Below are 57,671 nucleotides of genomic sequence, written 5' to 3'. Positions count from 1 at the left end.
GGTTGATGTACTCGACCGCGACGGCGGCAGTGTGCGTTGCTGCCTGACGGGCATGCAAATCCCTGGTCTGTTCGCTGCCCGGCTGCCGCATGCGGCTCCCTATCTGCTGCGTATTCGCTGGCCCCAAGGCGAACAGCTAACCGAGGACCCGTATAGCTTCGGCCTGCTGCTGGGCGAAATGGATCTCTACCTGCTAGGCGAAGGCAACCATCGGCAGCTGGGGCACTGCCTAGGTGCCCAGCCCATGACAGTGGATGGCGTCAACGGCGTGCGCTTCGCCGTTTGGGCGCCGAATGCCCAGCGTGTGTCCGTCGTGGGTAATTTCAATAGCTGGGACGGCAGACGACACATAATGCGCCTGCGCATTGCTGCCGGGGTGTGGGAGATATTCGTACCGCGCCTTGGGCCTGGGGAGGCGTACAAATATGAGGTGGTCGAGGCCTACGGTGCGATTGGCCTGCGTGCCGACCCAGTTGCTTTAGCCACCGAAGCACCGCCCTCTACCGCCTCGGTGGTAGCCGACATCACGCCCTTTACCTGGCATGACGACGCATGGATCGCCCAGCGGCAAAAACTCCATGACCCGACCCATCCAATAAGCATTTATGAAGTGCACGCTGCCTCCTGGCGCAAACATGGCGGCGACAACGGCGAACTCTATAGTTGGCGTGATCTGGCCGAGCAATTAATACCTTATGTGCTGGACATGGGGTTCACCCACGTTGAACTCTTGCCCATCATGGAGCACCCGTTCGGCGGCTCCTGGGGTTATCAGCCATTGAGCCAGTTTGCGCCTAGCGCCCGCTTCGGTAAGCCTGTCGACTTTGCCTACTTCGTTGATGAGTGCCATCGCGCAGGGCTGGGCGTCATTCTCGACTGGGTGCCGGCCCACTTTCCCACCGACCCCCACGGCTTGGCACGCTTTGATGGCACCGCTCTGTACGAATATGAGCATCCTTTTGAGGGGTTCCATCAGGATTGGGACACCTATATCTATAATCTGGGAAGGCGTGAAGTGCATGGCTTTATGCTCGCCTCGGCACTGCACTGGCTGCGGCATTTCCATGTCGATGCATTGCGTGTCGATGCCGTTGCCTCAATGCTCTATCGCAACTACTCCCGTAACGAAGGCGAATGGATTCCCAACCGCTTTGGTGGTCACGAAAACCTGGAAACCATCGACTTCCTGCGCCACCTCAATGACGTCATCAGCGAGGAAGCCCCCGGCACCATCGTTATTGCCGAGGAGTCAACCGCTTGGCCGGGTGTCACCCAGCCGACCAAGGAGGGCGGGCTGGGCTTTGCCTATAAATGGAACATGGGTTGGATGCACGACACGCTGGAATACATCGCCAAGGATCCGGTGTATCGCACCTATTCGCATCACGATATGACCTTTCCTATGGTCTACGCTTTCTCTGAGCACTACGTCTTGCCGATTTCTCACGACGAAGTAGTCCACGGCAAGGGCTCGCTGATCGGTAAGATGCCCGGCGATGAGTGGCAGAAGTTCGCCAATCTCCGCGCCTATCTCGCCATCATGTGGTCGCAACCCGGTAAGAAGCTGCTGTTTATGGGCTGCGAGTTCGGTCAGTGGCGGGAGTGGAGCCACGACCGTGAGCTGGATTGGTCGCTGCTCGCCGAAGCCCGGCATACCGGTGTCCACCGATTGCTTAGCGACCTTAACCGCTGCTACGTCGAGCTACCTGCTCTGCACCAATGCGATAGTGAACCCCGAGGGTTTACCTGGGTGGTGGGCAATGACAATACCAATAGCGTTTTTGCCTGGCTACGCTGGAGCGCCACCGGTGAGCCGTTGCTGGTGGTTGCCAATATGACGCCAATCCCACGCATAGGCTATCGTCTGGGCGTGCCGCTTGCCGGTGGTTGGGAAGAACGCCTTAACAGTGACGCGGAGTGTTATGGTGGTTCCAACATGGGCAACCTAGGTCGGCTAACCGCCGAAGACTCCCCACTTCATGGGCAAATCGCCAGCCTTGAATTGACGCTACCGCCACTCGCGGTACTGCTGCTGCGCCCGGCCGACATGCAATGACCAAGTAAAAAGCCGAAATACTTTCCGGGAGCACGTTAAAGTGAAAGCGGCCCTGACTCGATACTGAGCCAGGGTCTGCACGGTTTTAAACAGCGCCACCTATTCTTTTTCTGTCGGGTTAGCGAGAGCGGGCATTCATTGGTTAGGATAAGCGGCATTGTCTGTTTAACTACCCATCGCTTCACTGCTTAGGATGCCCTTCCTTCATGCTCAACGGAATCTGGTTAAGCTTTTTTATTGCTGCTTTCGCGGCTTCCTTATGGCAGTGGTTAGTCGGCGGCGACAGCGAAGTATTCGCCCGTTTGGTGCAGTCGCTGTTCGATATGGCGGAAGTCAGCGTCGATATTATTTTGGTGCTGTTGGGCACTATGACCTTATGGTTGGGTTTTCTTTCGATTGCTGAAAAGGCGGGGTTGATACGCCTGCTGGGGCGAGTACTCGACCCGCTCTTCTGCCGCTTGATGCCGGAAGTGCCTCGCGGCCACCCCGCTATGGGGCTTATCAGCATGAACTTCGCGGCGAACATTCTGGGATTGGATAACGCTGCCACGCCGATCGGTATCAAGGCCATGCACTCACTGCAAACTCTCAACCCCAGCAGTGAAACTGCCAGCAATGCACAAATTCTGTTTCTAGTTCTCAATACTTCTTCACTGACACTCTTGCCGGTAACGATTTTTATGTACCGTGCCCAGCAAGGTGCCGCCGACCCGACGCTGGTGTTTTTACCGATCTTGCTCGCTACCAGCGCCTCTAGTCTGGCAGGACTTTTGGCGGTAGCGGTGATGCAGCGATTAAAGCTCTGGCATCCCGTCGTGTTGGCCTATTTGGTGGCGGCCGTCTTAGCGTTGGGACTCTTGATCACCACGCTGGCGGGTATGTCTGCCCAAGCGCTGGCGGCGGCCTCTACGCTAGTCGGCAACCTGACGCTATTTAGCATCGTAATGATGTTTTTAATCGTAGCGGCATTGCGTGGAGTGAAGGTCTATGACGCCTTTATCAAAGGTGCAAAAGAGGGCCTGAGCTTCACCATTACGCTGCTGCCCTATTTGATTGCCATGCTAGTGGCGGTGGGCGTACTGCGCGCCAGCGGTGTGCTGGACGCCGGTCTTAGCGGCATTCGCTGGTTGGTTGAAGGCGTTGGGTGGGATACTCGTTTTGTAGATGCCCTGCCAACGGCGTTTGTTAAGCCGCTTTCTGGCAGCGGTGCCCGTGCCATGATGATCGAAACCATGGACACCTTTGGCGTCGACAGCTTTCCAGGCCTACTGGCTGCCACCATGCAAGGCAGCACCGAAACCACCTTTTATGTATTAGCTGTTTACTTCGGCGCGGTGGGCATCACCCGTATTCGTCATGGCTTAGGCTGCGCGCTGGTGGCTGATTTAGCAGGTGTTACCACCGCCATTGCAGTGTGCTACTGGTTCTTTGGGTAAGTGCTGAAACGCTCGATTTTCATAGAATGTCTGCCACACTTATGAGCGACGTACGCTTTAGACGCCAACTGGGATTGGAGGCTTGAGCCCTTAACACTATTATAGAAACAGCTTCGCATGGATTGCGCAGCCTTATTGAGGCTACAAGGAGAGTAAATAATGGGTGTCAGTACAGTGTTTGTGGCGCTAGCCGCATTTTTCTGGGGTGTGTCCGGCGGGATTGGTAGCATCCTTATTGAGAGTGGCTGGGCACCGTCAGTCGTTTCCTTTTACCGTGGGTTTATTGGGCTTCTTTTCGTACTTGTCTGGTTGCTAATTCGTCCCCGTAGCAGCGGGCTCTCGAATCGACAGTTATGGCTTTGGTCTACTATCGCGGGCCTGGGTGTTGCAGGCAATTTCTCCTTCTATTTCATAAGCATTGAGCACGGTAGCGTGGCCGTTGCAGCTACATTGATGTATTGCGCCCCGGTATTTGTATATCTAATATCATTCGCGCTAAAGCTTGAAAGACCCACGGTATCAAAATGGGCGGCAATCGCCTTGGTGATGATTGGTATTGTGCTTTTGACAAAGCTTTACGAGATTGGCGCAAGCGACTTATCGCTGATCGGTGTGGTTGCTGGGCTACTTGCAGGGCTCTCATACGCCGTTTTTATTTTCGGTTTTAAATACGCAGCTCCCCATGGCAGCCCCCAGGCAGTCCTTTCGATTGCCTTTGCAGTGCTTTCCATCGTGCTGATATTGCCGAGCGATATTGATCAAACCGTGAGCGTTGTAAGGTCTTCAGAATGGCCGATGTTTTTAACCCTGGGCGTACTGGGGGCGGGCCTCTCCTTTGTGCTTTACATTGTCGGTCTAAAACACACCGCGCCCGCGTTAGCTTCGATGATAGCCATGGTAGAGCCCGTCACCGCAACACTATTTGGCTTCTTACTCTTAGATGGAAGCCTCGACGTTATTCAGATTATCGGCATGGGGTTAATATTAATCACTGTAACAACGCTAAGCGTTACTTCCAGTAAGTCCAGTCAGGCATAACTAGCCAGACAGTTAGATCTTCTCGGCAATGCGGTGTGCTAATTTATGAATAAAGGGGCCGCTGACAAACGCGATGATTCCCGCGGCTGGCCACGCCAAGAACCAAGCATGCATCCAGAGGCTAAAGAAGTTGGGAGGTGCCCCAACATTAACGAACGTGATCCAAGCAGACATGATCAGCGTTAGCGTAAACGACATAAGAATAGCGAAGATAATTCTATGCTTCATGGGAAGTCCTTAACTACCGTTTTACGTACCTTAAACCTACCCTGTTGGTGCCGTCGCGCCAGCAGAGAGGTTTAACTATCATTGCTTGTAGCTGATGCTTAAATTTCCGCTTTCGCCGCCCGAGCCGCGTGGAGCTTCTTGTAGCTATCGATCAAGCGCTGGTGGCGCTCAAGGCCCGCTAACTGCATGTTCGTCGACGTTAGGCCATAGAAGCGTTCCTCGCCACTTACCGAGCCCACGACGGCCGCCATGGTTTCCTCGCCAAACATGCGCTGGAAGCTATGTAGATAATCGTTTAGCTCCAGCTCGTCATCCAGCACAATTTCCAGCACCGCGTTCACTGCTTGATAGAACAGGCCGCGCTCGACGGTGTTGTCATTGTACTGCAGGAATATCTGTACACAGTCCAGCGCCTCTTCATGACGCTGCAGCGCCAGGTAGACCAACAGCTTCAGTTCCAGAATCGTCAGCTGACCCCAAACGGTGTTCTCGTCAAACTCAATGCCGATCAGGGTAATAATGTCGGCATGGTCATCCATCTGGCTCTCTTCCAGCCGCTCGACCAGATCAGTGAGCTGATCGTCGTCGAGACGGTGCAGGTTGAGAATATCTTCGCGGTAATCCAACGCCTTATTGGTGTTATCCCAGATCAGATCTTCGATGGGATATACCTCAGAGTAACCCGGCACCAGAATGCGGCAGACCGGCGCACCCAGGTCCTCGTGAACCGTCATATAGACTTCCGCACCCAACTCTTCAAAGATGCCGAACAGCGTCTCGGCTTCTTCATCATTGCTGCCAGAGAAGTCCCACTCGCTAAACTCGAAGTCGGGCTTGGCACTAAAGAAACGCCAGGAGACCACGCCGACCGAGTCGATGAAGTGCTCCACGAAGTTGTTCGGCTCAGAGACTGTCTGCGAATTGAAGGTGGGCAGCGGCAGGTCGTTCAGGCCTTCGAAGCTGCGGCCTTGCAGCAACTCGGTCAAGCTGCGCTCCAGTGCCACTTCAAAGCTCGGGTGGGCACCAAAGGAGGCAAACACGCCGCCGGTGCGCGGGTTCATCAAGGTGACACACATCACCGGGAACTGCCCGCCCATGGAGGCATCTTTTACCAGCACCGGGAAGCCCTGTGCTTCCAGGGCGTTAATGCCTTCGACAATACTTGGGTACTTGGCTAACACTTCCTGCGGTACATTCGGCAGGGTTAGCTCCTGCTCAAGGATTTCACGTTTCACCGCCCGCTCGAAAATTTCCGACAGGCACTGCACCTGGGCTTCTACCAACGTATTGCCCGCGCTCATACCGTTGCTGAGGAACAGGTTTTCAATCAGGTTGGAGGGGAAGTAGACCGTCTCGCCATCGCTTTGACGTACAAACGGCAGCGATACAATACCTCGGTCTTCACGACCCGAGTTGGTATCAATCAGGTTGGAGCCGCACAGTTCGCCTTCCGGGTTGTAAATAGCCAGGCAGTGCTCGTCGAGAATTTCTGCGGGCAGCTCGTCGTTCGGGCCCGGCTTGAACCACTTCTCATTGGGATAGTGAACAAACGCGCTATTGGCAATCTCTTCACCCAAAAACTGATCGTTATAGAAGAAGTTGCAGCTCAGGCGTTCGATAAACTCGCCCAGCGCCGAACACAGCGCACTCTCTTTGGTCGCGCCTTTGCCGTTGGTAAAGCACATCGGTGAGGCCGCATCGCGAATATGCAGCGACCATACGTGGGGCACAATATTGCGCCAGGAGGCGATCTCGATTTTCATGCCCAGATCAGCCAGGATCGCGCTCATATTGGCGATGGTCTGCTCCAGCGGCAGGTCTTTGCCCTCAATATAGGTACTGCCGCCTTCCGGCGCGCCCATCAACAGCGCTTGGGCGTCCTCGTCTATGTTCTCTACCGTCTCGATTTGAAAGTCGGGGCCAGTTTGCACCACTTTCTTGACCGTGCAGCGGTCAATGGAGCGCAGAATGCCCTGGCGATCTTTTTCAGAAATATCTTCCGGCAACTCGACCTGAATTTTGAAGATCTGCTTATAGCGGTCTTCCGGGTCAACGATATTGTTCTGGGAAAGACGGATATTCTCAGTGGGAATGTCTCGAGCGTTGCAGTAAACCTTTACGAAGTAGGCCGCGCACATGGCAGACGACGCCAGGAAGTAGTCAAACGGTCCTGGTGCCGAGCCGTCGCCTTTGTAGCGAATCGGCTGGTCGGAGATAACCGTAAAATCGTCGAACTTGGCCTCCAGGCGGAGGTTGTCGAGATAGTTAACTTTGATTTCCATGAGCGGGCGTCCGGAGTAATGAGTGTGCCTGGGCTTTTGCAAAAACAAGCCAACAGGCGAATTGCGGCCCATTATCCAGTTTTTTACCCGCTTCGTCTTGGTCAGTCGCCTCCCGAATCGCCTATCCAGCGTCAAGAAGAAACGGCAGCGCTTCATCCAGCAGTATTTCGGGAATTTCTTCGGCGATGTAGTGGCCACAAGGGAGCGCTTTGCCTTTTACATCGGTGGCGACTTTTTGCCATTCACTGAGTGCATCAAAGCAAGCTTCAATGGCGCCTTCAGCGCCCCACATCACTTTTAATGGGCAGGTGAGCTTTACGCCTGCGTCGATATCGGCTTGATCATGCTCCAAATCGATGGTGGCGCTGGCGCGGTAGTCTCCGCAAATACCGGTAGCGGTGCCGGGGAGCGCAAGGCAGCGCTGGTATTCGGCCAGCGCTTCTGGGGAGAAAGGCGCCATGCCGGCACTGCGGGCACCCATCACGCTTTTGAGGTATTGGGGGGGATTACTCTGGATCAGCATTTCCGGCAGCGGCTGGGGGCGAATTAGGAAGAACCAGTGCCAGTAGCTGCGCGCAAAGGCCTCGTTGGTGCCGCGATACATGGCCAGCGTCGGGGCAATATCCAGAAGCACCATACGCTCTACTCGCTCTGCGTGGTCAACGCCTAAACGATGGGCGACTCGCGCCCCACGATCATGGGCCAGCACTTTAAAACGCTCAAAGCCCAGCGCACTCATCAGCTCTGCCATATCGGCAGCCATGGCGCGCTTGGCGTAATTTAGGTGCTCAGGATCGTCGTCGGGTTTACTGCTGTCGCCGTAACCGCGCAGGTCGGCTGCGATAACGGTGAAATGCTGGGCAAGCTCTTCTGCCACTTTGTGCCAAATTATGTGGGTCTGTGGGTGGCCGTGGAGCAGAAGAAGTGCCGGGCCGCTGCCGCCCATTCTAAACGTAATGTCGATACCGTTAACGTGACGTGTCTGTTTTTCAAACCCTTCAAACATGGTGAGCTCCTGACTTAGGACATGGCGATTCAATTCAGCCTGCGCTGATATTACGCAGCAGAGTTCTTTTTAATAAAACAACATCGGGGCATGATGGTGCCACTTATCGTTAACGAGAGAACTACTATGAAGGCGTTCGCCTTTACCCAAAGTCTGCCCATCGACCATCCTGACGCGCTGCAAGCCATTGAGCTCCCCCTACCCACGCCTGACGCCCACGACATTCGTGTCGCGGTAAGCGCGGTTTCGGTTAATCCTGTGGATGCCAAAGTGCGCAGTAGCGCCCTGCCTGAAAGCGGCGAGCCGCGCGTGCTGGGTTACGACGCCGTGGGCGTGGTCAATGCCATCGGCAGCGCGGTCACCCGCTTTCAGCCGGGTGACCGGGTGTGGTACGCAGGCAATATTGCTCGGCAGGGCTCTAATGCTGAATATCAGCTTGTCGATGAGCGTATCGCCAGCCTAGCGCCGAAAAGCCTTTCTGACACGGAGGCCGCTGCGCTTCCGCTGACCGCGATTACGGCTTGGGAGCTACTATTTGACCGGCTAGAACTAGGCATGCGCGATACCCAAGGCAAAAGCCTGTTGGTGATTGGTGCAGCAGGGGGCGTGGGCTCAATCCTGGTGCAACTTGCCAAACAGCTCACCGATATTACCGTCATTGGCACAGCGTCCCGGCCCGCAAGCCAAGCCTGGGTGAAGTCACTAGGCGCCGACGCGGTGATTAATCACCACCAGCCACTTGATCAAGAACTTAAGGCGGCGGGCTTTGACGGTGTGGATATGGTGATTAGCCTTAACCAGACCGACCACCACTTTGAGGCCATTCTTGAAGCCCTCAAGCCCCAGGGAAAACTGGCGCTTATTGATGACCCGGAGCTGATCGATGTGCGTAAGCTCAAAATGAAAAGTCTGTCCCTGCATTGGGAGCTGATGTTTACCCGCCCGCTGTTCGCGACGGACGATCTCGCCAAGCAGCACGACCTGCTCACAGAAATATCGACCATGGTCGATGACGGACGCCTAAAAACGACTCTAGGCGAGGTATTGGGCCCGATTAACGCCGAGAATTTAAAGCGCGCGCACGCTCTGATTGAGAGCAACAGCACGATTGGCAAACTGGTCTTGGAAGGCTTTTAATACGCGCTCAACGTCACGTCCATCGCTGGCTATGGCGATGGGCGTACCAGTACTTGCTGAAACAGGATCGTTTCAAACTGCTCCATCGGCTCGACGGATTTAAGCGTTTTGGCACGCAGAATGGCACCTTCCCAACCGGTGAGAATAAAGCTGGCGAGCGCCTCGGGTGCGGTGTGGCTGGCAATATCACCCCGCGCCTGTGCATCCTGCAGGCAGCGCACGAAGCGCTGTTCCCAGCGCTGTAGCACGAGGTTTAACGCATCGCGGAAGGTGTCGCTCTGGCCCGAAAGCTCTTGGCCAAGGTTGCCAATCAAGCAGCCCGTGGCATGATCGCACTCGTGCATATGGTCACGGCCTGCTGCGAAGTACCGTTTCAGGCGCTCAAGTGGTGCCGTCTCACCGTCTTCCAGCAGTGCCACCAGCGTTTCGTCATAAGTAGCCGCAAAGCGCTCAATCACCGCCAGCCCGAAATCCTCTTTGCTGGAGAAGTAGTGATAGAAGGAGCCCTTGGGTACACCGCAGGCCTTTAAAACGGCATTAATACCCGTCGCGTTGTAGCCTTGCTGACTAATCAGCTCGGCGCCACTATCAATTAATTTGTCGCGGGTTACATTGTTTTTCATATACTTAAAGTAGACCAGTCAGTCTATTACTATCAAATGAGTGAAAGCCAAGTAAGTAAAAGCCAAATGATTGAGTGCCAAGTAAATGTTAATTACATGTTATTTGCACATTGTTTGACTAATCGCTGCTTAACAATGCGTGATGCTAGCATCATACGCTTATTTTTCTGGGATTTTCGCCCTAGCCAACGGATGACGCGCGGTAATGACACCAAAACGCTCCCTCTCTTCCCCTCACTCGTCTTATCAACGAGGCCGCGTTCGGTTAGGTGCCGTAGCTGCGCTGTTGATTCTTGTCGGCACCCTTGTGCTCGCTTGGTGGATTATATCTCAGCCACCCCGCATTGCGCGCACAGCGCCGCCGGAACCTCTACCTACCATGGTAGACGTAATGACCGTGTCCGCGAGCACTCAGGCCCCTAATCTTTATGGCTTTGGTCGCGTTGAGGCAGAGCAGGAGACAATGCTGGCAAGCCGCGTAGCAGGGCAGCTTGAGCGTTTCGCTGATGGCGTTGTTCCCGGCCAGGTCGTCGAGCAAGACGCCGCCGTGGCGTTTATCGATCAAGCCGATCTGGCGCTTACGCTTGAAGATGCTCAAGCGCAGCTGGCTAATGCCCAGGCGCTACTTGCTTTAGAGCAGGCAGAGCAGCAGCGCGCCCGTAGTGAATACGAATCCTTTGGTCGCCAACTCTCCGCCGAACGCCAAGCCCTGGTTTTGCGTGAACCACAGCTGCGCCAAGCACAAGCTGAACTCACCCAAGCACGCGTGGCCCGCGACCAGGCAGCACTGAATGTTGAGCGCGCAACCCTCACCGCTCCCTGGCGGGCCATAGTACAGGAGCGCTTGGTCGGCGCTGGCAGTCTGCTCAGTCAAGGCACCGAGGTATTGCACCTGGTGGGCGTCGAGCAGTTTTGGGTGCGCGCCTCACTACCCGGTGAGTGGATGGAGTGGCTGGAAGCGGGCAGTAGCGTGACGTTAACCAGCCGCGGCTGGCCCGAAGGCGCCACACGTGAAGGCACGCTGGTGTCGATGTTGCCCAGCCTGGAAGAGAATGGCCTGCAGGCACAGCTACTCATCGCAGTGAGCGACCCCTTGGCGCTAGAGAGCGACGGCCCGGCCCTGCGTCTGGGCGATGTGCTACGTGCGTCCTTTCAACCCGCTATTCAAGAGCAGCTGATATCACTGCCCTCTGCCGCGCTTCGCCCAGGGGATGTTACGTGGCGAGTCGACGAGGAGAATCGCCTGCGCCGAACGCCGGTCACGCTGGCTTATCGCGGGGAAGATGACGCCTTGATTCGTAGCGGTCTGGAAACCGGCCAGCAGGTCGTCACCGCGGGCTTGGCCCAGCCTCGAGAAGGCCAACTCGTGCGCATTCGTCGGCCCAACGACACCCCGGCCCAAGCGGGAGATGAACCGGGAGATGAATCATGAAGACGCCACGTGGCCCACTGGCATGGATGGTCGACCACGGGGTAGCGCCTAACTTATTGATGGTGCTGTTTATCGTCGGTGGCTTAATGGCATCGCTGGCGATTAAAAAGGAAGTATTCCCCGAATTCGACACCGAAGTCGTCCAAGTCACGATTAGCTATCCCGGCGCCACGCCGGAAGATGTTGAACAGAGCCTGCTGCTACCGGTGGAAGCCGCAATTGCCGATGTCGAAGGCATTGATGAGCTCACCGCGACGGCCAGCGAAGGCAGCGCCAACGTCAGCGCTACGCTGATTGACGGCATTGATGTCATGCGCGCCTATCAGGATATTCAGCAGGCAGTGAACGCTATCACCACGCTGCCCAGCGCCGCCGATCCACCGCGTTTCACCCTGGCGGGACGCTCTCGCAGTGTGCTCAGCCTGCAAGTTTATGGCCAGGTCGGCCTAGAGGCACTCCACGATGCGGCTGAAGATGTACGCGGCGAGTTGCAAGCCACATCGGGCATTTCCCGCGCTGAGCTTTCCGGCAACCGCGAGCGGGAGATTCAAGTCCATCTGGATGAAGAGGCCATCGAGCGCTTTGGTCTCGACCATCAGGCGTTGGCCAGCCGCATCGCCGAAGAGGCGCTTGACCTTGCCAGTGGTCAGCTAACAACGGCCGAAGGCGAGTGGCTAACTCGCTATCAAGGGCGGCGCAACAGCGCTGAAGCCTTTGCAGAGCTGCCGATACTCACCAGCACTCAGGGCGCTCCGATTACACTCGGTGAGATCGCCAGGGTCAGTGACGGTTTTGCCGAGACCGATCGCGAGGAGTTCTATAACGGTCAGCCCGGCCTCTCTGTGGATGTTTACCAGATTGGCGACCAGACCCCGACCAGTATCTCTGAAGCGGTCAACGGAGAGCTTGAGCGCTTGCGGGAAGGTATGCCGGAAGGCGTCAGCCTGGATATTTCCCGCGACAGCTCAGAAGTTTACGAAGACCGTCTTAGCCTGCTGTTAAAAAATGCCTGGATGGGCTTAGCGCTGGTATTGGTACTCATGGCGCTGTTTCTGGAAGCACGGTTAGCCTTCTGGGTCACCCTGGGCATTCCGACGGCGTTTCTGGGCGCCATGCTGTTTCTGCCCTGGATCGGCGTCTCGCTCAACATGATGTCGATGTTCGCCTTTATTATCGCCCTAGGGATCGTGGTGGATGACGCCATTATCGTTGGCGAAAATATCTACAGCTACCGGGAAGAGGGCTACTCGCTGCGCGATGCAGCGGTGAAAGGCGCCAGCGAGATCGCCACGCCGCTCACGTTTGCGATTCTGTCCAATATCGTCGCTTTCCTGCCGCTGCTGTTTTTACCCGGCTTTTTAGGGCTAATTTTTGCCACGGTCCCGGTGGTGGTGGTGACCGTCTTTCTGATCTCCTGGCTAGAAGCGCTCGTCATACTGCCTGCCCACTTAGCGCATAGCCGAAAACCGCGCCAAACCCCGGCGTGGCAGCGTCCGCTTGAGTCACTTCGCCAGCGCCTCCAGGGTGGCTTGCACCACTTCACCTATCGTCAGTTCGAGCCGTTTCTGCAACGCGCGCTAAACCAGCGCCTGCTAAGCATTTCGCTGGGCATCGCCATTCTATTGATCGCCCTCTCCTGGGCAATGAGCGGGCGTTTGGGCTTTTCCCTGATGCCACGGGTCGAATCGGATCAGGTGCAGGCAACGGTAACGCTGCCCATTGGCAGCAATATCAGCGTCAGCCGTGAGCTTAGCCAACAGCTGCTCGACGCCGCCGATGTCCTCAGCGAGCGCGAAGAAACACTCAGCTTTAGTAGCTCGCGCAGTCGCCTGGACGGCGAAAGCCTGGAAGTGCGTTTGGATATTGCCAGCGAGAGTTTAGAGGCTTGGCCACCGTCGCGCATTGCCCGGGAGTGGCGCGACTTAACCGGCGATTTACTCGGTGCCCAGTCAGTGCGTTTTGAGGCTGATGTCGGCGGCCCCGGCAGCGGCGCGGCGCTCAGCCTTCGCCTTTCCCACCCGGACACGCAGGTATTGGAAGCCGCCGCCGAACGCTTGGCGGAAACATTGGGCGGCTATGGACTCACCGATATCGACAGCGGCCTGGGCGACGGTAAACCGCAGTTAGAGATGCGTCTCTCTGCCGAAGGCCGCGCGCTGGGGCTCACAGGCAGCAATTTAGCCGAAGCGCTACGCGGGCCTCTTCAAGGTGCCACGGCACTTGAACAGTACGTCGGGCGCAGCGAAATCAGCGTTGAGGTTCGTCTGCCCAACGACAACCGAGACAGCCTGAATGAGCTCTACCGCATGCCGGTGCGCACGCCTGATGACCTCAGCGTGCCACTTTCACGGGTAGCCGACATCACCATCAGTCAGGCCTCTAGCAGTCTTGAGCGCATTAACGGGCGACGCATTATTACCGTGACCGCCGACTCAGAAAGCGATCTGGCCATTAACCAGGTACTGGCAACGCTGCAGGAAGAGGTGTTCCCCAACCTTGAAGCAACCTGGCCAGGGCTTGAGGTCAGCATGGGCGGTCGTCAGCAGGACACCGCCGACAACTTGGCCACGCTCAAGACCTCCATGTGGTTAATGATTGCCGCTCTTTACGCCCTGCTCGCCATTCCGTTCCGTAGCTATTTGCAGCCGCTGCTGGTGTTGGCCGCCATTCCCTTCGGCATTGTCGGTGCAGTGGCCGGCCATATGATTATGGGTTTCGGGCTTTCGATTATCAGTTTGCTGGGCATGCTCGCGCTCTCTGGCGTGGTGATCAACGATGCGCTGGTGCTGATTGACTACGCCAACCGTAAACGCCGCGAAGGCATGGATGCCCGGGGCGCCATCGTGGCGGCGGCTACTCGCCGTTTACGGCCGATTATGATGACCACGCTGACGACCTTCTTGGGCTTGGCACCCATGATCTTGGAAACCTCGCGGCAAGCACGCTTTATGATTCCTATGGCGATTTCGCTAGGTTTTGGCATGCTGTTCGCAACGGCTATTCTGTTAATTCTGGTGCCCTGCCTCTATCTGGGCATGGAGAATGTTCGCGAACGGCTTAGTGCCCCGCGTCAGCCCTCACCCAGCAACAAATCGAGCGACAACAAATCGAGTCAAGAAGAGGGAGCTCATTAATGGCAGTGCTCACCGCGATACGCCAATGGCGGCCCTCTCGGCTGGGCCTGAAGCTGTTTGTGATTATCCTAAGCGTCAATGTGGCCATCTCAGCCAGTATGTTTCTGGCCGTCTCCTACAGTATTGACCGTGGCTTTCTCGACTATCTCAACCAAGCCCAAGAGCGCCGCGCCACGCTGCTAGCAGACGGTCTTGTCACACGCTGGGAAACCCAGCAGAGCTGGGAGTGGCTGGAGCAGTCACCGGAACGCTGGCCGTTTATTGTTCGTTTTGAGCTTGGCCAGGAGCATCGCGACCGCCCCTCACCGCTTGGCGAAGCGCGGGATTTTAGCCTTCGCGCAGCGGATGGACGCTTTGTCGTGCCGCCCCACAGCGGGCGCGAAAACTCGGGCAACTGGCATTGGCTAACGCTGCAAAGCGGTGAAACCACTATCGGTTCGCTGGGTTTCCGGCCGCCTCGGGAAATGATGGAGCGCATGGAGAGCCGCTTTCTGGAGCGTCAGCAGCGTAATCTGGTGCTTATCGTCATATCACTCTGCGTTGCTTCATTGCTACTGGCGGGCGGGCTTTCCTGGTGGCTGGGGCGTCGTACCCGGGCATTGGCCGGCGCCACGCTGCGCCTTACCGAAGGCGACTACCACACCCGGCTACCGGAACGCGGCCGCGACGAGCTCTCGCGCCTGGCGCGGGATTTCAATGTGCTTGCTGCCACGCTGGAAGCCAGCCGTGATGCCCGCGCCCGCTGGGTGTCCGATACGGCCCATGAGCTGCGCACGCCGCTGGCGGTGCTGCGCGGAGAGATCGAAGCCATGCAGGATGGCATTCGACCCCTGAATCAAGAGAACCTCGGCTCGCTCGCCCAAGAGGTGGGTCAACTAGAGCGTTTGGTGGCAGATTTACGCCTGCTTTCCCAAAGCGACGCGGGCGCGTTGGATATACAGCTGGCCCCGATGGATCTTAGCGACTGTCTCGCTAGCCGTCTGGCTGACGCTGACCGCTGGTTAATGGACAGCGGTTTAACGCTGACCGAACAGATCGAGCCTGGCATTATGATTCGTGGCGATGCCCAGCGTCTGCGCCAGCTGTGGAACAACCTGTTGGATAACAGCTGCGCTTACACTCAGCCGCCGGGAGAGCTGCGTGTTACGCTCACGACTCAACAAGGGGAAGCGGTGGTCACTTGGGAAGATAGTGCGCCGGGGGTACCGGAAGGTGAGCTGGCCCGTTTGACCGAGCGACTCTATCGAGTGGAAGGATCACGCAGCCGTGCTAGTGGCGGCAGCGGTCTAGGGCTCTCTATTGCGAGCGCCTTGGTAAATGCCCATGGTGCAACGCTGACGCCCTCTACCTCAACGCTAGGTGGGCTGCGCTGGACGCTGCGCTTTCCTCTGTTGGCCGCTAATTAATGTTTTTCAGAGTTCGTGTTTAAAAACTGTTTTAAGCCATGCTTTCCCGTTCACTGCTAAGCGAGTCTACCGCTATGTCTCATGCTGCCTCTTTGCTCGTTGTCGAGGATGAACCGAAAATTGCCCGCCTGATGGCGGACTACTTAACCACCCATGGCTTCGAGGTGACGACCCTGGGCCACGGGGATGAAGTGATGCCGTGGCTGGAGCAGCACTCCCCTGCCCTGGTACTGCTCGATATTATGCTGCCGGGTAAAGATGGCCTCACTCTGAGCCGGGAAATTCGCCAGCTGTGGCCCTCCATTGCACTTATAATGGTCACCGCCAAGGTAGAAGAGGTCGACCGCCTGCTGGGACTGGAGCTAGGTGCCGATGACTATATCTGCAAGCCGTTTAGCCCTCGTGAAGTCGTCGCTCGGGTCAAAGCCGTACTGCGCCGCAGCCAAGCGGCAGCCGAGGCGTCGAGTGAAGTACAAAACGCCCCGGTGGTTTTAAACGAAGACGGCTGGCAAGCCCTCGCCCACGGTCAGGACCTGGGCCTGACCGCGGTGGAGTTTCAGTTATTGCGCGTAATGATGCAGGCGCCGGGGCGCATCTTCAGCCGCGAACAGCTGATGGATCACATGTACCGCGATAACCGCATCGTCTCAGAGCGCACCGTGGACAGCCACATCAAAAAACTGCGCAAAAAGATCCACGAAGCGCTCCCTGAACTCGAAATCATTCGCTCGGTATATGGTGTCGGCTATAAGTATCAGCCGGAGGGTTAAGGATTTACCTGCCGATTGAGAAAGGCGATGCCTGCATCGATAGCGCCGCCCCGTAGCAGGAAGCTCGTAATGTGGCCGCGCCAGCGCTGCAGGTAGAGTTCACTTTCGATGCGGTTGTCCTGCAGGGCTTGATAGAAGTCCGTGGCGTGATCCACCGGCACCAGTTTGTCCCATTTGCCGTGAAACAGAAAAAACGGCGGTGCCTGTGGGGTAATTTGCCAAGCAGGCGAGGCTGACCGGTACGCCTCGGTCTTTTCTGCGCGGGTGCCGCCGATAAAATCAACCACTAGCGGCCCATCCTCAAACTTGAGCAAATCACTGGGAAGACCCCCGGCCAGCACCGCGGCCAGACGGCTCTGCTCACCGCCGTATGGCTCCGCCAATGGCCCTTCGACGCCCGCTAGCGCCAACAAACTTACCAGGTGGGCACCGGATGAAAAACCTACACCCACAATGCGATCGGTATCCACCTGCCACTCATCGGCATTGGCGTGAATCCAGGTCATGGCCTGCTGCAAATCGTTTAGCTGATTGGGAAAGCGGTATTCCGGTGCAAAACGGTACTCAACATTCACCGCCACATAGCCCTGCCCTGCTAGCTGTTCGGCAATACTCTGCATATCTTGCGGTGTGCGATTGCGCCAGCCGCCGCCATGTACCACTAATGCCGCGGGTCGCCGCGTATCCGTTGATCCATTGGGCAGATAAACACTCGCCTTTAACGCCTGAGGCCATGCCTCGGGTGTGTAACTAGCTGGGGCTAAGCGCTCAAAAGGCTGGGGGGCATGCAACGGGTTACTCTCAACAGCAGTTTCGCCCTGGCTAATATGTTGGGAAGCGCTACAGCCATTCAATAGCAAGGCAAGCGCCCCCAGGCCAGTAACACGGCGTAGGGTGGTAAACGCATAACGCTGCTGAAACACGCGAAAGTATTCGATTCGCGACATTAATTTGCTCCTTGATAACGAGGTGACCCCTCACCTACCGACTACGACCTGCAACGAGCTAATAAGATCATGATTGTTGCACACTATCTGCAAACGGTTTGCACGTCTCCTAGCGATACTGGCATCGTCAACTCACCAGGAGAGAACTTATGAAAATTTCAAGTGCTAAGAAACTGTCAATTCGCCAACTGTTTGCCCCCGCCCTACTGGCTATTGCTATTGCTCCGCTAGCGCTTACCGCTCAAGCGGATAGCCACGGTGATCATGAAGGTAAAGGTCCTGATCGTGAGCGTATGGAAGAGCGCATGGAGGAGCGTCGCCAAGAGGTATATCAGCGCGCAGAAATTTCTGAAGAGAAGCAGGCTGAGCTGAACGAAGCTCACGCTGAACACCGTGAAGCCATGCACGCTCTGCGTGAAGAGCACCACGAGCGGGTCGCCGAGATCCTCTCTGAGGAAGAGCAAGAAGCGCTGCGCAATGCCATGCACGAAGCCCATGAAGAGTATCGTGGTAAGCACGGCAAACGCGGCCACTACGGCGATAACGACGACAGCGCCGATAGTGAATAAGCATTGATCACTTTTTAAATGTTAGCGTTAACGCCCGGCTTGCCGGGCGTTTTTGCGTCTGCCTTTGCATTTTTCTCACCGCTCACTCCACGCTTATTCATCCCACACAAGGGAGGTTAACTTGAAGGAAAAGGCTTAATCGCGTATTTTATTTGAACGTTCATTTAAAATAAAATCTTCCCTTCCTCTTTCAACAACAGGAGCCCGCCTGCATGGCGAAAGACAACCTTAACCTTCCCTCCCGCGACCGCCTCAATCCCGTGGTTTTCCACGGCAGTGTAGCCGGTATCCTTATCTTTTTAGTGCTTACCATGCTGTTCACCGAGCAAGCAGGCGCCTTTTTTGATGCTGGCCTCGCCTGGGTGAGCAAAACCTTTGGCTGGTACTACATGCTCGCCATCGTGGCTTACTTGGTTTTCGTCGTCGCCATTGGTATGTCGCGGTTTGGCAGTATTCGCCTGGGTCCCGATCACTCTCGGCCCGAGTTCTCGCTGCTCTCCTGGTCGGCCATGCTGTTTGCCGCAGGTATCGGCATCGACCTGCTCTTCTTCAGCGTTGCCGAACCGGTTGCCCACTATTTGGCACCGCCGGATTTAACCCCGGAGAGCCAGGCAGCGATGCGTAACGCCGTCGTTCAAACCTATCTGCACTGGGGGCTCTCCGGTTGGGGGCTGTATGTGTTGATGGGTATGGCGCTGGCTTACTTCAGCTACCGTCACCGTTTGCCGCTAGCTATTCGTAGCGCGCTCTACCCAATCCTCGGTAAACGTATCCACGGCCCGATTGGCAACGCGGTGGATATCACGGCGGTCATCTCCACCGTGTTCGGCATTGCGACCAGCCTTGGCATTGGGGTGATGCAGTTGAACTACGGCCTAACCTATATGTTCGGTGTGCCGGAAACCCTTACCGTGCAGGTGATCCTGATTGTCCTGGTAGTGATACTAGCGACGATTTCGGTGGTCACTGGGGTTGAGAAAGGCATTCGCCGCTTATCAGAGTTCAACATGCTGCTGGCGCTGGCGTTAATGCTGTTTGTACTCTTTTCAGGCGACACCCTGGTCCTGCTAGACAAAGTGGTCAATAACGCTGGTGATTACCTTTCCGGTTTTGTCGGTGCAAGCTTTGATACCTATGCCTTTGCCGATGAGGGCGCCCAAGAGTGGAAGATGTGGTGGACAATCTTCTTCTGGGGCTGGTGGATTGCTTGGACGCCCTTTGTGGGGCTGTTCCTGGCACGTATCTCCCGAGGCCGTACCATTCGTGAATTCGTCGCCGGTGCACTGTTTATTCCGCTGGCCTTTATGATGGTGTGGATGTCAGTCTTCGGTAACAGCGGTATTGAATTGGTCGCTAATCAAGGCGTTGTGGAGCTAGGCGAACAGGCCCTTAACACCCCGCAAACGACGCTCTACACGCTGCTTGAGTACTACCCTTACGTTGGCCTTACCGCTGCGGTCGTTACCGTACTGGGTATTGTGTTCTTTATTACCTCAGCGGACTCCGGTGCGCTGGTACTGGCCAACTTTACCTCTATTTTGAGCGATGTGAACCACGATGCGCCGGTAAAGCTGCGTATCTTCTGGTCAGTGATGATCGGCTTGATCACCATTGCCCTGCTAATGGCCGGTGGCTTGAATGCCCTGCAGAGTGCTGTGGTCATCACCGCACTGCCCTTCTCGCTAGTAATTTTCGCGGTCATGGTGGGTATGTATAAAGCCCTGAAAATGGAAGGCAGCAAGGCCGATGCGCGCCGCATGATTGCCGGTAGCGCCCCAGGCGGCGACTGGAAAGAGCGTTTGGATCGTGCCCTGGATACCTCTAACCGCGCGGGTGCGGCGGCAACCATCGAGCATGCGATTCGCCCTGCAATGACGCAGTTCGCCCAGGAGCTTGAAAGCCGAGGCCAAACCGCCAACGTGACCGAAGAGCACGTTGAGGGTGAAACGCTAGCCAACCTGACACTACAGGTCGATTTTGGTGAAGCCACCAGCTTTGTTTACCAAGTGTGTCCGCACCGCATGCGTACGCCAAGCTTTATCCCGGCGGACGATGACTTCTATGTACGCTTGGATGTGTATTTGGCTGAAGGTGGGCAAGATAAGGACCTTAACGGCTACACCCGGGGTCAGGTGATTGGTGATTTGGTCTGCGAATATGAGCGCCACCTGCACTTCCTCACCCTGGCGGGTCAGCAGATGGGCCATGTACAGGCGATGCCCGGCACGATTGGGGAGCCGCCTGAAGATTCCCAAATGTAACGGCATTATTTGTTTAACCCCACAGACAATCCCGGCCTGCGCGCCGGGATTTTTTTGTGCGCGAACGGCTCTGAAAAAACGCTTTGTTGTGGGAACTCCAGGGTAGGCGTAGCGTAGTAGCCTGTTTTCCCTAACACTTAGGAGGCTGGCCACATGTCCCGCGCACATCGACCCTCGGGGTACGTTTTCCCGATGCCTGGCAGTGCGTTACTCAACGCCTGGCGTGAAGGTTATTCGCTGGGTAAATTAAAGCGCGACGTGATGGCGGGGCTGACGATTGGCGTCGTCGCCGTGCCGCTTTCCATGGCACTGGCGATTGCCACTGGGGTACCGCCCCAACACGGGCTCTATACGGCCATTGTGGCAGGGGCGGTGATCGCGCTAACCGGTGGTTCGCGGTTTAACATCTCCGGCCCCACCGCTGCGTTTGTGGTTATTCTTTTCCCGATTGTTGCCAACCATGGCTTGGGGGGGCTGCTGATTGCCACCTTTATGGCGGGCGCTATTTTGGTCGCGCTGGGGCTTTCGCGATTGGGCAGTCTCATTCAGTACGTGCCTTACCCGGTCATTCTTGGCTTTACGGCGGGCATCGGCGTGGTGATTGCCCTGTTACAGCTGCCTGACTTTTTGGGTTTGGCGGGGGTCGAGCTGGGCGATAGCACTCTGGATAACCTAATGCTGATCGGCCAAGCGCTGCCCACGCTGTCGCTGGCGGAGATCAGCGTCGGGCTTGTCACCTTAGCAACGCTGTTAGTTTGGCCGCGCTTAAATACCCCAATACCTGCCCCGCTGGTAGGGTTAGCGGTGGGTACGCTGGCAGCCTCGCTACTGCTGATGAGTGGCGTTGAGGTCGATACGATCGCCTCGCGGTTTAGCTGGGAGTTTCAGGGTGAAAGCGGCAGCGGCATTCCGCCCTTTGCGCCCAGCTTTGTAGCCCCCTGGCACCTCCCGGGTGCAGATGGCACGCCGCTTGAAATCGACTTTGCGTTGATTCAAGCGCTGCTAGGCCCTGCGCTGGCGATCGCTTTACTCGCTGCGATTGAATCGTTGCTGTGCGCCGTTGTCGCAGACGGCCTAACCCGCACCCGCCATGACCCCAATGCAGAACTGATTGGCCAAGGGCTCGGCAACCTGGTGGTGCCCTTCTTTGGCGGCATTACTGCTACGGCGGCCCTTGCCCGCACCGCGACCAATATCAAAAGTGGTGCCTTTTCACCTGTCGCGGCACTGGTGCACTCGGTAGTGGTGCTTCTGGCCGTCGTCGCACTGGCGGGCGTGCTGGGGTATGTACCGATGGCTGCGCTGGCTGCGCTGCTGTTTATTATTGCCTGGAACATGAGTGAAGCGCGGCATTTTATGCACACGCTAAAAAGCGCGCCTGCCAGCGATGTATGGGTATTGGTAATCTGTTTCGCATTGACGGTTATTTTCGACATGGTGATCGCCGTGGCCGTCGGTATTGGCCTAGCCGCCGCGCTATTTATTCGCAGAATGGCGCAGCTAACCAATACTCAGCGCCTTGAGTCGCACAACACCGGCGAACATTTCCCGCCAGAAGTAGCGCTCTACAAAATTAGCGGTCCGCTGTTTTTTGGCGCCGCAGAAAAAGCCATCGCCACGCTACGGATCATTGATCACAGCGTGAGAATCGTCGTGTTGGATATGCGTGATGTGTCTAGCCTAGATACCACCGCGATGGTGGCGCTGGAGTCACTGCGCCGTGAGCTAGGTGAGCAAGGCGTGGGGGTGATGTTTGTTGGGCTGCCGCCGCGCATGGCGCTGAAAATAAAGCGTGCAGGCATTCGACGCGAAGCGGGGAAGCTAGCGGTCGTCAGCAACCTTGCCCATGCCGAGCGCATGGCGCGCCGTTGGCTGAGCTTACTGGAGAGCGGAAAGGATTAAATATCGACTGTTCAAGTGGCAAGTTCGACATTAAAAAGGGGGAGTCTTCTCCCCCTGGTGCGATACCCACTGGCTGGCTGTTAGCTCGCCATGTCCAACACGATGCGGCCTTCGATCTTGCCGTCAATCATGCGCTGGAAGACATCGTTGATATTATCCAGCGTATCGGTCGCTACCGTGGCCTTAACCTTGCCTTCGGCAGCGAAATCCAACGCTTCCTGCAGGTCACTGCGCGTGCCGACGATAGAGCCACGAATGGTAATACCGTTGAGCACCGTGCTGAAGATCGGCAGCGGAAAGTCGCCGGGCGGTAAGCCATTGAGCACCAACGTCCCGCCGCGGCGTAGCATATTCTGCGCCTGATCAAACGCCTTCGGCGACACCGCTGTCACCAAGGCCCCGTGAGCACCACCAATGGTTTTCTTCAAGTACGCCGCTGGGTCGGTTTTCATGGCGTTAACGGTGACCGTGGCGCCTAAACGCTCAGCCAGGGCTAGCTTGCCGTCATCGATATCGACAGCCGCCACGTTCAGCCCCATCGCTTTGGCGTACTGCACCGCCATATGGCCCAGGCCACCAATGCCCGAAATCACCACCCACTGGCCGGGCCGGGTATCAGTCATCTTCAAGCCTTTATAAACCGTCACCCCCGCACACAGCACAGGAGCTATTTCAATGAAGTCGATGGCATCCGGCAGGCGCCCAACATAGCCCGCATCCGCTAAGGTGTAGTCGGCAAACCCACCGTTAACGCTGTAACCGGTATTTTGCTGAGACTCACACAGGGTTTCCCAACCGCCTAAACAGTGCTCGCAGTAGCCGCAGGCCGAGTAGAGCCAGGGCACACCAATACGATCACCCTCTTTGACATGGGTAACGCCTTCACCCACCGCCACGATATGCCCAACACCTTCGTGCCCTGGAATAAATGGCGGCGAGGGTTTCACCGGCCAATCGCCGTGGGCGGCGTGTAAATCGGTATGGCAAACCCCAGAGGCCGCCACTTTCATCAATACTTCGCCCTGCTTAGGGCGAGGTACGTCAACTTCTTCTATGGCCAACGGCTGGCCAAACTCACGAACGACCGCCGCGCGCATTGTGCTATCCATGATGCAACTCCTAATAGTTTTCGATACGGCAGTTTAAGTACTGCTCTTATCGGTAGAGTCAGCGTCAGGGGACTGACAATACCGCCCGGCTAATGCCGGGCGGTGTGGCTAGCAGAAGGGGTTAGAAGAAGCCCAACGGGTTGATGTCGTAGCTGACCAGCAGATTTTTGGTTTGCTGGTAGTGTTCGAGGGCGACTTTGTGAGTTTCCCGGCCAACACCAGATTTCTTATAGCCACCAAAGGCTGCGTGGGCGGGATACTGGTGGTAACAGTTGGTCCACACGCGCCCGGCTTGAATGCCTCGGCCCATGCGGAAAGCGACGTTGATATCGCGGCTCCAAACGCCTGCGCCCAAGCCAAACTCGGTGTCGTTGGCAATCGCGAGGGCTTCTTCTTCATCCTTGAAGGTAGTGACGGCTACCACCGGGCCAAAGATCTCTTCCTGGAAGACGCGCATCTGGTTGTTACCCTTCAGCAGCGTGGGCTGAATGTAGTAACCGCTGTTGATACTGTCATCCATGGTCTCTTTATTGCCGCCGGTGAGGAATTCAGCCCCTTCATCCCGGGCGATATCCATGTAGGACATGATCTTGTCGAACTGCTCTTGGGATGCCTGGGCGCCTACCTGTACATCGGTATCTAGCGGGTTACCGCGCTTGATGGTTTTGGTGCGCTCGATGACCTTGGCCATGAACTCGTCGTACATGCTCTCTTGAATCAGCGCCCGCGAAGGGCAGGTACACACTTCGCCCTGGTTAAAGAACGCCAGCACCAAGCCCTCTACCGCTTTATCAATAAACGTCGGTTCGGCATTCATGATGTCGGCAAAGTAGATGTTGGGGGATTTGCCGCCTAGCTCCACGGTAGAGGGAATAATGTTTTCCGCCGCACATTTCAAAATATGCGAACCGACAGGCGTGGAGCCGGTAAAAGCAATCTTGGCGATACGCTTGCTGCTGGCCAGTGCTTGGCCCGCTTCAGCACCAAAGCCATTGACGATATTGAGAACGCCGGGCGGCAGCAGATCGCCAATCACTTCCATCACTTTCAGAATCGAGGCGGGGGTTTGTTCCGCGGGCTTCAATACCACACAGTTACCCGCTGCCAGCGCAGGCGCCAGTTTCCAGGCGGCCATCAGGATCGGGAAGTTCCAGGGGATGATCTGGCCCACCACGCCTAGCGGCTCGTGGAAGTGATAGGAGACCGTGTTGGCATCAATATCCGCTGCGGTGCCTTCTTGCGAACGCAGACAGCCTGCAAAGTAGCGGAAGTGATCGACAGCCAATGGAATATCGGCATTGATGGTTTCGCGTACCGCTTTACCATTATCCCAGGTTTCGGCGACGGCGAGCATTTCCAGGTTTTGCTCAATGCGGTCGGCAATTTTTAAGAGAATATTGCTGCGCTCTTGAACCGAGGTTTTCCCCCAGGCAGGTGCCGCTTTGTGGGCCGCATCTAGTGCTTTATCGATATCTTCTGCCGTCGAGCGGGGGATTTCGCAAAAAACATGACCATTAACAGGACTGATGTTGTCAAAGTACTGGCCTTTGACCGGGGCAACGAATTCGCCGTCGATATAGTTGCCATAGCGCTTTTCAAATGACACCAGTGAACCGGTATCACCAGGGTTGGCGTAGATCATTGTCATGCTCCTGAGTATTATGATTGTTAAAGGTGCTTTTTTAAGATGCTTAGACAGTGTTGTTCACTAAAGCAAATGGCGATATAGCCCGATGGCAGGATTAGCCCTCATCCCTTGGTAGGAGACGCCATGTATTCCCTGTTAGTGGCCGATGACCACCCGCTGTTCCGTGATGCGCTGCAAACCGTGATTAGCGGGGGCTTGGCAGGCAGCCAACTGGTGGAAGCAGAGAGTCTCGCTGATGCGATGACGTTGGTGGAACAGCATGCGGAGTTAGATTTGCTGCTACTGGATTTAAGCCTGCCGGATGCCGAGGGGCTAGAGGGGCTAACCCGACTGCGCGAGGTGTTTCCATGGCTGCCAGTAGCGATTGTGTCTGCGCATCAAGAGCGCCAACTGGTGCTGGATGCCATTACCCTGGGCGCGGTGGGCTATATCCCCAAATCTACGCCCCGGGAAGCAATGCTAGCAGCCTTAACACAGATTCTTGAAGGTCAGCTCTACCTGCCGCCCGACATCATGCGTCGGCCTGCGCCGCGCACGTCTTTGCCCCCCACCACCGTCACCGCCACAACGCCCAGCGAGCGCTTGGCGCGCCTGACCGAAAAGCAGTTGATGGTCTTGGGCTGTATGGCCAAAGGGATGTCCAATAAACATATTGCGCGAGAATTGTTGATTGCCGAAACCACTGTTAAAACCCATGTCTCGGCAATCTTGCGTAAATTAAATGCAACCAGTCGGGTGCATGCGATCGTCATTGCCGGGGAGGAGGATTTAAGTTTTTACCGCGCCAACCGGGCTCACTAATATTTATGCAACAGCGAGCCAAGCAGCATGCGCAGCCGCAGCGGCTTGAGCGGTTTTAGTAAGCAGTGCATGCCCGCTTCACGGGTGGCTCGCTTAATCTCTGCCTCGTGATTCGCCGTTATAACCACGGCGGCCAATCCAGGATAGCGCCGCTGCAAGCGCGCGGCCAGATCGATACCGGTTTCACGATGTTCCCCCAAGTGGTAATCAACCAGCAGCACCGCAGGGCGCTCACCATCGCTGGCGGCCTCAAGGGCACTCACCGTGGCTGCCGCGCGTACCCGACAGCCCCAACTGCTTAGCAGTGCCTGCATGCCCTCAATAATGGCCAAGTCATCATCGATCACCCAGACGATACAACCCTGCAACGGATCATCTATCTCACCTGAAGGCGAGGCATAGCGCATGGGCAGAGCCGATGTCGCGACCGCCGCGTAAGGCACGGTGATAGAGAAAAGAGCCCCCACGCCGGGGCGAGAAGCGAGGGATACCGGCTGCTCCAGCATGCTGCTGATCCGGTCAACGATGGCTAGCCCCAGCCCTAAGCCACGGCTATTAGCACTATGGGGCTGGTTAACCCGCCGGAACTCCAGAAAGATCGCTTCGCGCTGCTGCTCTGGAATGCCGGGGCCGGTATCGCCCACCATAATTTCCAACCCATGAGGGCGTCGTCGGCAGCCCAGCAGCACGCGGCCATGTTCGGTATAGCGCACCGCATTACTAAGAAAGTTGCGTATGACCCGTGCCAGCAGCGCCAAGTCTGATTCAATCATCATACTGGAGGGCACGTAATGCAACGCCAAGCCACGCACGCCAGCCACTTGCCGGTACTCCTCCGCCAAGGTATCGAGCAGCGTGCTCACCGCAAACGGCGCTTTATCGGCACGCAGTACCCCCGCATCCAGGCGTGAGATATCCACCAGCGTTCCTATCAGCCCTTCCACATCTTTTAGCGAGCGGCCAATATGGCCCACCAGCATTTGCGAGGTTTCAGGTAAAGAGTGAGTTTCTAACGCACTGGCAAACAGCCGGGCGGCGTTGAGAGGCTGTAGCAGGTCGTGGCTGACCGCCGCGAGGAATTTTGTTTTGGAAAGGTTGGCCGCTTCAGCCTCGGCTTTGGCCGCCAATAATCGCGTATTGACCTGGCCCAGTTCGTCCAGGGTGCGGTGTAAGGCATCGGTGCGTTCTCGCACCTGCTCAGCAAGCAGCACTGAACGTTCAAATGCGGCGTAAGGGGCGCCCTCGGCACTGCCATCCCCTTCCACCCTTTCCATTAGCGCTTGGCAAACTTTACGCAGACGACGGTTCTCTTCGCCCAGTTCTGCGACATTAAGCTCGTCATTGCTACTGGTATCGTCAGTGGTTGTCGTCAGCTGAAAGAGATCCAAACGCCACCCCCGTAAACGTTTGATTCACATGCATGCCGTGGTGTTGCTCGCCGTAAGTATTGAATCCCACCACTCGCGATTGGCGTAGCAGTTGCGACGCCTGCTCTAAATGATCGAGCGCTTCCAGTTCCATGCGGCGTAAAAAACAGTCACAGGCAATGATCACACTAGGCGCCCCAAGCCTAGCGCTCACCCCGGCAAGCATCACTTGAAGATCATCGAGTAGCGGTGCTGGTTGCATGGCCGTGAGCACGATGCCATTTTCAACCGCACAGTAAAAACTCAGGCTATTGTCGCTATTAACACTCTGGATGGAGCGCACATAGTGCTGCCCCCCGATACGCACCGCTAAAGGGTGGCGAGCAAATATCGCTGCGTTGAGTTGAGTAGGCGCAAGCCCAACCAAATCCGCGTATACCCGTGCGGCGGGTAAACCATTCAGCTCAATCACCCGTCGTTGCTCTCGGTTTGCCTCCGTCACGACCAGTTTGTGAGCTAGCGGCGTTAAATGGTGGGTCGAAAACACTTCAAAGGGCAAGCGGGTATTGATCATGATAACGACCGCGGCTTGGGTATAGAAGCGCCCGGCGCTGTACACGTGGGTGTGGCTAAGGTGGTTATCGTCGCCTGCTGAGCCGCCAAAGCTGGGTATTCGACCTAGCGCTGCATCTAAGGTGGCAAGCACCTGCTCTTCACGGCTCGATAGGCCATCCAATAACGTCAGAGCGAAGCTGTGTTCGTTGATGGGTGCAATGGCCTGTCGCCGGCAACGCTCAAGTAACGTATCAACTAGCGGTTGCGCATTGGTTAACTCAAAATGATCCAGGTCATCGATCAGCGCTGTTTCGATGGCAAACCAACGACGATCAAAGCCCATTGCTACAATCGAGCCACGGTCATAGCCAAGCGGGGTAATTTCCCCTGCGGTGGTGCAGCCACTTAGTGGCATGGAGGGAAAGCTTCGCTCTAATGCAGCCGCCAGCCCCGCTAAATCATACTCCGCACTGCAGAAGAACAGCACGAAGCTCAAATGCTCGTGACATAGGGCGCAAGCTAGCTCGGCTGCAGCGTAGGAAGCGTCGGGATGCTGGCTAGCCGCAGTAATGATGCCCTTTTCAACGGGATAAGTGGTCACGACACCATCTCTCCAGTGCGGCATGGGTATGCGCAGCGGCAAGCTTTAACGTGCTGAACACATCATTGAGTTGGCTTGTAGTGGCTTGCTCTGTCTTGGCCAATATCTCCAACTGCTTCGCCAATTCGGCAAGCTGGTCGGCGCCCATGCTCACTGACTCGCCGCGCAGCTGGTGCGCCAAACGCATAACTTGATGGTGCTGTTCTGGAGTCAGTGGTGTTGCCACCAGGCAAGCAGCCAGTTGCTCGGTGTAATTGCTGACTTGCTGATGGTAAAGCATCGCCAGTTGGATCAGGCTCGATTCTCCCAGTGACGCTTTCAGCATGGCGAGAGTGTCGGCATTCAGTAACGGCGGCTCCCCGGTTGGCGTTTGTGTTCCCGCTAATGCTTGTATAGGAGCAGTGTCGGGAGTGGCAAAAAGCTGTAACGCCAGCACGTTACTTAACGCCGAAAGTGACAGCGGCTTGGTAATGTAATCGTTCATGCCCGCAGCTAGGCAGCGTTGGCGATCATCTTCAGCGCCGCCTGCCGTCATGGCGACGATAGGAACACTCGCCAGCCAGCCACCCTGTTCGCGTAAGCGCTGAGTGACTAACAAGCCATCCATATCGGGCAACTGGATATCCATAAAGATGAGTTGTACCTGCTGTGACTGGGCCATTGCCAAGGCGTCACGACCGTTCTCGGCCCAGATCACACCGCAGCCTAGGCGCGATAACAAGCCAATGGCGACTTTGCGGTTGACCGCATTGTCCTCCACCAGCAGCAGCGTTGTGCCGGAAAAATCGTGTTTAGGCATTACGGGCAGTGACGCTGAAACAGGGTCAGCTTCAACCAAGGGCAACTGGCACCAGAAGGTACTTCCCTGGCCTAATTGGCTCTTGACCCCTAACCGCCCTTGCATGGCTTCGCTTAACCGCTTGCAGATCGCAAGCCCCAGCCCCGTTCCACCAAAGCGGCGGGCCACTGACTCATCCGCCTGCTGAAAAGGCTCAAAAAGCCGCTTTTGCTGCTGCTCACTCAAGCCACAACCGGTGTCGATCACCTCAAATAATAGCTGCTCTACCGTAGAGGAGACCTTGACGCTTACCTCGCCATGGTCAGTGAACTTGATCGCATTGGCGATCAGGTTTAGCAGTATCTGCCGCAGGCGGGCAGCATCGACCAACACCCACGCAGGCACCAGTGGGTCGACGTTAATCGTAAGCGTCAATCCTTTAACTTTTGCCCTGGGTGCAAGCAGCACCACCACACTATCGATAAGTGGTTTTAGCGCAGTAGGCGATGTTTCCAGGGTTAAGTGACCGGCTTCGATTTTAGAAAAATCGAGGATCTCATTAATCATTGCCAGCAGTTGATTGGCACTATCGTGAATCGTGTTAGCGTAATCCTCTACCTGAGCGGGACTCGCCGATTCGCGTAATAACTCACTCATACCAATCACGCCGTTCAGCGGGGTACGAATTTCGTGACTGACCATTGCAAGGAAGTCTGACTTAGCTTGATTCGCCGTCTGCGCCTGTTTGGCAGTAACTTCCAATTGCTGGCCTAATTGCTCCTGCTCGCGCCTGACCGCCGCACTTTCGCGCATTTCGCGCACCAGGAAAGCAATCACCAGAAAAGCCGCTAAGCTCATTCCGACGATTAGTGACATGAGGAGCTTGTAGAGCAGGCTGAGCTGGGCGCGCTCTTCGGTCGCCGACTCGGCCAAATAGCCATTAATCGCAATAACCAGGCGCTCTGTTAACTGCGTTAGCGCCTGCAATTCCTCTTCCAGCACCGTCACCGGTAATTGACCAATTCCCCCATCGGTTACAGGCCCACCATAGGGATAAAACATCCTATCCAGCACATCCAGCTGTTGCTGGATTTGGCCCAATAATTCCCGAGCCGTACCGATCTGTTGCAATAACGTGCTGACCTCACCCTCATTGAGCAATGTAATACGACTATATAACAGCTCAAAGCGTAGGTTTAGCTCATCATGCGTCTCGGACGTAAGCGGCTCACGCGTCACTGCCAATAAATGGTTCAAGAGCTGTACCGCATCGCGATCCAGCTTATAAATCACCCAGGCGGTATCTTCACGCAGGCTTTGAGTGAGATTTTCCTGCCGCCAGGCAGCCAGGATAGCGACGACCAACGCCGCGGCAAATAGCGATACCGCAACGATGGCAACGAGCTTAAAACGGCGAGGATAACGCAGCAAGCTGGAAGCCTGAGCGGTTGAAGCGCTAGCGAACATCAATATGCATAACCTGCCATACCGCCCTGAAGCGTATTTTTTCGCTTAACAGCGCTTCATCCTGATCAAAGGGATAAAGCACCCATAACGGACCGTACTCACGAATGGGGATTGCTTTTTCATCCTTTTCAAGGGCTAAGATAACGTCATACTCTTCAAAATCACTCACCGGTATTTCCGCTTCGTAGCCATTCAGGGCGGCGACGTGTACCGTATCGCTTTCCGCGTTTAAACGCGCCAGTAGGTCGCGCATTAAAGGCCCACGATAGTGGTTACTACCTTCTGTCCAGGGTGTGGTGGTATCGAACTCGTGCTGTGGTAACGCCTCTAACATGGCGCGGTCAAACTGCGCTTCACTACCAATGTTCGTAAGGCCAACATTACCGCTAACGGTCAAAATAACCGGCCCGCTGGGTTCCTCTAAGTTATCGGCTGTTTCAGCGAGTCCCGCTAGGGGAATGCTGAATATCAGCACAACCCACCCCATTAATAACGCTTTCACAGTAAACACCTCACGCCAAAAGACCCGTTGGTTTAAACGCCCAGAAATAAAAGGAGACAGCATAAAGATTACGCTATCTCCTTAAATAGGTCAGTCTCAATACTGTTTTTTTGGTAATGTTTTTTCGTAATGGAAGCGTTATTCGCTATTCACAGTCGAGTTACGAGCTAATTTTCTCAAGGGAGTTGAAGCGCACTAACTCTTCGTAGGCATGCCAACTGGCGTGACCTAATACCGGCAAGATGAGCGCCAAGCCAATATAGAATGTCATCACACCCACCAACACACACAGCGTTAAAATCACCGCCCACAACAGCATCACGCGAAAGTTCCGGGCAACACAGCGTACGCTGGCTTCAATCCCTTCCATAAAGGTTAAGTCTTGATCCATCAATGTGGGTATCGCCACGACGCTAATAGCAAACGCGCCGAATGCTAAAATACCACCAGCGACCGTACCGACAGCGAGCATGCCCAACCCTTCAGACGTCGTCAGTAGCGCAGTATACAGTGTAGCGGGGCTAGGAACTTCAAACCCAAAAAACAGGGCAAACAACAGGGTTGCTAAACGAATCCAGGCCAGAAAGAAGATCATCATCATGACCCCCATCATCGCCAACTGACCGGCATGGGGTCGCCAGCTTCCGAATGCATCTCCCAGGTTTGGTACTTGCCCACGCTCTAACGCACGGCTAATGCCATACGAACCAACCGCGACCAAGGGCCCGATAAACATAAAGCCGGCAATCATGGGCAGCAGCCAATACCAATACCCCAGCGTAAATGCGCCAAGGGTGATAGCGATACTCAAGCCCACCCAAAACATGCCATACGAAAGACTGACCACCGTTGCGCGGCGAAAATCTTCTACACCCGCGGCCAACCACGCTCTAGGCCGATCCAGTCCGACCTTATTAATAGTAATTTTAACGCTGGGCTGATCTGAATGGTGGTTTGTTTTTGTTGTAGCCGCATTCATGGCATCACTCCTGTTGTACCTGATACTAGGTCCTGAATTCAGGATTTACCTCAAAACATCACCGCTTGTTAGCGCTGGTGGTATTAATGCCAACTTAATGGCTTAACACTATTTTTCAGTGCTTTCTCTCAGTGCTTTCTTAATGCTCTCTTAATGTAGCTGACCTGAAGACCTGAGGCGTTGACTGAAAGGTTATGCGTACAAAAAATCCATGAGAAGGCTTTAAAGCGCCAATTTAATTGCTGCGTTAGCAAAAGCGTATGTAGCCAAATTGAGGTACCAATCATAAAAAACTCCGGGCTATCTGCCCGGAGTTTTTGGTTTTTCGACGTAACGCTTTGAATGTCTAGCGCACAATCATTACCGACATTTTGGCATGGTGCACAACGTGCTCTGCATTAGGGCCAAGCACATAATCGACAAACTTACGCTTATTGTGAGAGGCCATGACGATCAGATCCACATCCAGTTTCTTAGCGGCTTTGATAATGGCCTCCCAAGGCGAACCATCCACAATGACACTCTGCACCTGAATGTCATCGGGCACATTCGTCTTGATAAACGCGTGAAGCGCATCGGTGATCGCGACATGCGCTTTTTTGGCGAAGTCCTTGGGGAAATAAGACCCCACCATGGGCATGCGATAGTCCGGCAGTACCGTGACCACATGAAGCGAGGCCCCGAAAGTTCGGCATAGCGTCAGGGCGGTAGGCAACGCCTTCGACCAGGAAGACTCCTCGTTCAAATCCACCGGCAACATGATCTTACTGTACATGGCACTCTCCTTCATGCGGTGGCTGTCGCTTGCGTGTTATCACGACGCCGACGCTGCATCAATACAATCAACCCAAAGAGCAAGAAGGCAGGAATCCACATTAGCTCTTTCGTCCAGCGATCAACGGGGGCCAGAATCTCGACAATTTCTTGATCGAAGTCGAAACCGAGTTCAGCCGCTTGGCTGCCGTAGGTCACCATATCAACGGTCGCCGTGCCATCCTCGATAAAGAGCTCCATACCCAAGTTATCAAGCCGCTCTTGGCCTGTTTCACCTTCAGGTACCGGCAGGGTCATGTAAGTGGTCATGGGATCACCATAATCATCGAGACCGGCAATCTGCAAGCGCAGTGTGGAGTCTTCATCGACACCACCCAATGCTTCGACGAATTGCGCGGGCGGGATGGATTCGTAGGGATCATGAATCATGTCCATCCAGAAACCGGGGCGGAACAGCGTGAACGCAATCAGCAGCAGCACAATAGACTCATACCAACGGTTGCGCGTAATCATAAAGCCCTGGGTCGCCGCGGCGAAAATCAGCATCGCGATGGTCGACACCACAAAGATCAGCACCCCTTGAAGGAAGGTCACATCGATGAGCAGTAGGTCGGTATTAAAGATGAACAGAAACGGCAGCGCTGCGGTACGAAGGCTGTAATAGAACGCCTGGAAGCCGGTTCGAATAGGGTCACCACCGGATACTGCCGCCGCCGCAAAGGACGCCAGCCCCACCGGCGGGGTAACGTCGGCCATGATACCGAAGTAGAAAACGAACAGGTGTACTGCGATTAACGGCACCAGCAGGCCATTTTCGGCCCCCAGTTGCACGACGACCGGCGCCAACAACGCAGATACGACGATATAGTTGGCCGTTGTGGGTAAGCCCATGCCGAGAATTAAGCTGAGCACTGCGGTAAGCAGCAAGATCAGCATTAAGTTACCCATGGCCAGTGTTTCCACCACCTCGGCCAGCACCAGGCCCACCCCGGTCTGGGATACGGCACCGACGATGATACCGGCGGTGGCCGTGGCAATGCCGATGCCAATCATGTTGCGAGCACCAGTGACCAGGCCATCCCAAAGATCCATCGCGCCTTCACGCAGATCCGCCCGCATATCGCTGCGTCCGCGAAAGATTGACGTGATGGGGCGCTGGGTAAGAATGATAAAGATCATAAATACCGTGGCCCAAAAGGCGGAAAGCCCTGGCGACAACCGCTCCACCATCAGGCACCAAACCAACACAATAACCGGCAAAATGTACTGCAGGCCAACCAACACCGTTGGTTTGGTCTGGGGCAGTGAAAAGATCGGCTCGTTAGGATCATCGAGTTCAAGCTCTGGGTAACCGGCCGCCAGTTTGAGCAGAGCGATATAAATGACCGTAAGTCCAACAGCTACCACCCACGGGGTTGCATCGCCCAGTACCGGCTTGAGCCAACCAAGACCGTAATAAACCGCTAGGGCGGTGACCATCATGAGTAGCAAACCACCGAGAAATCCGATCACCTTATTGACCAGCGGCTTAGGTGGGTTACTGCTTTGCAGCCCCTTCATATTGGCCTTGAGGGCCTCAAGGTGAACGATGTAGACCAGCGCGATATAGGAGATCAGTGCGGGCAGGAAGGCATGCTTAATGACTTCAACATAAGAGATGCCCACATATTCGACCATCAAGAAAGCAGCAGCCCCCATCACCGGCGGCATAATCTGTCCATTGACCGATGACGCCACTTCGACAGCACCCGCCTTTTCCGCAGAAAACCCAACACGTTTCATCATCGGCACTGTAAAAGTACCGGTGGTGACCACGTTGGCAATCGAGGAGCCTGAAATTAGCCCGGTCATGGCCGACGCTACCACGGCGGCTTTCGCTGGCCCACCGCGATAGTGACCAAGCAGCGAAAACGCCACCTTGATAAAGTAATTGCCAGCGCCCGCCTTATCGAGCAGAGCACCGAACAACACAAACAGGAATACGAAGCTGGTTGAGACGCCCAGCGCGATACCGAAGACCCCCTGGGTCGTCAACCATTGGTGATTAATCAAGCCGAAGAGGCTCACCCCTCCATGGGAAAGAATCCCCGGCATCCAAGGGCCAGCCAGGCTATAGAGAAGAAAAACAGAGGCCACAATCATTAGCGGCGGGCCAAGCGCTCGACGTGTCGCTTCAAGCAGCAGCAGTATCCCAGCGATGCCAATGATGACGTCCTGCAGTATCGGGGCGCCGGGGCGCTGGGATAACTGCTCGTAAAACATAAACATGTAAGCGCCACAAAAGGCCGCCGCTGCTGCCAGCACCCAATCCTGAATCGGAACACGGTCGCGAGGCGAGCGCTTAAGTGCCGGATAGGCCATATACGCCAGGAACAGCGCAAAGGCTAAGTGAATAGAGCGGGCTTCTGTGGCGTTAAAGACACCAAAACCTAAAATGAAGGGCACTGGAGAGGCAATCCACAGCTGGAAAAGAGACCACACTGCCGCAATGGTTACCAATATCTTCCCGGGCATGCCGGCTGGCTTGCGGGCTCCCGTGTCGCTGGAGGCGACCATATCCTCCAAGTCTACTCCGGCTCCCGAAGGCCTGTTCTTATCGTCTGTCATCTGCCTGCCCCGCTCCGAGTCGATTGACGCATCATTGCCATATCGAAATGCCCTATCAACATTCTAAACGCCCTATTAACATTCTAAACCAAAATGCGCGGCACCCTGGGGTAACCGCGCATTTCTTACTAAGGTAGTATCACCTTAGGCTTCTGGATTACTCAATCCAGCCTTGTTCACGGTAGTAACGCGCTGCCCCATCGTGCAACGGCGCGGAAAGCCCTTCACTCACCATCTCTTCTGGATCAAGATTTTCGAAGGCCGGATGCAGCTGCTTGAAACGATCAAAATTATCAAAAACCGCTTTCACGGTCTGATAGATAACTTCTTCGTCAGCTTCAGCGGTGGTGACAAAGGTCGCTGCCACACCGAAAGTTTCGACATCTTCGTCATTGCCGCGATACAGACCACCCGGAATGACCGATGCGGAGTAGTACGGATATTCATCGATGATGCCCTGAATGTCTTCGTCATTCAGCGGAATCAAACGAGCATCAACCGTGGTGGTCGCTTCTTGGATGGAACCATTGGGGTGACCAACGACATACACCATGGCATCGACGTTATTATCGGAGAGCGCCGCTGCTTGCTCGGCCGCATCAAGCTGAGATGCCAAAGAGAAAGTATCTTCGGTCCAGCCCTTGGCGTCCATCACCACTTCCATGGTGTTGCGCTGGCCTGAGCCTGGGTTACCAATATTGACGCGCTTGCCTTCCAAATCATCGAGTGTCTCGATGCCTGAATCAGCACGTGCAAGCAGGGTCAATGGTTCACCGTGGACACGGAACACAGCCCGCAGGTCCTCATAGGCCTCACCTTCGAAATTCCCGGTACCATTGTAGGCTTGGTACTGGACATCCGATTGAGCGACACCCATGTCCAATTCGCCGGACTTGATGCCATTGATGTTGGCGACAGAACCACCGGTGGAAGGTGCGTTACACTTAATGTTGGTGTCTTCAAGACGATTCACCAAACGGCAGATCGACTGACCTACGACGTAGTAAACGCCGGTTTGGCCACCGGTGCCGATGGTGATGAATTGCTCGTCATCCTGTGCCATTGCCGGTGAGGCGAAGGCAGCGGCGGCAAGTAGCGCACCGGAGAAGGCTGTAGTGGAAAATACATGGCGTTTCATGAACACACCTCTTTGTATTGATGTTATGAGCGTATTTGATGTTACAAACATCGTGCGTTTTGGTCTCACCTAATGAACCGTTCCCTCAGGTGGGCTTGCTCCAAAACGTTTTCAAGACATTCTGTTTTTAAGACAAACTGTTACAGGCGTCCTGTTGGCTGCCTGCTAATACTACTTTAGCGAAAAACTAAGCCTTTAGCGAAAAATAAAACGCTCAGCAAGAAACATGCGCCCGCCCCAAGGTAGCAGCAGCTATTGCTGTTTCGGGCCTACTCTCCTCTGTTTCCAACCTACCCACGCCTCACGGGCATGCATTCCATGGCAATGAGTTTAGCCCTAGGTAACGTTTAGTAAGCGTTAACTCCTATACTGTTTTGACATAGGGAATCAGGAGTTTCGTTGTTTACTGGACGCAGGCGCTATCTTTTGCCTGGCAAGCTCACCGCGCAGCCTCCATCAAACGTTGTAACCCAACACGCTAGGTAGCCACAGCGCGATAGCCGGGAAGATTGCCACCAGTGCCAAAGCGCAGCCCATCGCAACGACAAATAGCAGCGCCCAGCCGAGAGTCTGCTCCAAACGAATTTTGGCCACTTCGGTGGTTACCATCAAATTCACGGCCACCGGCGGGGTAAACTGACCAATGGCTATGTTCATCGCCAATAGAATCCCAAACCACACCGGGTTCCATTCAAAGTGCTGCATGACGGGGATCAAAATCGGCATCATGATTAGATAAATCGAGATCGCATCCAATAGCATCCCTGCGACCAGCACTGCCAGCATCACCAGGATTAGCAGCAGCACGCCGTTATCGGTCAGGCTAATAATCCATTCAGCTAAGTGGCGGAAGGTGCCCAACATGGTGCCCGCCCAGGCAAAAATACCCGCCAGGGCGATAATCAGCATTACCACGCCCGAGATAATCGCCGCCTCCCCCAATAGCTCCCATAAATCGCGCAGCGACAGCTCGCGGGTTAAAAACAAACCGACAATAGCCCCATAAGCCACTGCCACCACGGCCGCTTCGGTGGGAGTAAACAGCCCTGACCGCAAACCGCCCAAAATCAGCACCGGGGCAAACAGCGCGGGTATCGCCTGTTTAAAGGTGGTACGTACACTTAGCCGTTCAGCGCTCTCTACCGGTGTGCCGCCCTCCCAACCGTAGCGCTTGGAAACGATCATGGCGGGTACCAGTAGCGCCAGCCCGGCCAAAATGCCGGGAAATAAGCCTGCCGCGAAAAGTGCGCGTAAATCGACGCCCGGCACCACAATGGAGTAAAGAATCAGCGCCACTGAAGGGGGAATGAGAATCGCCGTCGAGGCAGAGGCGGCAATCAGCGTGGCGGAAAACGGCTTGGGGTAGCCCGCTTTGGTCATACTGGGCAGCATGACCATCGCTACCGCCGCTGCATCGGCGGGGCCAGAGCCGCTCATACCGCCCATAATCATACATACCAGCACCGCCACTAACGCCAAGCCACCGTGGCGGGGGCCTATCAACGCCTGGGCAAAACGCACCAAGCGCAGCGCCACACCCGAGCGCTCGAAAATAAGCCCGGTTAAGATAAATAGCGGAATCGCAATCAAGGGGTACTTGGCGATGCTGTTATAGGTGTTGGTGCCCATCGTCGCGAGCATATCCGGTGACAAACCCAGCACGATGCCAACGGCTCCGGAGAGCGCCAGCGAGAACGCTACTGGCACTCCCGCTATCAGCAAGCCTGCAAAGGCCAGAATCATCCACACATCAGGGCTCATCGGTGAGCCTCCCCGTTAAACGGTCAGCGGTTTGCTGAAACAGGCGCCATAACATGGCCGCAGAAAGCACGGGTAACCAGACTAAATACCACCACTGAGGCAGGCCAAGTCCTGGTGATAGCGACTCCCATTGATACTCTTGCCAGGCTAACTTACCGCCGTACCAAGTGATCAAGCCCAGCACGGTGACGCCACACAGCGCTTGAAAAAGGATCAGTACGCGGCGGTACTTGGGCGGTAGCGCCCGTTCCAGAAAGCCAATACGAATATGGCGGTTACGCCGTAGCGCCACCGAGGCACCCGCAAAGGTCAGCACCACCAGCAGAAATACGGAAAACTCTTCAGTGAACGAAAATGAGCCGCCGGTTAAATAGCGGGTAATAACATTGCCCAAACTAATCAACGAAATAATGATTAATGCCAGCGCGCCCAGCCAGCGCTCAGGGCGCGCATCAGGAAAGCCTTTCATGGCAGCCTCACAGCAAAAAACTCCCAGCCATAAAGGCCGGGAGTTTGAACATCAAAGGTAATTAGCGCGCGTCGATAGCGGCTTGTGCGGCCTCTACCACCTCTTCACCAATTCGCGGCGCCCATTTTTCGTAAACAGACTGGGTGGCATCGACAAAGGCTTGGTACTGCTCATCAGTTAATTCAGTCACGGTCACACCGCGCTCTTGAATAGCCGCAAGACGCTCGCCCTCCTCTTCACGGGTCATGGCAATTTCCCACTCACCGGCCTCTACAGCGGTTTCGCGCAGCAGGGTTTGCTGCTCTTCGCTCAATGTTTGCCATACCTGCTGATTGACGGCAAAAATCAGCGGGTCATTCATGTAGTTCCAGAGCGTTAGATGCTCCTGGCCAACTTGATCGATGCGCGCGACGTCAAACACAGAGAGCGGATTTTCCTGGCCATCCACTGCGCCGGTGGTCAGCGCGGGCTGAGCGTCCGTCCAGCTCATTTGAGTGGGGTCAGCGTCCAGTGCTGAGAAGGTATCCTGGAACAGCGGCGAACCCACAACGCGGATTTTAAGACCGTCCAAGTCATCCGGCTGGCTAATCGGCCCACGAGAATTGGAAACCTGGCGGAAACCGTTTTCACCCCAGGCTAACGGGATAACGCCCCGAGACTCAATTGCTTCAAAGACCAACTCTCCTGCTTTACCACCGGTGACCGCATCAACGGCGGCTTCATCGGGAATGAAGAACGGTAAAGAGAACAGATTGAGCTCCGGTACCTGGGGCGACCAGTTGATGGTCGAACCCACAGCGGCGTCGATCAATCCAGAGCGCATTGCAGAAAACTCGCGGGTTTGATCGCCGGAAACCAGTTGTGAATTGGGGTAAACGCGCAGCGTTAACTCGCCATCGCTGCGCTCTTCCACTAGTTCTGCCCACTTCTCCGCTGCCTGCCCCCACGGGAAAGCATCAGACAAAACGGTGGAAACCGAGAGTTCGCGAGCTTGTGCAGAAAGGGAGGCAGAGAGCAGTGCCGCACCGGCCAAACCAGCGGTTAAACGAGCCATTGAGCGTGTCAGCGTCATGGTAGATCCTTTTTATCTATTTTTATGGTGTGCGCTTTGTGATCTGCGCAGATAGCAGTCATGAAGCTTTTCGATAAAGCCCCACTTATTGTATGCACTTAGCGCACGAAAGAAAGACGCCTAAGGTCGGCATGACTAACTCTCTTCTGGATCCCTTTGAGTCTTGGTCATAAATTTCTAGGTCATGCCGTTGAAGAGAGACCATCATCGAATAGCCCCTCCTGCAGCGACTCAGAGCACTGTTATTTTTGCCTTCACCCAAGCTGATACAATAGCCGTCTTTTTCATTTAACCATGGACCTCAACGTGCCACTACGCGATCTGCTGCTCGGCCTCTTTGTTATCGCCATTTGGGCGCTGAATATCATTGTTATCAAGGTCGGTGTAGCAGAGCTACCGCCGCTATTAATGACGACCCTACGTTTTATGCTGGTCGCAATTCTGCTGGTGCCCTTCTACCCGGTGGCGCGGGCGCAACTTCCTTTTTTGCTGCTGTTATCCATCACCTTCGGCAGCCTTCACTTCGCTCTGCTGTTTATTGGTTTAGAGCATGCAGAAGCGGGTACCGGCGCGCTTTTAGTGCAGATGGGAACGCCCTTTGCCACATTGTTAGCGGTGATCTTTCTAAAAGAGAAGCTGGGCCCCAAACGTATTGTCGGGTTGCTGCTCTCGTTTGCCGGGGTAATCGTATTGGCCGGTGGGCCAACGCTGCCCTCGCCTCTGCCGCTAAGTATTTTACTGATGAGTGCGCTAGGCTGGGCGGTGTCGCAGCTGTTGATCAAGCGTGGCCCGCCTATTGCACCAATGGCGTTGGCAGGCTGGGTGGCACTGTTCGCAGTGCCTCAGGTAGCGCTGGGGTCATGGCTATTTGAGAGTGGTCAGTGGCAGGCGATGCAGCAAGCAACTTGGTTAGGCTGGGGGGCGATGATTTACACCGCCGTAATGTCGTCGATCGTCGCTTACGGGATTTGGTACGCGCTTTTGCGCCGTCACCCGGTTAATCGCGTGGTCCCCATGACGCTACTTGTACCGGTACTAGCAGTCGGCCTAGGCGCACTGTTAATGGGCGACAGCCTAGGCGTGCATAAACTGGTAGGCGGTGGCTTAGTGATCGCGGGTATTGCCCTGATTGTGATCAGATTTCGCCGTCGTTATCGATTAAAGCAATAGCGTGGGGAACCAGCGTAACGACATTAGTAGCAGTGCCGTCATCGAAACGTCACATATCCACTCAGGCCAATCGGTTAGACTGAACAGTCACCAAGCCGGGAGTTCCCTATGCAGATGCTGGCGCTTTACAGTATCAAGGGTGGCGTGGGCAAGACCGCCTCCGCCGTCAATCTCGCCGCCGAAGCGGCACGCGACGGCAGGCGGGTATTGCTCTGGGATCTCGATCCGCAGGCCGCTACCACCTTCTACCTGCGTAGCAAACCCAAAGTGCGCGGTGGCGTCGACAAACTGGTCAAAGGCAAGGCGGACCTCGATCGAGCGATCCGCGAGACCGACATCGAGGGGCTCGACCTGCTGCCTGCGGCGCTGGGATCGCGCGACCTGGAAACGTCAATGGAAACCCGCAAGCCCAGTCGGCTGCGCAAGATCCTCAAGCCGGTGATGGCCAGTTACGACATAGTGATCCTCGACTGCCCGCCAAGCCTGTCCGCGTTCGCCGGGCAGATCTTCTCCAGCGTCGATGCCCTGCTGGTGCCGGTGGTACCGACTACCCTGTCGTTGCGCACCCTTGAGCAATTAGACGGTCATCTCGACGCGGTCGAACAGGCCTGCCCAATCTGGCCGTTCGTAACCCTTGCCGACCGCCGCAAGACCCTACACCGCGAGGTGATGGAGAGTCTCAGCGAACGCTGGCCGAGGCGCCTGTCAACGACCGTGCCCAACGCCAGTGCGGTCGAGCGCATGGGTGTCGAACGCGCGCCGGTTGGGCATTTCGCCCGCAGCAGTCCGGGCGGTCGCGCCTACGCCGCTCTATGGCGAGAGATCGCGCAGCGTCTGCAATGACAATGACCGTCTGCAATGACCGTCTGCATCTAACCGGCTCAAGACCGGGGCGGCGGCTTGATGGTCGCAGACATAAACCTAGTAGTGATCAGATTCCGCCTACGCCTGCTTAATTCCCAGGCTGGCAGAAGCCGGCTTCGTCTGGAATGGAAATGCAGTCGCCCACTTTGATACCACGCTCGGCAAAATAGCCACCGTTGACCTCTAGCGCCGAATGATACGCCGCACCCGCTGGGTAAGAGGGGCAGTTACTTGGTGACGAGGATTCACAGGGCGGCATGGTATTGATCGCCACGATACGGCCATCGCTATCGATAAAGGCAATATCGAGGGGAATCAGCGTGCGATACATCCAAAAAGCATTGCTAGCCGACTGCTCGTCCTCGAAGCGAAACAGCATCCCCTGCGCTTCGGGCAGGCTCTCGCGCTCCATCAAGCCACGCTGGCGCTGTGAAGCCGTTTCTGCCACATCGACCTCTAGCCGATGTGGGCCTCCTTCGCTGTGAATAGCCAGCGCCAACGTCTGCATTTCTTTCGCCGTCGCCTGCCCCCAGGCAAACGAGCTGAGTAGCGACATCGGCAGCAGCGCTGCCAGCGGTAACAGTAGCGATGCTTTAAGCAGCGTGCGACGCGTGAGATCCATGCTTACTTCCTTTTATCATGCGCATCTGCGCGAACTCGGTGGCCTGGCATCAGGTGAATGCCTGCCGCCAGCAACGAAACGTTCACCACTGCACCGCGGGTTAACTGGTTACGTCGTGCGGCATGGGTGGCGATATCGAAACGTAACATATCACCATGATTGACGCGCAGTGAAACTGATGTAATGCCGCCCAACACCACTACCTCACTGACCGTGGCAGCCAGCGGGTTTTCCCGCTCGCCTTGCGAAGGTCGGTCGCGGCGGTGAAGCACAATATCCGACGGTGGCAGATACCAGGCCACCGTTTCTCCCAGTGGCAGATTGGCAAGTCCTTCGGCGACTTCCAGGTAAGTTTCCCCCCACTGCAGGCGGCGCTGCCCTGCTACCTCTACGACGGTGCCTTCAAACAGATTATGGCGGTCCAGCAAGCGTGCCACTAACGGCGAAGCTGGGCGACTGAACAGTGCCTCGGGCGAATCCTGCTGAAGACTTACGCCGTTATGCAACACGCAGATTTGATCGGCCAGTGCAGTGGCTTCCTCCAGGTCATGCGTCACCAACACGATGGGAATCTCGATTTGCTGGCGAAGCAGTGCCAGTTCGCGCTGCAAACGCCGACGGGTCACTTGATCCACCGCTGAAAACGGCTCATCGAGTAACAGCACCTTCGGGTCACGGGCCAAGGCACGGGCCAGCGCCACCCGTTGGCGTTGCCCCCCCGAAAGCGCATTAGGATAACGCTTGCCCAGCCCGTCTAGACGCACCTTGGCGAGCCACTGCTCCGCCTGTGCTAGCCGCTGGGATTGGGGTAGATGGCCCAGCGGTAGTTGAATATTTTCTAACGCGGTTAAATGGGGAAACAGCGCATAGTCCTGAAACACCATACCGACTTGCCGACGCTGGGGCGGAAGTGAATGCTTACGCTTAGCATCAAACCAAACGTCACCAGCGCATTCCACATGCCCATTTTGAGGGCGATAGAGCCCGGCAATAGTCCGCAGCAGCGTGGTTTTTCCGCTACCCGATGGCCCTACCAGCGCCAGCAGTTCACCGGGTTGGCAAACAAACTCGGCGGCCAGTGGAATTGGCCCCGCTTGCTTCACCGCTACGCATAGCCCTGCACCTAGCTCTGCGACGGCCCCTGTAATGCGCGAATCAGCCACGTGCCCACCGCCTGCGCCCGGCCAGCCCATAGACGAGCCCCAAGGTAATAAACGACACCAGCAGCAGCAGCACCGACATCTGCGCCGCGCCCTGTTCATCGAAGGCTTGGACGCGATCATAGATAGCAATGGCAAGGGTGCGTGTTTCGCCATCGATAGCGCCACCCACCATCAAGATCACACCAAATTCGCCCAGCGTATGGGCAAACGTGAGCGCTGCCGCCGACATGATCCCTGGCCACACCAAGGGCAGTTCGATGCGCAGCAGCGTTTGCCAGGGGCTCAACCCGCTGCACCAGGCCGCTTCCCGCAGGTTGTGGGGCACGTGCTCAAAGGCGCGCTGAATGGGCTGCACGGCAAACGGAAGATTGGCGATCAGAGAGGCCAGCAATATACCCGTGAACGTGAAATTCAGCCCGCTGCCGGTTAAGTTTGCCCAAAGCGAGCCCACTGGCGCGTCGCGGCCAAAGCTCAACAGCAGATAAAAGCCCAGTACGGTAGGCGGCAATACCAGCGGTAGTGCGATCAGCGCTTCGCATAGTCCTTTGCCCCGGAAACGTGCGTAGGCCAGGGCGCGGCCTAGCCAAATAGCGATGGGTATGAGGATAAGACAGGTGGACGCCGCGAGACGTAACGAAACCGACAGCGCCGACCAATCCATTATGGCCGACCTATCATTCGACGCTAAACCCATAGGTACGCAAAATGGATTGCCCCTCGTCTTGCTGCAGCCATTGATAGAAGGCAGTGGCGACGTCTCCCGCCTGGTTGGTCAAGACCATGCGTTGGCGCAAAGGCTCATGCCAACTCTCAGGGATAAGTACGTACTCACTTCGCTCGCGTAAAGAAGGCGCCAGGGCCAGCGAGTAAGCCACTAACCCACCACGCGCATCGTCGGAAAGCGCAAACTGCGCTGCCTGAGAGACATTTTCGCCCAGCACGCGCAGCGGCTCGGTTTGCACCCAAAGCCCGTCGTGCTCAAGCGTCTGCTGCGCCGCCACGCCGTAGGGCGCGTGCTCAGGATTCGCCAGGGCGATTCGTTCAGTGGTACCGCTCTTTTGTGCTTCTAGGGCAGCCTTTACCCCAGCAAGCGGCTCATCGTCACTGGGTAAATCATCGCGCCCCGCTTGCTGCATCCACACTAATCGGCCAATAGCGTAGATGACGCCCTCGTCTTGGGTGTGCCCCTCTCCATAAAGCGCCTGAACGTAGCGCTCATCAGCGGAGAGATAGAGTTCAAAGGGCGCGCCCTGGGCAATTTGGCGGCGGAAGTTGCCGGAGGAGCCAAAGTTCAAGCGCAGGTCGTGACCGGTTTCCTGCTGAAACTGCTCGGCGGCCTCGGTTAGCGCAAACTGCAGATCAGAAGCGGCGGCTACAATTGGCGCCGCCGCTATGGCGGGGGCGCTTGTTGATAGCAAACAGGCAAGGAGAAACCCATGCGCTAATTTAGCTTTTAGCATGCTCATCAGTAATCTCCATCACCTTCATGGTATTGGTACCGCCATGAGCGTTCATATGGTCGCCGCGGGTAAGGATCACGTGATCCCCTGCTTTGGAGATACCGGTCTTCACCAGCAGTTCCAGCGCACGGTCGTTTAGCTCGGTGGGTGTCATATCAGAGGTATCGAACGGCAGCGAAACGACCCCACGGTAGAGTGCCATGCGGCGCTGAGCAATAGGGTTATGCGCCAAGCCCACAATCGGCAAGCCAGAGCGAATACGCGACGCGATTAGCGGCGTATAGCCCGACGAAGTCATGCAGGCAATCGCGGTGATGCCGGCCATGTGGTTAGCAGCATACATAGCGGAAAGCGCGATGGTTTCATCCGGACGAGTAAAACCTTCATGAATGCGGTGGCCGGATTCCTGGGCGGATTTCTCCCTCTCAGCGCCCAGGCAAACACGCGACATCGCTTCGACGGTTTCCAGCGGATAATCACCCGCGGCGGTTTCTGCCGAGAGCATGACCGCATCGCTGCCATCCAATACCGCGTTAGCGACGTCAAAGACTTCGGCACGCGTAGGTAGCGGCGCTGAAATCATGCTTTCCATCATCTGCGTGGCAGTAATGACGGCACGGTTGAGTGAACGCGCCCGCTTGATCATGCGTTTCTGAACGCCCACCAACTTGGCATCGCCAATTTCAACGCCTAAATCACCGCGTGCCACCATGACCGCTTCGGAAGCTTCGATAATACCGTCCAAGGTGGCGTCATCAGCGACTGCTTCAGCGCGCTCGACCTTGGCGACTAGACCAATTTCCTTACCCGCTTCGCCCAGTAAACGACGTGCTTCCAGCATGTCTTCGGCATGACGGGGAAAGGAAATGGCTAGATAGTCGACGCCAATCTCAACAGCAGTTTTAAGGTCTTCTTTGTCTTTCTCGGTCAACGCCGGGGCGGAGAGGCCGCCGCCCTGTTTGTTGATGCCTTTATGGTTGGAGAGCTTGCCGCCCACAACCACGGTGGTATGAACCTGTTGCCCTTCAACACGGGCCACATCCAGCACCAAACGTCCGTCATCTAACAGCAGACGATCTCCGGCGGCCACATCTTGTGACAAGGTTTTGTAGTCACAACCCACTTGGTGGATATCACCGGCATCGCCATCGAGTTCCATATCAAGAATGAACGGCTGGCCTTCTTTAAGCACCACTGAGCCATCTCTAAACCGTGCAATGCGGATCTTGGGGCCTTGGAGGTCGCCCAAGGCCGCTACGCTACGGCCCAGTTTGGCGGCAATCTCGCGTACCTCGGTTAACCGGCGCCGATGATCATCGGCGGTGCCGTGAGAGAAATTAAGACGCACCACATCGACACCCGCTTTGAGCATGGCTTCCAATACGCCTTCCCGGTCGCTGGCAGGCCCAAGGGTGGCGACAATTTTGGTACGACGAATCGAAGAGAAGTGCAGTGCGTTCATAATATTCCAACCATGCTAATGAGCGTGTAGTGACTTTGTTTAATAACACTAGCTTATCAGTTTAACGCGTTCTATATGACAGCCCTGCAACACGGAATGTACGTATTATTCCAACATAACGGTAATTGTCAGGGGAAACTCATCGCAGTTATTGCCATCGCCGCCCCGATCCACCACCAAGAACTCGCCCTCACGTTCTAGCACTGACTGAATGGCGTGCCAAGTGCCTGCGCGGTAATTCACGCCTTGGCGGCCATCGGTCACAAAAGCACGCACTTCGTCAGGATTGATATGTTCACCGGGCGGCGCCACTACAACGATAAAACGTTCCTGATGCAGCGGCATAAACGCTTGGCTGCCCTGGGGGTGGCGCTCTAGAAACGTGAGTTCCAGCGGCAGAGTGACCGGCTGGCTAACAAAGATGTTGATCAGCGTGTGAGCGTTTTCGCCCAGGGTTTCGACCTTCGCCAGATCATGGTGGCGCTGAGTGCGACCGGCGTTGATCGGAAACGAGGCGGAGGTACGCGCATCCATCACATCGCCAAAAGGGGCAAAGGCCTCTGCCGTCAGCGGCTCAGTGTTCAGTGTCAACATTACAGCTCCTTAGCGTGACGACAGTTTGAGAGAAGCGTGGCGATTAACATCTTTATACAACAAATAACGGAACGGCCCTGGGCCAGCGGCGTAGCAAGCCTGAGGGCAGAAGGCACGCAGCCACATGAAGTCCCCCGCTTCCACCTCAACCCAATTCTGATTCAAATGATAAACAGCCTTGCCTTCAAGCACGTATAAACCATGCTCCATGACATGGGTTTCATCAAAGGGAATTACGCCGCCGGGCTGAAAGGTGACGATATTGACGTGCATATCGTGGCGGACGTCCGCAGGGTCGACAAAGCGCGTGGTGGCCCAGCGCCCTTCGGTGCCCGGCATTTCGATCGGCGCAATATCCTGCTCGTTGGTCACAAACGCCTTTGGCACCTCAAGGCCTTCCACAAACTCATAGGCCTTGCGCACCCAGTGGAAACGCACCGGCGCGTTTGATTCGTTGCGCACCTGCCACGAACTGCCAGGGGGAATAAACGCATAGCCGCCGGGCTGCATAACGTGGCGCTCGCCCGATAAAGTAAGCGTTAACTCACCTTCAACAATAAACAGCACGCCTTCTGCCTGGGAGTCTGGTTCGGGCTTATCGCTACCGCCGTGGGGCTGAACTTCCATAATGTACTGGGAGAACGTCTCGGCAAAACCCGACAGCGGCCGCGCCAGCACCCATAACCGGGTGCCTTCCCAAAACGGCAGGTTGCTGGTGACGATATCGCGCATCACGCCTTTGGGAATCAGCACATAGGCTTCAGTGAATACAGCACGGTCAGCGGTTATTTGGGTTTGTGGCGGATGCCCGCCAGTGGGGGCATAGTAAGAAGTCGAGCGGCGTTTTGTTGGCATTGTTTCTCCCTTTTTAAAGTGAGCATGGCGTATTGGGCTGCTGTTTTTCCGAATTTTTCAACAGCTTTGTGTATTCATCCTTGTATACGATATTACGCTGAGCTATTTCAGACAAACCTTAGAGCACGGCAGAGATAAACTGCTTTAGCTCCGGCGTTTGTGGGTTGCTGAATAGCTCGCTGGGGGCGCCCTCTTCATGGATGCGCCCTTGGTGCATAAACACCACACGGTCGGCCACATCACGGGCAAAGCTCATTTCATGGGTGACCAGAATTAGCGTCATACCCTCGGCCGCCAGCGCTTCCAGTACGCGCAACACTTCCCCGACCAGCTCAGGGTCAAGCGCTGACGTCACCTCATCGCACAGCATCACTTTGGGGCGCATGGCCAGCGCCCGAGCGATGGCGACCCGCTGCTGCTGCCCCCCGGAAAGCTGCGCCGGGTAGGCACCGTATTTGTCGGAGAGCCCCACTTTCTCAAGCACTTCGCGGGCGACTTTCTCGACCTCGGCTTTCTCCTCACCACGCACCACCAGCGGCGCCAAACAGACGTTCTCACCCACGGTTTTATGGGGAAACAGGTTAAAGCTTTGGAATACCATGCCGACGTTTTCGCTCAGTTCTTTGGGCGACATTGACGCTGCATCGAGCTGCTTATCGGCAATGGTGATCTGGCCGCTGTCGTGTTTTTCCAGCTGATTCAGGCAGCGCAGCAGGGTGCTTTTACCCGAGCCGCTGCGACCAATAATCGCCACCACTTCGCCTTGCGCAACTGAAAGGTTAATACCTTTAAGCACTTTCAGGTCGCCAAAGGCTTTATGAACGTTATCAACGTAAACCAGCGTCATAGAGCTTTTTCTCCAGATAGCGCGCGTAGCAAGAAAGTGGGTAGCACAGCGCGAAGTAAAGCAGGGCCACAAGGGCAAAGATGGTGAAGGGTTCGAAGGTGGCGTTATTGAGCATGGTGCCCGCCTTGGTCAGCTCGACAAAGCCAATGATAGAGGCCAGCGCCGTACCTTTGATGACCTGTACCGAGAAACCCACCGTGGGCGGAATCGAAAGCCGCAGCGCCTGAGGCAGAATCACATGGCGCATGGTCTGAAAGTAGTTCATCCCCAGCACCCGCGACGCATGCCACTGCCCTTTGGCTACCGCCTCTAAACAGCCGCGCCAGATGTCACATAGGAAAGCACTGGTGAACAGCGTTAGTGCGATGGAAGCCGCAAGCCAGGCAGAAATAGGATGCCCCATGGCGGCAGCGCCGAAGAAGATCAAGAACAGCTGCATCAATAGCGGCGTGCCTTGGAACAGGTCGACATAAAGCGACGTTAAGCGCTGTAGCCAGCGGTTGCTGGAGAGACGCATAAAGGTCAACAGCAGCCCCACCGTCGCACCGCCCACAAAGGCAATCAGCGACAGTACAATGGTCCAGCGGGTTGCCAGCAGCAGGTTGCGCAGAATGTCCCAGAAGGTGAACTCAATCATCGTTGTTCTCCTTGCTGATAGGCGAATACGCGCTTGCCCACCAGCATAAAGCTGCGCCGCATGCCAAAGGCGAGGAGCAAATAGACCAGCGTGATCAGCAGGTAGACTTCAAAGCTGCGGAAGTTGCGGGACTGGATAAAGTTAGCGGCATAGGTCAGATCGAATACCGAAATCTGCGACACCACCGCCGATCCCAGCATCACAATGATCGACTGACTAATGAGCGCGGGGTACACGCGCGCAAAAGCAGGCACCAACACCACGTGGCGATAGCTTTGCAGCGTGGTCATGCCCAATGCCCGCCCGGCTTCCAACTGCCCTTTCGCCGTGGCGCTGATACCGGCGCGTAGAATCTCGGCGCTGTAAGCGGCCAGGTTGAGCGTCATGGCAATGAACGCCGCGGTAATGGCATCAATTTTAATGCCGAGCCCCGGTAGCCCGAAGAAGATAAAGAACAGTTGCACAATGAAGGGCGTGTTGCGGGTGACTTCGACGTAGCCGCCTAGCCCCCAGCGCACCCAAGGCTGCGCATTCACGCGTAAATAGGCTACCGCCACTGCCAGCGACAATCCCGTTAAGGTCGTCACCACGGTCAAAATGACCGTGGTGGTAAATCCTTTGAGAAGCTCACTGACGTAGGGCAACAGGGTAAGAAAATCGAGTGTTGGCCCCATGTCGACCCTCAGCTACCGAAGTTTTCAGGTAGGTCGGCACTGAACCAGCGCTGGGACATCTCATTCAGGGTGCCATCTTCCAAGCCTTGTGCAATCAGGCGGTTCACTTCTTCCATTAGCGCTGGCTCGTTTTTATTCATGCCCACGTAGCAGGGTGAATCTTTGAGCTGGTAAATCAGCGAGGGCGCACGGTCGCTGTTCCGCTCGGCAATCTCAGCGGCGACCACGTTACCGGTGGCGACGTAATCGACCTGGCCAGAAAGAAACGCAGAAATGGTGGTGGCGTTGTCTTCAAAGCGCTGGACCGTCGTGGAGTCTGGGGCAATTTCAGAAAGCTCCATATCTTCCACGGCGCCGCGGGTTACCCCGATGGTTTTATCGGCTAAGCCTTCCGGGCCATCTACGCTTTCATCTTCATCGGCACTGAACACGCCTAGAAAGAACGGCGCGTAGGCATCAGAGAAGTCGATCGCCGCTTCGCGCTCAGGATTTTTACCCAGGCTGGATATCACCAGATCCGCCTGACCGGTCTGTAAATAGGGAATACGGTTAGCGCTGGTGACGGGGATAATTTCCAGCTCCACACCCATTTCGTCAGCGAGGTATTGGGCCATATCAATATCGTAGCCGCGCGGCTGCAGGTCGGTACCTACTGAGCCAAACGGTGGGAAATCTTGCGGGACAGCTACCCGGATAGTGCCGCGTGATTCGATATCTTCTAGTGCATCCGCCTGAACGTTTGGGCTCGTGGTAATAGCGCCAAGGGCAACAGCGGCACTCAACCCTGTAGCTAAAATGCCGGACTGCAAGCGCTTAAAGCGGCTCGAAAAAGAGTGATTGAAGCGGTGGGATAACGATTTCATAAAGCTCTCCTGGCAGGTGCATGTTCTGCAAAATCTTGGTTTTGCTAGAGACAATTCGCTGAATAATTAGCAGTGGTGGTCTGGGCAATGGAAGCAAAGCGAATGAAAGCTTTGTTGCATAAAATCTAACAAAGAAACTTTCGTTTCACCTGATCACCTAAAAGCAATCGTGATACCAGAAGTCACTAAGATTTTTTATAACAGTAGCTTAGCGGGCATGCGTAGCCGCAACGCCATTGAAACCGCATCGGGAGGAGAGTTTGAATAAAAATAAGTGCAATGTCTTGGTGCAGTTTTCATCCATCGATAAGACTAGGTGCACCATTAAAGGAGATCGGGCCTACTGGGCGCTCCAATCTACGCTCATGGTGGGCGCTTCCAGCTCACTAAGCTCGGCGTAAACATCGCTGATCGCGCTGATCCGCTCTCGGCCTTCTGCAAGACGACGGTGCAGTATACCATTGGCAATCAAGCAGATCAGGCTATTGGCTGCGGCGTAGCTATCAAACGCCGAAAGGCTTTCCAGCGGCGTTTCAAAAAACCACGTTACCTGTGAGGCGAAATTGACCGCGGTGGGGTCAGCCAGCAAGGCTACCTTGGCCGGTGAGCGCTCAAGTGCATCGATAAGCGAAGCAAAGGCCGCTGGACGGCGGCGAAAACCAAACAGCACCACTACATCCTGCTCAGTGAGATCGACGATCTCTTCCGCTAACGATTGGTTTGGGTGAGGTACCACCCGCACCTGGGTGCGCGCCTGAATCAGCTGCTGGCGAAAATGCAGCGCTAGCGGGTAGCTGTTACGAAAACCGATCACGACCACATGACGCGCGCTATCCAACCGCTCTATCAGCGCCGCAAATTGATCCGCCGCAATGCCGTTTAAGCAGCGCTGTAGATTATCCTGCTCCCGCTGCAAATGACGTTGAAACGGCGCGCCGGCCTCTTCCTGCATGGCGTTAGCGTCGATTACCAACGGCACGCCCAGGTTACGTAGCTGGCGGGCGTGGTCTTTAACGGTGCGGTAGCTCTCGAACCCCAGCCGCTTGAATAGGCGGCTAACCGTCGACTTGGACACCCCGGTCAAGCGCGCCAAATCAGCAGCGCTGTATACTGCTAGATCATCAAAATGATCGAGGATAAAGCTCGCCACCCGCTGCTCCTGGGCAGTTAGCGCGTCAAACTGGGCGGTAATCCGCTGTCCGATATGCGGCGTCATAGCATCCTATTAAGCGACTTGATTAGCGAGATGGTGCCGGGTGATGCTCTGCCCAGTGACGGGCGATATCGACCCGGCGGGCCACCCAAACGCGGTCGTGGGTTTCGATATAATCCAAAAAGCGCTGCAGCGCGCGAAAACGCCCCGGGCGGCCCAATAAACGGCAGTGCATACCGATAGAGAGCATTTTAGGCGCTTCCTCCCCTTCCGCGTAAAGCACATCAAAGGCATCGCGCAGGTAGGTAAAGAAGTGATCCGCGGTGTTAAAGCCTTGCGGCGCGGCAAAGCGCATATCGTTGCTGTCCAGCGTGTAGGGCACGATCAGGTGGTTGTGATCACTGCCCTGACTATCGGTTACCTGCGTCCAGAAAGGCAAGTCGTCGCCGTAGTAGTCGCTATCGTAAAGGAAACCGCCCTCGTCCAGTACTAGCCGACGGGTATTGGGGCTATCGCGACCAGTGTACCAGCCTTGGGGTTTTTCGCCGTAGAGGCGCTGAAAAATCTCCATGGCCTGCTGTAGATGCTCCCGCTCAACGTGCTCAGGCACCTCCTGATAGTGAATCCAGCGGTAGCCGTGGCAGGCAATCTCGTGGCCCAGCTCTTTAAATGCCAGAGCCACCTCCGGGTTGCGCTCCAGCGCCATGGCAACGCCAAACACCGTGAGCGGCAAATCGCGTTTTTCAAACTCGCGCAGAATGCGCCACACCCCGGCACGGGAGCCGTACTCGTAGATCGACTCCATGCTCAAGTGGCGATCCGGATAAGCCGGTGCGCCGATGATTTCCGACAGGAACTGCTCAGAGCCTGAGTCACCGTGCAACACGCAGTTTTCGCCGCCCTCCTCGTAGTTGAGCACAAACTGAACGGCAATTTTGGCCTTGTTTGGCCAGTTGGCGTGGGGCGGGTTGCGTCCATAACCGATCAAATCGCGGGGATAGTGGCCCTTAGGTGACGACGACATAGCTAGCTCCTTGATTCATACAAACCATTCATACAAACCCGGGCAGATCATTGGCAAATAGCCGCCCAGCAATACAGAAAATTATTTGTATACAAAATAGCGACATTCATAACTAACCGCAACGCGGTCGAACGCTAATCCCCTGACGCCAATAGCGTTTCTCAGTTTAAAAGGCGTTAAGCCATTGAATCCTGAACAAATGGTCAAGTCTTATCAGCCGCTTTTTTATTGCCGATTGCTCTTTAGCCCCTTGCGCCCCTTAAAAAACCGCCCTATTTTTGTATACAAGAAATGCCATATTGTTTACACACGGAATACCTATCGTGCATATACGCATTATTAACCCCAACACCACGGTTTCCATGACCGCTGCTATGGGTCAGGCAGCACAGCAGCAGGCGGGGCCTGGCACCACGGTCAGCGCTTCCCAGCCTGACGCAGGCCCGGTTTCGATTGAAAGCCATTTTGACGAAGCGATCAGCGCGGTGGGGGTTGCCGAAGAGGTGCTTAAAGGCGAGCGCGAAGGCGGCATCGATGCCTACGTGGTGGCCTGTTTCGGCGACCCGGGCTTGCTCGCTGCCCGCGAACTCACCCGCGCACCCGTGATTGGCATTGCCGAAGCGGCGTTTCATCTTGCCACCCTGGTGAGCACCCGTTTTTCTATTGTGACCACCTTGGGTCGCACCGGCATTATTGCCGAGCACTTGCTACAGCAGTACGGCTTTAGCCACCACTGCCGCCGCATTCGCGCTGCGGAAATTCCGGTGTTGGATCTTGAGCACCACCCTGAAGCGGCGTTTACCCGCATTGTTGAAGAGTGCTGCCGCGCCCGGGATGAAGACGGCATTGGCGCCATCGTTCTAGGCTGCGGCGGCATGGCGAATTTGACCCAGGAGATCAGCCGCGAAGTCGGCCTACCGGTAGTGGAAGGTGTTAGCGCTGCGCTAAAACTGGCGGAATCGCTGGTCGGTTTAGGTCTGTATACCAGCAAGCACGGTGATCTCGCCTACCCACGGCCGAAAGCGTTCACCGGCAAGTTTGCTGGGCTTACTGACCTTGCGCTACCGCTTAAGCCATCAACGCTCTAAAAAAACAACGTCTCAAAAAACCATGACTCAAAAACATTTAATAACAATAGATTAAGAAACACGAACGTCCAATAGCACGCCACGCCGCAAGCGTTTCCCGATGTTAAATCGGGGATTAATAAAACCGATAATCTTGCGAGGACGACACCATGAGCGCTTCAACCTCGGCTCTTGCGTCAGAAGAACGATCCGATGCTGGATCAAAAGCACTTGGGGCGGAAAGCCTGGCCCCTCAACACACCCGGATTATGGGGCGCGGCTCCTACTTTCTGGCTTGGTTCGGCGGCTGCGTTTCCATCGGCACCTTTGCCATGGGCTCCAGCGTGGTCGGCACTCTGAACCTGTTACAAGCCACGCTGGCCATTGCCATCGGCTGCTTTGTGATCGGGATTGCCCTGGCCATTAACGGGGCCGCAGGCTACAAGTACGGCATTCCGTTTATGGTGCAGGCGCGCAGCGCATTTGGTTTTACGGGCACGCGCTTACCGGGCTTGGTACGCGCGGTACCGGCGGTGGTGTGGTACGGCTTTCAAAGCTGGATTGGTGCCGGGGCGCTCAATATGGTGTCGGCTACCCTGTTCGGTTTCGACAACCTTATCTTCTACTTCATTACCTTCCAGTTTCTGCAAATCGGCCTGTCAGTGATGGGCTTTCAGGGCATCAAGTGGTTAGAGAATATCGGCAGTGCCTTTATCCTCGCCTCGCTGGTGTATATGTTTTACGCCACGGTGCAGCGCTATGGCGATGAGCTTTCCGCCAGTCTGCTAACCATGGAAGGCTCCTGGGGCATGCCGTTCTGGGGCGCGACCATGCTGTTCCTGGGCATCTACAGCACCATGATGCTCAACGTCAGCGACTACTCCCGCGAGCATAAAAAGGGCACGGCCCAGAGCCTGCTGACCACCATCTACGCCATGTCGATTCTGCCCTGTACGCTGTTTATGGGCTTGATCGGCTATATGGTCTCCCAGGCTACTGGCACCGCCGATCCTATTCAGGTGTTTGCCAACGCCGTCGACAACACCCCGCTGCTGATGACCACCCTTCTATTCATCGCCTTTGCTCAGGTCACCACCAACGTCCTTAACAACGTGGTACCGCCGACCTATGTGTTAATGGACATCTTCAAGATCAAGTTCTCGGTCGCCACGGTGATCGTTGGCTTGCTGGCCTTCGCCACTTTCCCCTGGAAACTGGTTCAGCCGGGTTCTGCGGCAGGCCTCCAGCTGTTTGTACAAACGTACTCTGCTTTCCTGGGCCCCATCTTCGCCATTCTGGTGGTCGATTATTATGTGATTCGTCGTCGCACGCTGGATATCGACAAACTGTATGACGTTAACGGACCTTATCAGGGTATTAACTTGGCCGCTTTCATCGCCACGGCGGTGGGTATTGTGGCGGCGCTCTCTTTCTCGGCGATCTCGTGGTACGCCAGCCTGATACCCGCCGGTGTTACCTACTATCTGTTGATGAAGTACTGGGCTCCCTGCCAGCGCTTTAGTCAGTAACTCCCTTTGCCAACCGAAGAGCTAATAAGATGAAAGAGAGTAACGACGTTAGTGACCTGGATATTAAGCACATTGATCCCACGCTGTATAACGAGGATCTTGCGCCGCTTAAACCCCAGGATCGTAACTGGGGCGCCTTTGAGATATTTAACGTTTGGTCTAACGATATCCAGAGCCTGTTTGGTTACACACTCGCCGCATCACTGTTTTTAACCTACGGCCTGAACGGCTGGGCGGTAATGGCGGCGATTATTCTGGCGGGCGTGATCGTGATGTTTCTGGTCAACCTCACCGGTAAGCCCAGCGTTAAATACGGCATTCCTTTCCCCGTCATGGTGCGCGCCAGCATGGGCGTCCGCGGCGCGAACCTACCCGCGATGCTACGCGCCATCGTGGGAATATTTTGGTACGGCGTGCAGACCTACTTCGCCTCCACCGCCGTTACCCTACTCATTACCGCCTTTATAGGTGCGGGCAGCGGCAGCACCTTCCTGGGGCTTTCCGGCGTTGCCTGGGTGTCGTTTGTGATTGTGTGGCTGTTTCAGATCGCGATTTTCTGGCAGGGCATTGAGCGCATTAAGCACTTCCTGAACTGGGCGGGCCCGTTGGTTTACGTGGTGATGTTGGTGCTGATGATTATTGTCTGGTACCAGGCGGGAAGTGAGCTAATCCCCGCCATTGGCACCATTTTCAGCGGTGGCAGTGAGACCAGCGGCAGCTCGATCGCGGCCTTTATGGCGATTGTCGGTACCATGGTGGCGTATTTCGCGGCGGTGGTAATCAACTTCGGCGATTTCACCCGCTTTGTAAAAACCGAACGCCAGATGAAGCTAGGCAACCTGTTGGGCTTGCCGCTGAACGTGGCGTTCTTCTCGTTTATCGCGCTGATTATTACCGCGGGCACTTTGGTGCTGTTTGGCGAGGCCCTGACCAACCCCGCCGATATCGTTGAGCGTGTGGATTCACTGCCGCTCACGATTATCGCCGCGCTAACCTTCTTTGCCGCCACGGTGGGCATTAATCTGGTCGCCAACTTCATTCCCCCCGCCTACGACCTGGCCAACCTATTCCCCAGCAAAATCAGCTTCAAGATGGGCGGTCTGATTACCGCAATAATCGCGTTCTTTGTCGGCGCACTATGGCTTTCGGTGATCAGCCAGATTGGCGTTCCCGGTTTTGTGAATGCGCTAGGGGCCATTGTCGCGCCCTTCTACGGCATTATCGTAGTCGACTACTACCTGATTAAGCGCCAGCACTTAAACATGCAGGAGCTGTTTTCATCAGCACCGGGCAGCGCCTACTACTACGTAAACGGTTGGAACACCCGCGCCCTTATCGCCTTTGGCGTGGCGGCACTGTTCTCGCTCTCTACCGTGCTAGTACCCGCGCTCTCCGCGCTTGGCGGCTACGGCTGGCTGATCGGTGCAGGGTTAGGTGGGCTGTTCTACTACGGTTTGATGCGGCAGTTTAAGGCTGCGCCTGAGTTGGCGGCGCAGTAGACAAGTGGGTCGTAACTAGCTGATTAGAAGCTCATACAAGCGCCATCGGTTTTGCCGATGGCGCTTTTTTTGGTCGCGGGCTGGCGCGGTCAGTGGGGAACCTCCCTGAATCCTTCCATGGCCCTACCAAGCAGCATATTTTGCGGTATCAAAACTCAGCGAAATGAGATATTTTCGAGCTGTAATGCGCGTTTTTCTGGTAGGCCCAAGGGATGGCGGTCTCAAGTTCCAAGCGCAACGCTATTGAAGGGTGCTCGGGCCAGCGACCGATTTCTTGAGCACCTCGGCGTAAACTTCCAGCGGCGTGCGCCAGTCCAGTGTCTTGCGCGGCCG

General features: G+C 55.8%; 48 protein-coding genes (1 of these 48 running past the window's edge). 17 read left to right on the top strand and 31 right to left on the bottom strand.

Going from position 1 to position 57,671, the window contains the following annotated elements; all coding sequences use genetic code 11:
• From glgB to HZS80_RS15370, 3 genes are all read left to right on the top strand, one after another.
• A protein-coding gene (glgB, locus tag HZS80_RS15380) for a 1,4-alpha-glucan branching protein GlgB (protein WP_045812080.1) crosses the window boundary here: on the top strand, positions 1–2,056 show its 3' portion. 170 nt of this gene lie to the left of the window's left edge; 2,056 of the gene's 2,226 nt are visible here — the last part of the coding sequence; the start codon falls outside the window, past its left edge; the stop codon is at positions 2,054–2,056.
• 206 nt (positions 2,057–2,262) lie between these two features.
• On the top strand, positions 2,263–3,492 hold the full coding sequence (locus tag HZS80_RS15375) for a nucleoside recognition domain-containing protein (protein WP_179916603.1): 1,230 nt from the start codon (positions 2,263–2,265) through the stop codon (positions 3,490–3,492).
• Between the two features lie 159 nt (positions 3,493–3,651).
• Positions 3,652–4,530, top strand: a complete 879-nt coding sequence (locus tag HZS80_RS15370; protein ID WP_035562443.1) for a DMT family transporter — start codon at positions 3,652–3,654, stop codon at positions 4,528–4,530.
• A gap of 12 nt (positions 4,531–4,542) precedes the next feature.
• On the opposite strand, the gene HZS80_RS15365 is transcribed toward HZS80_RS15370, so the two are convergent.
• From HZS80_RS15365 to HZS80_RS15355, 3 genes are all read right to left on the bottom strand, one after another.
• Positions 4,543–4,758 carry a DUF2798 domain-containing protein gene (locus tag HZS80_RS15365; RefSeq protein WP_035562440.1) on the bottom strand — a complete coding sequence of 72 codons (216 nt, stop codon included), beginning with the start codon at positions 4,756–4,758 and terminating at the stop codon, positions 4,543–4,545.
• A 98-nt stretch (positions 4,759–4,856) separates the two neighbouring features.
• On the bottom strand, positions 4,857–7,040 hold the full coding sequence (locus HZS80_RS15360) for an OsmC domain/YcaO domain-containing protein (RefSeq protein WP_179916602.1): 2,184 nt from the start codon (positions 7,038–7,040) through the stop codon (positions 4,857–4,859).
• 121 nt (positions 7,041–7,161) lie between these two features.
• Positions 7,162–8,046, bottom strand: coding sequence for an alpha/beta fold hydrolase (locus tag HZS80_RS15355; RefSeq protein ID WP_035562434.1), 885 nt, complete (start codon positions 8,044–8,046; stop codon positions 7,162–7,164).
• A 126-nt stretch (positions 8,047–8,172) separates the two neighbouring features.
• On the opposite strand from HZS80_RS15355, the gene HZS80_RS15350 reads away from it, so the two are divergent.
• On the top strand, positions 8,173–9,183 hold the full coding sequence (locus HZS80_RS15350; RefSeq protein ID WP_035562431.1) for a zinc-binding alcohol dehydrogenase family protein: 1,011 nt from the start codon (positions 8,173–8,175) through the stop codon (positions 9,181–9,183).
• 29 nt (positions 9,184–9,212) lie between these two features.
• Here HZS80_RS15350 and HZS80_RS15345 read toward each other — a convergent pair whose 3' ends face one another.
• Positions 9,213–9,806 (bottom strand): TetR/AcrR family transcriptional regulator, encoded by a 594-nt coding sequence (locus HZS80_RS15345; RefSeq protein WP_179916601.1) that lies wholly within the window; start codon positions 9,804–9,806, stop codon positions 9,213–9,215.
• Between the two features lie 205 nt (positions 9,807–10,011).
• Here HZS80_RS15345 and HZS80_RS15340 point away from each other — a divergent pair, with 205 nt between their 5' ends.
• The 4 genes from HZS80_RS15340 (at position 10,012) to HZS80_RS15325 (ending at position 16,548) form a co-directional block, all read left to right on the top strand.
• Positions 10,012–11,238: an efflux RND transporter periplasmic adaptor subunit gene (locus HZS80_RS15340; RefSeq protein ID WP_179916600.1), complete on the top strand. Its 1,227-nt coding sequence runs from the start codon at positions 10,012–10,014 to the stop codon at positions 11,236–11,238.
• Positions 11,235–14,372, top strand: coding sequence for an efflux RND transporter permease subunit (locus HZS80_RS15335; RefSeq protein WP_179916599.1), 3,138 nt, complete (start codon positions 11,235–11,237; stop codon positions 14,370–14,372). Before HZS80_RS15340 ends, HZS80_RS15335 begins: the two co-directional genes overlap by 4 nt.
• Positions 14,372–15,778, top strand: coding sequence for an ATP-binding protein (locus HZS80_RS15330; protein ID WP_179916598.1), 1,407 nt, complete (start codon positions 14,372–14,374; stop codon positions 15,776–15,778). The genes HZS80_RS15335 and HZS80_RS15330 overlap by 1 nt, the downstream gene beginning before the upstream one ends.
• Positions 15,779–15,852: 74 nt before the next feature.
• The gene (locus tag HZS80_RS15325) at positions 15,853–16,548 is read left to right on the top strand and encodes a response regulator (RefSeq protein ID WP_035562415.1); all 696 of its coding nucleotides are present in this window, start codon (positions 15,853–15,855) and stop codon (positions 16,546–16,548) included.
• Here the strand turns inward: HZS80_RS15325 and HZS80_RS15320 are convergent.
• Positions 16,545–17,495, bottom strand: a complete 951-nt coding sequence (locus HZS80_RS15320; protein ID WP_179916597.1) for an alpha/beta hydrolase — start codon at positions 17,493–17,495, stop codon at positions 16,545–16,547. The genes HZS80_RS15325 and HZS80_RS15320 overlap by 4 nt on opposite strands.
• Positions 17,496–17,644: 149 nt before the next feature.
• Here HZS80_RS15320 and HZS80_RS15315 point away from each other — a divergent pair, with 149 nt between their 5' ends.
• From HZS80_RS15315 to dauA, 3 genes are all read left to right on the top strand, one after another.
• Positions 17,645–18,064, top strand: a complete 420-nt coding sequence (locus HZS80_RS15315; RefSeq protein WP_179916596.1) for a hypothetical protein — start codon at positions 17,645–17,647, stop codon at positions 18,062–18,064.
• Between the two features lie 212 nt (positions 18,065–18,276).
• Positions 18,277–20,325, top strand: a complete 2,049-nt coding sequence (gene betT, locus HZS80_RS15310; protein WP_035562407.1) for a choline BCCT transporter BetT — start codon at positions 18,277–18,279, stop codon at positions 20,323–20,325.
• 153 nt (positions 20,326–20,478) lie between these two features.
• Positions 20,479–22,227 carry a C4-dicarboxylic acid transporter DauA gene (gene dauA / locus HZS80_RS15305; RefSeq protein WP_179916595.1) on the top strand — a complete coding sequence of 583 codons (1,749 nt, stop codon included), beginning with the start codon at positions 20,479–20,481 and terminating at the stop codon, positions 22,225–22,227.
• A gap of 80 nt (positions 22,228–22,307) precedes the next feature.
• Here the strand turns inward: dauA and adhP are convergent, their stop codons facing one another.
• Both adhP and exaC read right to left on the bottom strand, forming a co-directional pair.
• Positions 22,308–23,336: an alcohol dehydrogenase AdhP gene (adhP, locus tag HZS80_RS15300; protein WP_179916594.1), complete on the bottom strand. Its 1,029-nt coding sequence runs from the start codon at positions 23,334–23,336 to the stop codon at positions 22,308–22,310.
• A gap of 121 nt (positions 23,337–23,457) precedes the next feature.
• A complete protein-coding gene (exaC, locus tag HZS80_RS15295; RefSeq protein WP_035562398.1) occupies positions 23,458–24,978 on the bottom strand; it encodes an acetaldehyde dehydrogenase ExaC in 1,521 nt (506 codons plus the stop codon).
• Positions 24,979–25,107: 129 nt separating this feature from the next.
• Here exaC and HZS80_RS15290 point away from each other — a divergent pair, with 129 nt between their 5' ends.
• Positions 25,108–25,785, top strand: a complete 678-nt coding sequence (locus tag HZS80_RS15290) for a response regulator (protein WP_035562395.1) — start codon at positions 25,108–25,110, stop codon at positions 25,783–25,785.
• On the opposite strand, the gene HZS80_RS15285 is transcribed toward HZS80_RS15290, so the two are convergent.
• From HZS80_RS15285 to HZS80_RS15235, 11 genes are all read right to left on the bottom strand, one after another.
• Positions 25,782–27,173: a hybrid sensor histidine kinase/response regulator gene (locus tag HZS80_RS15285; protein ID WP_035562392.1), complete on the bottom strand. Its 1,392-nt coding sequence runs from the start codon at positions 27,171–27,173 to the stop codon at positions 25,782–25,784. The genes HZS80_RS15290 and HZS80_RS15285 overlap by 4 nt on opposite strands.
• Complete coding sequence (gene nosP / locus HZS80_RS15280) at positions 27,142–28,308, bottom strand: nitric oxide-sensing protein NosP (RefSeq protein ID WP_035562389.1); 1,167 nt, start codon at positions 28,306–28,308, stop codon at positions 27,142–27,144. The genes HZS80_RS15285 and nosP overlap by 32 nt, the downstream gene beginning before the upstream one ends.
• Positions 28,289–30,553, bottom strand: a complete 2,265-nt coding sequence (locus HZS80_RS15275) for a hybrid sensor histidine kinase/response regulator (protein WP_179916593.1) — start codon at positions 30,551–30,553, stop codon at positions 28,289–28,291. The genes nosP and HZS80_RS15275 overlap by 20 nt, the downstream gene beginning before the upstream one ends.
• Positions 30,543–31,118, bottom strand: coding sequence for a putative pterin-binding protein (locus HZS80_RS15270; RefSeq protein WP_179916592.1), 576 nt, complete (start codon positions 31,116–31,118; stop codon positions 30,543–30,545). The genes HZS80_RS15275 and HZS80_RS15270 overlap by 11 nt, the downstream gene beginning before the upstream one ends.
• 97 nt (positions 31,119–31,215) lie before the next feature.
• A complete protein-coding gene (locus HZS80_RS15265; protein ID WP_179916591.1) occupies positions 31,216–32,034 on the bottom strand; it encodes a DUF2189 domain-containing protein in 819 nt (272 codons plus the stop codon).
• A 346-nt stretch (positions 32,035–32,380) separates the two neighbouring features.
• The gene (locus tag HZS80_RS15260; protein WP_035562380.1) at positions 32,381–32,809 is read right to left on the bottom strand and encodes a universal stress protein; all 429 of its coding nucleotides are present in this window, start codon (positions 32,807–32,809) and stop codon (positions 32,381–32,383) included.
• Between the two features lie 11 nt (positions 32,810–32,820).
• Complete coding sequence (locus HZS80_RS15255) at positions 32,821–35,415, bottom strand: TRAP transporter permease (protein ID WP_179916590.1); 2,595 nt, start codon at positions 35,413–35,415, stop codon at positions 32,821–32,823.
• A 157-nt stretch (positions 35,416–35,572) separates the two neighbouring features.
• Complete coding sequence (locus HZS80_RS15250) at positions 35,573–36,553, bottom strand: TAXI family TRAP transporter solute-binding subunit (RefSeq protein ID WP_035562376.1); 981 nt, start codon at positions 36,551–36,553, stop codon at positions 35,573–35,575.
• Positions 36,554–37,009: 456 nt separating this feature from the next.
• A complete protein-coding gene (locus HZS80_RS15245) occupies positions 37,010–38,314 on the bottom strand; it encodes a TRAP transporter large permease (protein ID WP_179916589.1) in 1,305 nt (434 codons plus the stop codon).
• Entirely contained in the window at positions 38,304–38,783 is a 480-nt protein-coding gene (locus tag HZS80_RS15240; RefSeq protein ID WP_035562373.1) for a TRAP transporter small permease, read from the bottom strand. The genes HZS80_RS15245 and HZS80_RS15240 overlap by 11 nt, the downstream gene beginning before the upstream one ends.
• A gap of 61 nt (positions 38,784–38,844) precedes the next feature.
• On the bottom strand, positions 38,845–39,855 hold the full coding sequence (locus HZS80_RS15235) for a DctP family TRAP transporter solute-binding subunit (RefSeq protein ID WP_035562371.1): 1,011 nt from the start codon (positions 39,853–39,855) through the stop codon (positions 38,845–38,847).
• 306 nt (positions 39,856–40,161) lie between these two features.
• On the opposite strand from HZS80_RS15235, the gene HZS80_RS15230 reads away from it, so the two are divergent.
• A complete protein-coding gene (locus tag HZS80_RS15230) occupies positions 40,162–41,025 on the top strand; it encodes a DMT family transporter (protein WP_179916588.1) in 864 nt (287 codons plus the stop codon).
• Between the two features lie 108 nt (positions 41,026–41,133).
• The gene (locus HZS80_RS15225) at positions 41,134–41,868 is read left to right on the top strand and encodes a ParA family protein (RefSeq protein ID WP_179916587.1); all 735 of its coding nucleotides are present in this window, start codon (positions 41,134–41,136) and stop codon (positions 41,866–41,868) included.
• Between the two features lie 109 nt (positions 41,869–41,977).
• On the opposite strand, the gene HZS80_RS15220 is transcribed toward HZS80_RS15225, so the two are convergent.
• The 13 genes from HZS80_RS15220 to puuE form a co-directional block, all read right to left on the bottom strand.
• On the bottom strand, positions 41,978–42,511 hold the full coding sequence (locus HZS80_RS15220; RefSeq protein ID WP_035562362.1) for a DUF192 domain-containing protein: 534 nt from the start codon (positions 42,509–42,511) through the stop codon (positions 41,978–41,980).
• A 2-nt stretch (positions 42,512–42,513) separates the two neighbouring features.
• The gene (locus HZS80_RS15215) at positions 42,514–43,674 is read right to left on the bottom strand and encodes an ABC transporter ATP-binding protein (RefSeq protein ID WP_281662338.1); all 1,161 of its coding nucleotides are present in this window, start codon (positions 43,672–43,674) and stop codon (positions 42,514–42,516) included.
• A complete protein-coding gene (gene modB, locus HZS80_RS15210) occupies positions 43,667–44,335 on the bottom strand; it encodes a molybdate ABC transporter permease subunit (protein ID WP_179916586.1) in 669 nt (222 codons plus the stop codon). The genes HZS80_RS15215 and modB overlap by 8 nt, the downstream gene beginning before the upstream one ends.
• Positions 44,336–44,348: 13 nt before the next feature.
• On the bottom strand, positions 44,349–45,140 hold the full coding sequence (gene modA, locus HZS80_RS15205; RefSeq protein ID WP_246362120.1) for a molybdate ABC transporter substrate-binding protein: 792 nt from the start codon (positions 45,138–45,140) through the stop codon (positions 44,349–44,351).
• Positions 45,121–46,596: a pyruvate kinase gene (gene pyk, locus HZS80_RS15200; RefSeq protein ID WP_179916585.1), complete on the bottom strand. Its 1,476-nt coding sequence runs from the start codon at positions 46,594–46,596 to the stop codon at positions 45,121–45,123. The genes modA and pyk overlap by 20 nt, the downstream gene beginning before the upstream one ends.
• Positions 46,597–46,701: 105 nt before the next feature.
• Positions 46,702–47,190 carry an ureidoglycolate lyase gene (locus HZS80_RS15195; RefSeq protein ID WP_179916584.1) on the bottom strand — a complete coding sequence of 163 codons (489 nt, stop codon included), beginning with the start codon at positions 47,188–47,190 and terminating at the stop codon, positions 46,702–46,704.
• Positions 47,191–47,199: 9 nt separating this feature from the next.
• Positions 47,200–48,045 carry a bifunctional allantoicase/(S)-ureidoglycine aminohydrolase gene (locus HZS80_RS15190; protein WP_035562349.1) on the bottom strand — a complete coding sequence of 282 codons (846 nt, stop codon included), beginning with the start codon at positions 48,043–48,045 and terminating at the stop codon, positions 47,200–47,202.
• A 118-nt stretch (positions 48,046–48,163) separates the two neighbouring features.
• On the bottom strand, positions 48,164–48,892 hold the full coding sequence (locus HZS80_RS15185; protein WP_179916583.1) for an amino acid ABC transporter ATP-binding protein: 729 nt from the start codon (positions 48,890–48,892) through the stop codon (positions 48,164–48,166).
• Positions 48,873–49,529: an amino acid ABC transporter permease gene (locus HZS80_RS15180; protein ID WP_035562343.1), complete on the bottom strand. Its 657-nt coding sequence runs from the start codon at positions 49,527–49,529 to the stop codon at positions 48,873–48,875. The genes HZS80_RS15185 and HZS80_RS15180 overlap by 20 nt, the downstream gene beginning before the upstream one ends.
• A complete protein-coding gene (locus HZS80_RS15175) occupies positions 49,526–50,203 on the bottom strand; it encodes an amino acid ABC transporter permease (protein WP_101147505.1) in 678 nt (225 codons plus the stop codon). The genes HZS80_RS15180 and HZS80_RS15175 overlap by 4 nt, the downstream gene beginning before the upstream one ends.
• Before the next feature lie 8 nt (positions 50,204–50,211).
• A complete protein-coding gene (locus tag HZS80_RS15170) occupies positions 50,212–51,066 on the bottom strand; it encodes a transporter substrate-binding domain-containing protein (protein ID WP_218927736.1) in 855 nt (284 codons plus the stop codon).
• Between the two features lie 340 nt (positions 51,067–51,406).
• A complete protein-coding gene (locus tag HZS80_RS15165; RefSeq protein ID WP_179916582.1) occupies positions 51,407–52,282 on the bottom strand; it encodes a MurR/RpiR family transcriptional regulator in 876 nt (291 codons plus the stop codon).
• 22 nt (positions 52,283–52,304) lie between these two features.
• Complete coding sequence (gene puuE, locus HZS80_RS15160; protein WP_179916581.1) at positions 52,305–53,243, bottom strand: allantoinase PuuE; 939 nt, start codon at positions 53,241–53,243, stop codon at positions 52,305–52,307.
• A 323-nt stretch (positions 53,244–53,566) separates the two neighbouring features.
• On the opposite strand from puuE, the gene HZS80_RS15155 reads away from it, so the two are divergent.
• The 3 genes from HZS80_RS15155 (at position 53,567) to HZS80_RS15145 (ending at position 57,338) form a co-directional block, all read left to right on the top strand.
• Positions 53,567–54,331, top strand: coding sequence for an aspartate/glutamate racemase family protein (locus tag HZS80_RS15155; protein WP_281662337.1), 765 nt, complete (start codon positions 53,567–53,569; stop codon positions 54,329–54,331).
• A 149-nt stretch (positions 54,332–54,480) separates the two neighbouring features.
• Complete coding sequence (locus tag HZS80_RS15150; RefSeq protein WP_179916580.1) at positions 54,481–55,839, top strand: NCS1 family transporter; 1,359 nt, start codon at positions 54,481–54,483, stop codon at positions 55,837–55,839.
• A 29-nt stretch (positions 55,840–55,868) separates the two neighbouring features.
• Entirely contained in the window at positions 55,869–57,338 is a 1,470-nt protein-coding gene (locus HZS80_RS15145; protein ID WP_179916579.1) for an NCS1 family nucleobase:cation symporter-1, read from the top strand.
• Positions 57,339–57,671: the final 333 nt, after the last annotated feature.

The organism is Vreelandella glaciei, from assembly GCF_013415125.1.
Classification (GTDB): Bacteria; Pseudomonadota; Gammaproteobacteria; order Pseudomonadales; family Halomonadaceae; genus Vreelandella; species Vreelandella glaciei.
This window is presented reverse-complemented; position numbering and strand designations above follow the sequence as displayed.

Bases quoted from the DNA above. Each gene is read 5' to 3' on its own strand.
- dauA (WP_179916595.1), top strand. From the start codon at position 20,479: ATGTCCCGCGCACATCGACCCTCGGGGTACGTTTTCCCGATGCCTGGC.
- HZS80_RS15145 (WP_179916579.1), top strand. From the start codon at position 55,869: ATGAAAGAGAGTAACGACGTTAGTGACCTGGATATTAAGCACATTGAT.
- HZS80_RS15345 (WP_179916601.1), bottom strand. From the start codon at position 9,806: ATGAAAAACAATGTAACCCGCGACAAATTAATTGATAGTGGCGCCGAG.
- HZS80_RS15180 (WP_035562343.1), bottom strand. From the start codon at position 49,529: ATGATTGAGTTCACCTTCTGGGACATTCTGCGCAACCTGCTGCTGGCA.
- HZS80_RS15245 (WP_179916589.1), bottom strand. From the start codon at position 38,314: ATGAGCCCTGATGTGTGGATGATTCTGGCCTTTGCAGGCTTGCTGATA.
- HZS80_RS15260 (WP_035562380.1), bottom strand. From the start codon at position 32,809: ATGTACAGTAAGATCATGTTGCCGGTGGATTTGAACGAGGAGTCTTCC.
- HZS80_RS15255 (WP_179916590.1), bottom strand. From the start codon at position 35,415: ATGACAGACGATAAGAACAGGCCTTCGGGAGCCGGAGTAGACTTGGAG.
- HZS80_RS15190 (WP_035562349.1), bottom strand. From the start codon at position 48,045: ATGCCAACAAAACGCCGCTCGACTTCTTACTATGCCCCCACTGGCGGG.
- pyk (WP_179916585.1), bottom strand. From the start codon at position 46,596: ATGAACGCACTGCACTTCTCTTCGATTCGTCGTACCAAAATTGTCGCC.
- HZS80_RS15330 (WP_179916598.1), top strand. From the start codon at position 14,372: ATGGCAGTGCTCACCGCGATACGCCAATGGCGGCCCTCTCGGCTGGGC.
- HZS80_RS15175 (WP_101147505.1), bottom strand. From the start codon at position 50,203: ATGGGGCCAACACTCGATTTTCTTACCCTGTTGCCCTACGTCAGTGAG.
- HZS80_RS15340 (WP_179916600.1), top strand. From the start codon at position 10,012: ATGACACCAAAACGCTCCCTCTCTTCCCCTCACTCGTCTTATCAACGA.
- HZS80_RS15365 (WP_035562440.1), bottom strand. From the start codon at position 4,758: ATGAAGCATAGAATTATCTTCGCTATTCTTATGTCGTTTACGCTAACG.
- HZS80_RS15315 (WP_179916596.1), top strand. From the start codon at position 17,645: ATGAAAATTTCAAGTGCTAAGAAACTGTCAATTCGCCAACTGTTTGCC.
- HZS80_RS15355 (WP_035562434.1), bottom strand. From the start codon at position 8,046: ATGTTTGAAGGGTTTGAAAAACAGACACGTCACGTTAACGGTATCGAC.
- adhP (WP_179916594.1), bottom strand. From the start codon at position 23,336: ATGGATAGCACAATGCGCGCGGCGGTCGTTCGTGAGTTTGGCCAGCCG.
- HZS80_RS15270 (WP_179916592.1), bottom strand. From the start codon at position 31,118: ATGCTGTCTCCTTTTATTTCTGGGCGTTTAAACCAACGGGTCTTTTGG.
- betT (WP_035562407.1), top strand. From the start codon at position 18,277: ATGGCGAAAGACAACCTTAACCTTCCCTCCCGCGACCGCCTCAATCCC.
- HZS80_RS15165 (WP_179916582.1), bottom strand. From the start codon at position 52,282: ATGACGCCGCATATCGGACAGCGGATTACCGCCCAGTTTGACGCGCTA.
- modB (WP_179916586.1), bottom strand. From the start codon at position 44,335: ATGGATTGGTCGGCGCTGTCGGTTTCGTTACGTCTCGCGGCGTCCACC.
- HZS80_RS15150 (WP_179916580.1), top strand. From the start codon at position 54,481: ATGAGCGCTTCAACCTCGGCTCTTGCGTCAGAAGAACGATCCGATGCT.
- HZS80_RS15325 (WP_035562415.1), top strand. From the start codon at position 15,853: ATGTCTCATGCTGCCTCTTTGCTCGTTGTCGAGGATGAACCGAAAATT.
- HZS80_RS15335 (WP_179916599.1), top strand. From the start codon at position 11,235: ATGAAGACGCCACGTGGCCCACTGGCATGGATGGTCGACCACGGGGTA.
- HZS80_RS15275 (WP_179916593.1), bottom strand. From the start codon at position 30,553: ATGTTCGCTAGCGCTTCAACCGCTCAGGCTTCCAGCTTGCTGCGTTAT.
- HZS80_RS15235 (WP_035562371.1), bottom strand. From the start codon at position 39,855: ATGACGCTGACACGCTCAATGGCTCGTTTAACCGCTGGTTTGGCCGGT.
- HZS80_RS15195 (WP_179916584.1), bottom strand. From the start codon at position 47,190: ATGTTGACACTGAACACTGAGCCGCTGACGGCAGAGGCCTTTGCCCCT.
- exaC (WP_035562398.1), bottom strand. From the start codon at position 24,978: ATGATCTACGCCAACCCTGGTGATACCGGTTCACTGGTGTCATTTGAA.
- HZS80_RS15375 (WP_179916603.1), top strand. From the start codon at position 2,263: ATGCTCAACGGAATCTGGTTAAGCTTTTTTATTGCTGCTTTCGCGGCT.
- HZS80_RS15370 (WP_035562443.1), top strand. From the start codon at position 3,652: ATGGGTGTCAGTACAGTGTTTGTGGCGCTAGCCGCATTTTTCTGGGGT.
- HZS80_RS15290 (WP_035562395.1), top strand. From the start codon at position 25,108: ATGTATTCCCTGTTAGTGGCCGATGACCACCCGCTGTTCCGTGATGCG.
- HZS80_RS15225 (WP_179916587.1), top strand. From the start codon at position 41,134: ATGCAGATGCTGGCGCTTTACAGTATCAAGGGTGGCGTGGGCAAGACC.
- HZS80_RS15360 (WP_179916602.1), bottom strand. From the start codon at position 7,040: ATGGAAATCAAAGTTAACTATCTCGACAACCTCCGCCTGGAGGCCAAG.
- HZS80_RS15185 (WP_179916583.1), bottom strand. From the start codon at position 48,892: ATGACGCTGGTTTACGTTGATAACGTTCATAAAGCCTTTGGCGACCTG.
- HZS80_RS15220 (WP_035562362.1), bottom strand. From the start codon at position 42,511: ATGGATCTCACGCGTCGCACGCTGCTTAAAGCATCGCTACTGTTACCG.
- HZS80_RS15240 (WP_035562373.1), bottom strand. From the start codon at position 38,783: ATGAAAGGCTTTCCTGATGCGCGCCCTGAGCGCTGGCTGGGCGCGCTG.
- HZS80_RS15170 (WP_218927736.1), bottom strand. From the start codon at position 51,066: ATGAAATCGTTATCCCACCGCTTCAATCACTCTTTTTCGAGCCGCTTT.
- modA (WP_246362120.1), bottom strand. From the start codon at position 45,140: ATGAGCATGCTAAAAGCTAAATTAGCGCATGGGTTTCTCCTTGCCTGT.
- puuE (WP_179916581.1), bottom strand. From the start codon at position 53,243: ATGTCGTCGTCACCTAAGGGCCACTATCCCCGCGATTTGATCGGTTAT.
- HZS80_RS15265 (WP_179916591.1), bottom strand. From the start codon at position 32,034: ATGAATGCGGCTACAACAAAAACAAACCACCATTCAGATCAGCCCAGC.
- HZS80_RS15350 (WP_035562431.1), top strand. From the start codon at position 8,173: ATGAAGGCGTTCGCCTTTACCCAAAGTCTGCCCATCGACCATCCTGAC.
- HZS80_RS15250 (WP_035562376.1), bottom strand. From the start codon at position 36,553: ATGAAACGCCATGTATTTTCCACTACAGCCTTCTCCGGTGCGCTACTT.
- HZS80_RS15320 (WP_179916597.1), bottom strand. From the start codon at position 17,495: ATGTCGCGAATCGAATACTTTCGCGTGTTTCAGCAGCGTTATGCGTTT.